At 71.7% G+C, this 46,539-nt stretch carries 44 protein-coding genes (1 of these 44 only partly in view); 27 read left to right on the top strand and 17 right to left on the bottom strand.

Going from position 1 to position 46,539, the window contains the following annotated elements; all coding sequences use genetic code 11:
- From dxs to BM419_RS17770, 8 genes are all read left to right on the top strand, one after another.
- The coding region (dxs, locus tag BM419_RS17805) for a 1-deoxy-D-xylulose-5-phosphate synthase (protein ID WP_280141966.1) at nt 1-1,938 on the top strand (1,938 nt) is incomplete at its 5' end.
- 124 nt (nt 1,939-2,062) lie between these two features.
- Entirely contained in the window at nt 2,063-2,812 is a 750-nt protein-coding gene (locus BM419_RS17800; protein ID WP_091927211.1) for a pyridoxine 5'-phosphate synthase, read from the top strand.
- On the top strand, nt 2,809-3,219 hold the full coding sequence (gene acpS, locus BM419_RS17795; RefSeq protein ID WP_020092967.1) for a holo-ACP synthase: 411 nt from the start codon (nt 2,809-2,811) through the stop codon (nt 3,217-3,219). The genes BM419_RS17800 and acpS overlap by 4 nt, the downstream gene beginning before the upstream one ends.
- A gap of 188 nt (nt 3,220-3,407) precedes the next feature.
- On the top strand, nt 3,408-4,193 hold the full coding sequence (lepB, locus tag BM419_RS17790) for a signal peptidase I (protein ID WP_020092968.1): 786 nt from the start codon (nt 3,408-3,410) through the stop codon (nt 4,191-4,193).
- A gap of 11 nt (nt 4,194-4,204) precedes the next feature.
- Nucleotides 4,205-4,969, top strand: a complete 765-nt coding sequence (gene rnc, locus BM419_RS17785; protein ID WP_020092969.1) for a ribonuclease III — start codon at nt 4,205-4,207, stop codon at nt 4,967-4,969.
- Nucleotides 4,966-5,964: a GTPase Era gene (gene era, locus BM419_RS17780; protein ID WP_091927210.1), complete on the top strand. Its 999-nt coding sequence runs from the start codon at nt 4,966-4,968 to the stop codon at nt 5,962-5,964. The genes rnc and era overlap by 4 nt, the downstream gene beginning before the upstream one ends.
- 148 nt (nt 5,965-6,112) lie before the next feature.
- Entirely contained in the window at nt 6,113-7,018 is a 906-nt protein-coding gene (locus BM419_RS17775; protein ID WP_091680439.1) for a class I SAM-dependent methyltransferase, read from the top strand.
- A 13-nt stretch (nt 7,019-7,031) separates the two neighbouring features.
- The gene (locus BM419_RS17770) at nt 7,032-7,772 is read left to right on the top strand and encodes a pseudouridine synthase (protein WP_091927209.1); all 741 of its coding nucleotides are present in this window, start codon (nt 7,032-7,034) and stop codon (nt 7,770-7,772) included.
- A gap of 17 nt (nt 7,773-7,789) precedes the next feature.
- Here the strand turns inward: BM419_RS17770 and BM419_RS17765 are convergent, their stop codons facing one another.
- Nucleotides 7,790-8,047, bottom strand: a complete 258-nt coding sequence (locus tag BM419_RS17765; protein WP_091927208.1) for a hypothetical protein — start codon at nt 8,045-8,047, stop codon at nt 7,790-7,792.
- 239 nt (nt 8,048-8,286) lie between these two features.
- Between BM419_RS17765 and BM419_RS17760 the strand changes: the two genes are divergently transcribed.
- From BM419_RS17760 to dxr, 6 genes are all read left to right on the top strand, one after another.
- Complete coding sequence (locus BM419_RS17760; protein ID WP_020092974.1) at nt 8,287-9,354, top strand: 30S ribosomal protein S2; 1,068 nt, start codon at nt 8,287-8,289, stop codon at nt 9,352-9,354.
- A 118-nt stretch (nt 9,355-9,472) separates the two neighbouring features.
- Nucleotides 9,473-10,399: a translation elongation factor Ts gene (gene tsf / locus BM419_RS17755; RefSeq protein WP_042676079.1), complete on the top strand. Its 927-nt coding sequence runs from the start codon at nt 9,473-9,475 to the stop codon at nt 10,397-10,399.
- 464 nt (nt 10,400-10,863) lie between these two features.
- Nucleotides 10,864-11,586 (top strand): UMP kinase, encoded by a 723-nt coding sequence (gene pyrH / locus BM419_RS17750; protein WP_026604897.1) that lies wholly within the window; start codon nt 10,864-10,866, stop codon nt 11,584-11,586.
- A gap of 113 nt (nt 11,587-11,699) precedes the next feature.
- Nucleotides 11,700-12,263, top strand: coding sequence for a ribosome recycling factor (frr, locus tag BM419_RS17745; protein WP_020092978.1), 564 nt, complete (start codon nt 11,700-11,702; stop codon nt 12,261-12,263).
- Nucleotides 12,264-12,282: 19 nt separating this feature from the next.
- A complete protein-coding gene (locus BM419_RS17740; protein WP_020092979.1) occupies nt 12,283-13,140 on the top strand; it encodes a phosphatidate cytidylyltransferase in 858 nt (285 codons plus the stop codon).
- A 19-nt stretch (nt 13,141-13,159) separates the two neighbouring features.
- On the top strand, nt 13,160-14,338 hold the full coding sequence (dxr, locus tag BM419_RS17735; RefSeq protein WP_091680444.1) for a 1-deoxy-D-xylulose-5-phosphate reductoisomerase: 1,179 nt from the start codon (nt 13,160-13,162) through the stop codon (nt 14,336-14,338).
- Between the two features lie 113 nt (nt 14,339-14,451).
- Here the strand turns inward: dxr and BM419_RS17730 are convergent, their stop codons facing one another.
- On the bottom strand, nt 14,452-15,090 hold the full coding sequence (locus tag BM419_RS17730) for a TetR/AcrR family transcriptional regulator (RefSeq protein WP_026604898.1): 639 nt from the start codon (nt 15,088-15,090) through the stop codon (nt 14,452-14,454).
- Between the two features lie 137 nt (nt 15,091-15,227).
- Here BM419_RS17730 and BM419_RS17725 point away from each other — a divergent pair, with 137 nt between their 5' ends.
- From BM419_RS17725 to lpxB, 9 genes are all read left to right on the top strand, one after another.
- Nucleotides 15,228-16,490, top strand: a complete 1,263-nt coding sequence (locus BM419_RS17725; protein WP_091927207.1) for an HlyD family secretion protein — start codon at nt 15,228-15,230, stop codon at nt 16,488-16,490.
- A gap of 8 nt (nt 16,491-16,498) precedes the next feature.
- Entirely contained in the window at nt 16,499-18,085 is a 1,587-nt protein-coding gene (locus BM419_RS17720; protein WP_091927206.1) for a DHA2 family efflux MFS transporter permease subunit, read from the top strand.
- Nucleotides 18,086-18,265: 180 nt separating this feature from the next.
- A complete protein-coding gene (gene rseP / locus BM419_RS17715; protein ID WP_091927205.1) occupies nt 18,266-19,420 on the top strand; it encodes an RIP metalloprotease RseP in 1,155 nt (384 codons plus the stop codon).
- Nucleotides 19,421-19,853: 433 nt separating this feature from the next.
- Entirely contained in the window at nt 19,854-22,424 is a 2,571-nt protein-coding gene (bamA, locus tag BM419_RS17710) for an outer membrane protein assembly factor BamA (RefSeq protein WP_026604899.1), read from the top strand.
- A gap of 50 nt (nt 22,425-22,474) precedes the next feature.
- On the top strand, nt 22,475-23,533 hold the full coding sequence (gene lpxD, locus BM419_RS17705) for a UDP-3-O-(3-hydroxymyristoyl)glucosamine N-acyltransferase (protein ID WP_020092986.1): 1,059 nt from the start codon (nt 22,475-22,477) through the stop codon (nt 23,531-23,533).
- Nucleotides 23,534-23,642: 109 nt separating this feature from the next.
- Nucleotides 23,643-24,119, top strand: a complete 477-nt coding sequence (gene fabZ, locus BM419_RS17700; RefSeq protein WP_020092987.1) for a 3-hydroxyacyl-ACP dehydratase FabZ — start codon at nt 23,643-23,645, stop codon at nt 24,117-24,119.
- Complete coding sequence (lpxA, locus tag BM419_RS17695; RefSeq protein ID WP_091927204.1) at nt 24,116-24,934, top strand: acyl-ACP--UDP-N-acetylglucosamine O-acyltransferase; 819 nt, start codon at nt 24,116-24,118, stop codon at nt 24,932-24,934. Before fabZ ends, lpxA begins: the two co-directional genes overlap by 4 nt.
- 11 nt (nt 24,935-24,945) lie before the next feature.
- Nucleotides 24,946-25,809, top strand: a complete 864-nt coding sequence (lpxI, locus tag BM419_RS17690; protein ID WP_020092989.1) for an LpxI family protein — start codon at nt 24,946-24,948, stop codon at nt 25,807-25,809.
- A complete protein-coding gene (gene lpxB, locus BM419_RS17685; protein ID WP_091927203.1) occupies nt 25,806-26,984 on the top strand; it encodes a lipid-A-disaccharide synthase in 1,179 nt (392 codons plus the stop codon). The genes lpxI and lpxB overlap by 4 nt, the downstream gene beginning before the upstream one ends.
- A 9-nt stretch (nt 26,985-26,993) precedes the next feature.
- On the opposite strand, the gene BM419_RS17680 is transcribed toward lpxB, so the two are convergent.
- Nucleotides 26,994-27,605, bottom strand: coding sequence for a peptidase inhibitor family I36 protein (locus tag BM419_RS17680; protein ID WP_244540794.1), 612 nt, complete (start codon nt 27,603-27,605; stop codon nt 26,994-26,996).
- An 87-nt stretch (nt 27,606-27,692) separates the two neighbouring features.
- The gene (locus tag BM419_RS17675) at nt 27,693-28,325 is read right to left on the bottom strand and encodes a 2OG-Fe(II) oxygenase (protein WP_056533055.1); all 633 of its coding nucleotides are present in this window, start codon (nt 28,323-28,325) and stop codon (nt 27,693-27,695) included.
- 291 nt (nt 28,326-28,616) lie between these two features.
- Here BM419_RS17675 and BM419_RS17670 point away from each other — a divergent pair, with 291 nt between their 5' ends.
- Nucleotides 28,617-28,934, top strand: a complete 318-nt coding sequence (locus BM419_RS17670; protein WP_026604902.1) for a hypothetical protein — start codon at nt 28,617-28,619, stop codon at nt 28,932-28,934.
- Nucleotides 28,935-29,082: 148 nt separating this feature from the next.
- Nucleotides 29,083-31,194 carry an ABC transporter ATP-binding protein/permease gene (locus BM419_RS17665; RefSeq protein ID WP_091927201.1) on the top strand — a complete coding sequence of 704 codons (2,112 nt, stop codon included), beginning with the start codon at nt 29,083-29,085 and terminating at the stop codon, nt 31,192-31,194.
- Between the two features lie 155 nt (nt 31,195-31,349).
- Here the strand turns inward: BM419_RS17665 and eda are convergent, their stop codons facing one another.
- From eda to BM419_RS17650, 3 genes are all read right to left on the bottom strand, one after another.
- The gene (eda, locus tag BM419_RS17660; RefSeq protein ID WP_175556322.1) at nt 31,350-31,976 is read right to left on the bottom strand and encodes a bifunctional 4-hydroxy-2-oxoglutarate aldolase/2-dehydro-3-deoxy-phosphogluconate aldolase; all 627 of its coding nucleotides are present in this window, start codon (nt 31,974-31,976) and stop codon (nt 31,350-31,352) included.
- A gap of 22 nt (nt 31,977-31,998) precedes the next feature.
- A complete protein-coding gene (edd, locus tag BM419_RS17655; protein WP_091927200.1) occupies nt 31,999-33,825 on the bottom strand; it encodes a phosphogluconate dehydratase in 1,827 nt (608 codons plus the stop codon).
- A gap of 397 nt (nt 33,826-34,222) precedes the next feature.
- Nucleotides 34,223-35,344, bottom strand: coding sequence for an asparaginase (locus tag BM419_RS17650; protein ID WP_091927199.1), 1,122 nt, complete (start codon nt 35,342-35,344; stop codon nt 34,223-34,225).
- Nucleotides 35,345-35,514: 170 nt separating this feature from the next.
- Between BM419_RS17650 and BM419_RS17645 the strand changes: the two genes are divergently transcribed.
- Complete coding sequence (locus BM419_RS17645) at nt 35,515-35,757, top strand: hypothetical protein (RefSeq protein WP_091927198.1); 243 nt, start codon at nt 35,515-35,517, stop codon at nt 35,755-35,757.
- Nucleotides 35,758-35,785: 28 nt separating this feature from the next.
- Here BM419_RS17645 and BM419_RS17640 read toward each other — a convergent pair whose 3' ends face one another.
- From BM419_RS17640 to BM419_RS17605, 8 genes are all read right to left on the bottom strand, one after another.
- Nucleotides 35,786-37,105, bottom strand: a complete 1,320-nt coding sequence (locus tag BM419_RS17640) for an MFS transporter (protein WP_091927197.1) — start codon at nt 37,103-37,105, stop codon at nt 35,786-35,788.
- Between the two features lie 147 nt (nt 37,106-37,252).
- The gene (locus BM419_RS17635) at nt 37,253-38,653 is read right to left on the bottom strand and encodes a sigma-54-dependent transcriptional regulator (protein ID WP_091927196.1); all 1,401 of its coding nucleotides are present in this window, start codon (nt 38,651-38,653) and stop codon (nt 37,253-37,255) included.
- Nucleotides 38,638-40,101, bottom strand: coding sequence for a sensor histidine kinase (locus BM419_RS17630; RefSeq protein WP_091927195.1), 1,464 nt, complete (start codon nt 40,099-40,101; stop codon nt 38,638-38,640). The genes BM419_RS17635 and BM419_RS17630 overlap by 16 nt, the downstream gene beginning before the upstream one ends.
- A 228-nt stretch (nt 40,102-40,329) precedes the next feature.
- Nucleotides 40,330-40,533, bottom strand: coding sequence for a hypothetical protein (locus BM419_RS17625; RefSeq protein WP_020093001.1), 204 nt, complete (start codon nt 40,531-40,533; stop codon nt 40,330-40,332).
- Nucleotides 40,534-40,637: 104 nt separating this feature from the next.
- On the bottom strand, nt 40,638-40,991 hold the full coding sequence (locus BM419_RS17620; RefSeq protein ID WP_056533079.1) for a hypothetical protein: 354 nt from the start codon (nt 40,989-40,991) through the stop codon (nt 40,638-40,640).
- Nucleotides 40,992-41,063: 72 nt separating this feature from the next.
- A complete protein-coding gene (locus tag BM419_RS17615) occupies nt 41,064-41,861 on the bottom strand; it encodes a YfdX family protein (protein WP_091927194.1) in 798 nt (265 codons plus the stop codon).
- 145 nt (nt 41,862-42,006) lie between these two features.
- Nucleotides 42,007-42,330 carry a low molecular weight protein tyrosine phosphatase family protein gene (locus BM419_RS17610; RefSeq protein WP_091927193.1) on the bottom strand — a complete coding sequence of 108 codons (324 nt, stop codon included), beginning with the start codon at nt 42,328-42,330 and terminating at the stop codon, nt 42,007-42,009.
- Nucleotides 42,327-44,114, bottom strand: coding sequence for an ABC transporter ATP-binding protein (locus BM419_RS17605; RefSeq protein WP_091927192.1), 1,788 nt, complete (start codon nt 44,112-44,114; stop codon nt 42,327-42,329). The genes BM419_RS17610 and BM419_RS17605 overlap by 4 nt, the downstream gene beginning before the upstream one ends.
- Before the next feature lie 467 nt (nt 44,115-44,581).
- Here BM419_RS17605 and BM419_RS17600 point away from each other — a divergent pair, with 467 nt between their 5' ends.
- Nucleotides 44,582-44,923, top strand: a complete 342-nt coding sequence (locus tag BM419_RS17600) for an Hpt domain-containing protein (RefSeq protein ID WP_091927191.1) — start codon at nt 44,582-44,584, stop codon at nt 44,921-44,923.
- A gap of 21 nt (nt 44,924-44,944) precedes the next feature.
- Here BM419_RS17600 and BM419_RS17595 read toward each other — a convergent pair whose 3' ends face one another.
- Nucleotides 44,945-46,186, bottom strand: coding sequence for a sensor histidine kinase (locus BM419_RS17595; RefSeq protein WP_091927190.1), 1,242 nt, complete (start codon nt 46,184-46,186; stop codon nt 44,945-44,947).
- Nucleotides 46,187-46,446: 260 nt separating this feature from the next.
- Nucleotides 46,447-46,539, bottom strand: partial view of an ABC1 kinase family protein gene (locus BM419_RS17590; protein ID WP_020093008.1) — the end only. The gene runs 1,539 nt beyond the window's last position; only the last 93 of its 1,632 coding nucleotides appear in the window; the start codon falls outside the window, past its right edge — the gene reads right to left on this strand; the stop codon is at nt 46,447-46,449.

The raw sequence follows: 46,539 nt of genomic DNA, 5'->3' as shown, positions 1-46,539 counted from the left end.
GACCGCGTTCCGTCTCCTTCGGCGCTGCGGCGTCTTCCGGAGTCGGAGCTGCAGGCGGTGGCGGACGCGGTGCGCGCCGAGATGATCGACGCGGTCTCGATCACCGGCGGCCATCTCGGCTCGGGGCTCGGCGTGGTCGAGCTGACCGTGGCGCTCCACCACGTGTTCGACACCCCCGACGACCGCATCGTCTGGGACGTCGGACACCAGTGCTACCCGCACAAGATCCTCACCGAGCGCCGCGACCGCATCCGGACGCTCCGCCAGGGCGGCGGCCTGTCGGGCTTCACCAAGCGCTCCGAGAGCGTCTACGACCCCTTCGGCGCCGCCCACTCCTCGACCTCGATCTCGGCCGCGCTGGGCATGGCGGTCGCCCGCGACCTCGACAACGCCGCCGCCAAGGCGAAGAGCCGCCCGCCCAAGCGCCGCAACGCCATCGCGGTCATCGGCGACGGCTCGATGTCGGCCGGCATGGCCTACGAGGCCCTCAACAACGCCGGCGCCCTGCACTCGCGCCTGATCGTCATCCTCAACGACAACGACATGTCGATCGCGCCCCCCGTCGGCGCCATGTCGGCCTACCTCGCCCGCCTCGCCTCGGGCGGCGCCTACCAGTCCCTGCGCGAGACCGCCAAGCAGCTCGGCAAGCTCCTGCCCAAGGCGCTCTACCAGCGCGCCGCCGCGGCCGAGGAATACGCCCGCTCGCTCGTGGTCGGCGGCGGCACCATGTTCGAGGAGATGGGCTTCCACTACGTCGGCCCGGTCGACGGGCACAACCTCGACCACCTGCTGCCGGTCCTGAAGAACGTCCGCGACGCCGAGCACGGCCCGATCCTGCTCCACGTCGTCACCCAGAAGGGCAAGGGCTACGCGCCGGCGGAAGCCTCGGCCGACCGCTACCACGGCGTGGTCAAGTTCGACGTGGTGTCGGGCGTCCAGGCCAAGGCCAAGCCGAACGCGCCGGCCTACACGCGGGTGTTCGGCGAGAGCCTGATCAAGGCGGCCGACGCCGACGACAAGGTCGTGGCGATCACCGCGGCGATGCCGGGGGGCACCGGCATCGACCTGTTCGGCAAGGCGCACCCGGACAAGACCTTCGACGTCGGCATCGCCGAGCAGCACGCGGTGACGTTCGCGGGCGGTCTGGCCACCGAGGGCTACCGGCCGTTCGTGGCGATCTACTCGACCTTCCTGCAGCGGGCCTACGACCAGGTGGTGCACGACGTGGCGCTGCAGAACCTGCCCGTGCGGTTCTGCCTGGACCGGGCGGGGCTGGTCGGCGCCGACGGGGCGACGCACGCGGGCGCGTTCGACCTGGCCTACCTGTGCTGCCTGCCGAATATGACCGTGATGGCGGCCTCCGACGAGGCCGAGCTGGTGCACATGGTGGCGACCGCCCACGCGCACGACACGGGCCCGATCGCGCTGCGCTACCCGCGCGGCGAGGGTGTGGGCGTCGAGCTTCCGGAGCGGGGCGAGGCGCTGGCGATCGGCAAGGGCCGGGTGGTGCGGCGCGACGCGGAGGCGCGTGTGGCGCTGCTGTCGCTCGGCACGCGCCTGTCGGAGGCGCTGAAGGCGGCCGACACGCTGGCCGAGCAGGGCGTGGCGGTGACGGTGGCGGACGCGCGGTTCGCCAAGCCGCTGGACGAGGCGCTGATCCTGGATCTGGCGCGCGACCACGAGGTTCTGATCACGATCGAGGAGGGCTCGCGGGGCGGGTTCGGCGCGATGGTGCTGCACCTGCTGGCGGAGCGGGGCGCGCTGGACGCGGGCGGGGTGCGGGTGCGGACGATGACGCTGCCGGACGCCTACCAGGACCACGACAGCCCGGAGAAGATGTACGCCGAGGCGGGCCTCGACGCCACGACCATCGTCAAGACCGCCCTCGACACCCTGCCCGAGCGGAAGGACAGCCGGTCGCGCCTGCGGCTCGCCTGACCGGGCGGGCCGGCCGCCGGAGCCCGCCCCCGAACCCCGACCGTCTTGCCGGCGCGCGCGATCCTCCGCATATCGCCGGCACGGGGTGAGGGCGCGCGGCGCCGACACGGGGACGAACGAGCGGATGACCTCCGAGAAACTGCGCCTGGGCGTCAACATCGATCACGTCGCGACCGTCCGCAACGCCCGCGGCGGCGACTATCCGGACCCGGTGCGGGCGGCCCTGCTCGCCGTCGAGGCGGGCGCCGACGGGATCACCGCGCATCTCCGCGAGGACCGGCGCCACATCCGCGACACCGACATCGCGGCGCTCAAGCGCGGCCTGTCCGTGCCGCTCAATTTCGAGATGGCCGCCACCGACGAGATGGTGGCGATCGCGCTCGACACCCGCCCGCACGCCGCCTGCCTCGTCCCGGAGAAGCGCGAGGAGCGCACCACCGAGGGCGGCCTCGACATCGTCGGCGGCCGCGCGCACCTCGCGCCGCGCATCCGCGCCCTCGCGGAGGCCGGCATCCGCGTCTCGCTGTTCGTGGAGCCCGAGCCCGCGATCATGGACGCCGCCCGCGCCCTCGGGGCGCCCGTCGTCGAGCTGCACACCGGCAGCTACTGCGAGGCGGCGCTGGAGGACGACGACGCCCGGACCGCGCACGAGCTCGCCCGCATCCGACGCGCGGCGGAGCACGGGGCCGGCCTCGGCCTCGAGATCCACGCGGGCCACGGGCTCACCCTCGGCAGCGTCGGGCCGGTGGCGGCGCTGCCGCAGATCCGGGAGCTGAATATCGGCCATTCCCTGATCGCCGACGCGATCTTCGTGGGGCTCGACCGGGCGGTGCGCGACATGCGGGCCGCCATGGACCGGGCGCGGCACCCATGATCGTCGGGATCGGCTCGGATCTCTGCGACATCCGCCGGATCGCCCGGACCCTGGAGCGGCACGGCGAGCGCTTCACCCACCGGGTCTTCACCGACGGGGAGCGGGCCCGCTGCGACCGCCGGGCCGCCCGCGCCGAGGGCTACGCCCGCCGCTTCGCCGCCAAGGAGGCCTGCGCCAAAGCGCTCGGCACCGGCCTCAGCGCCGGCGTGTTCTGGCGCGACATGGAGGTGGTGAACCTGCCCTCCGGGCAGCCGACCCTGCGGCTCGCGGGCGGCGCGGCCGAGCGGCTCGCGGAACTCCTGCCGGCGGGGCACGCGGCGCGGCTCCACGTGAGCCTCACGGACGATCCGCCGATGGCGCAAGCCTTCGTGATCATCGAGGCCTTGCCGGTCCCTGTCGCCGGTTGAGGCCGCCGTCGCGGATTAGCCTGCGGCGGTCGCGCGTTGCGGGGGGCTCGCGCATGGTCTAGACCGCCGGACACGGCGGACACGATTGCGGCGCATTCCTCGGGACAACCGCACATCAGGCCGCGCGCGGCGGGGCCGCGCCCCGCGGATCGCGGGCGTCGCACCTCAATCGAAGACGGAACGCGCGCGTGGATTACGACGGCAAGCCGCTCAGGAAACCTGCCGACACCGGCACCTGGGCCAGCATCCGCGAGACGCTGAAGGTCGGCATCCAGGCGCTGCTGATCGCCCTCGTGGTGCGGACCCTGCTGTTCCAGCCGTTCAACATCCCGTCGGGCTCGCTGGTGCCGACCCTGCTGATCGGCGACTATCTGTTCGTGTCAAAATATTCTTACGGCTATTCCAAGTACTCGCTGCCGCTCTCGGAGTACATCCCGATTCAGGCCGACGGCCGGATCTGGGGCGCGGACCCGAAGCGCGGCGACATCGCGGTGTTCAAGCTGCCCAAGGACAATTCGACCGACTACATCAAGCGCGTGATCGGCCTGCCGGGCGACAAGATCCAGATGATCGACGGCGTGCTCAACATCAACGGCAAGGCGGTCAAGCGCGAGCGGATCGCCGACTACGAGACCACCGATCCCTACGGCCAGCCGACCAAGGTGCCCCAGTACCTGGAGACCCTGCCCAACGGCGTGGTCCACCGGGTGATCGAGCGCGACGGCGACAACGGCTTCTGGGACAAGACCGAGCTGTACACGGTCCCGCCCGGTCACTTTTTCATGATGGGCGACAACCGCGACAACTCCACCGATTCGCGCGATCTCGCCAATGTCGGCTACGTGCCGTTCGCCAACCTGGTCGGGCGCGCCGAGATGATCTTCTTCTCGATCGACGAGGGTACGCCGGCCTGGCAGGTCTGGAACTGGCCGGCCCACGTGCGCTGGTCGCGCCTGTTCACGACGATCCATTGACCGGCCCGGACTTGGACGACGCCGCGCAGCCCCGGGCCAACGCCCGATCCCGGCGGGCCCACAAGCCGCGCCCGCCGCTGACCGCGCTCGAGGAGCGGATCGGCCACAGCTTCGGCGATCAGGACCTGCTCACCCGCGCGCTGACCCACACCAGCAAGGCGAGCGGCCGGGGCGGCAGCTACCAGCGCCTGGAATTCCTCGGCGACCGCGTGCTCGGGCTCGCGGTCGCCGACCGCCTCTACGGCGCCTTCCCGGAGGCCGACGAGGGCGACCTCTCCCGGCGCCTGGCCGCCCTGGTCCGGCGCGAGACCTGCGCGGCCGTGGCCGCCTCGTGGGAGGTCGGCCCGCACCTGATCCTCGGCCAGGGCGAGGTCATGGGCGGCGGCCGGCGCAACCAGACGATCCTGGCCGACGTCTGCGAGGCGATCCTGGGTGCGATCTACCTCGATGCCGGGTTCGACGCCGCCCGGGCGGTGGTCGAGGCGCATTTCCATCCCGGCGAGCCGACCGCGGCGGCGCGGGGCCGCGACGCCAAATCCGCCCTGCAGGAATGGGCCATGGGCCGCAGCCTGCCGATCCCCACTTATGAGGTGGTGGAGCGCACCGGTCCCGACCACGCGCCCCGGTTCCGCATCGCCGTGCAGGTCGAGGGCCTGGAGCCCGGTCTCGGCGACGGCACGTCGAAGCGGATCGCCGAGCAGGCCGCCGCGCGGGCGCTGATGGAGCGGGAGGGAATCGGGGCCTCCGCGGACGCGGAACCGACGGAGACAGCATGAGCGCGCACGAGCAGGACGATCACGACGCGCAGGACGGACCCAGCATCGCGCCGGCCCGGGACCCCGCGCGCGACCCGTCCACCCTTCCCGGCACGCCCGCCGACGCCCGGGCCGGCTTCGTCGCGCTGATCGGCGTGCCGAATGCCGGCAAGTCGACCCTGCTCAACAACCTCGTCGGCACCAAGGTCTCGATCGTCTCCCGCAAGGTGCAGACGACCCGGGCCCTGGTGCGGGGCATCCTCATCGAGGGCTCGGCCCAGGTCGTGCTGGTCGACACCCCCGGCATCTTCGCGCCCAAGCGCCGCCTCGACCGCGCGATGGTCCACTCGGCCTGGAGCGGCGCCGCCGACGCCGACGCCGTCTGCCTGCTGGTCGACGCGCGCAAGGGTGTCGACGCGGAAGTCGAGGCGGTGCTCGGCCGGCTCGGCGAGGTGAAGCGCGAGAAGCTGCTGATCCTCAACAAGATCGACCTGATCCCGCGCGAGCGGCTGCTCGATCTCGCCGCCAAGCTCAACGCCGCCGCGCCCTTCGCCGAGACCTTCATGATCTCGGCGCTCAACGGCGACGGCGTCGCCGACCTGCGCCGGGCGCTGGCCGCCCGCATGCCGGCGGGCCCGTGGCTGTATCCGGAGGATCAGGTCTCGGACGCGCCCCTGCGCATGCTCGCCGCCGAGATCACCCGGGAGAAGATCTACGACCGGCTGCACGAGGAGCTGCCCTACCGCTCCACGGTGGAGACCGACCAGTGGCAGATCCGGCCCGACGGCTCGGTGCGGATCGAGCAGACGATCTTCGTCGAGCGGGACAGCCAGCGCTCGATCGTGCTCGGCAAGGGCGGCCAGACCATCCGGTCGATCGGGCAGGCGGCCCGGATCGAGATCGCCGAGGCGGCCGACGCCAAGGTCCACCTGTTCCTGCACGTGAAGGTGCGGGAGAACTGGGCCGACGACCCGGCCCGCTACCGCGAGATGGGCCTGGAATTTCCGCGGGGCTGACGCGCCGGGCCGCGCGGGAGGCTGGGCTTCGCGGCCGGTTCCGGTATAAACGCGGTGTTCCCCCGGATGAATCGAGTCGGGCGCGGGTTTACCCCGCTCCGCCGCGGATTCGCGTTCCGGTTTCGGCACTCCAAATCCCGAATCGTCTATGCGCCACGCCGTCTACGGCCTGCCGCCGGTGGACCTCGCCGAGGTCCCGGGCGACGCCGTCCAGCTCTCCCCGTTGATCCCCGGCGCCGCGCGGCTCGAGGATCTGTCCGAGAACAGCCTCGACTCGGCCACCGTGCTGGCGCCGCCCGGAACGGTCGAGCGGCGCTACGTGCTGGCCCAGGTGCTGCGCGCCCTCGGGCCGGGCGGCCGCATGGTCGCCCTGGCGCCCAAGGATCGCGGCGGCACACGCCTCGCCAAGGAGCTGACGACCTTCGGCTGCGCGGCCGCGGACCAGCCGCGCCGGCACCACCGGATCTGCACGGCGGAGCGGCCGACGGCGCCGGCCGGCCTCGCCGAGGCGATCGACGAGGGCGGCCCGCGCCACGTCGACAACCTCGCCCTGTGCACGCAGCCCGGCATCTTCTCGTGGGACCGGCTCGATCCGGGCACGGCGCTGCTGCTCGCGAACCTCCCGGCCCTCAAGGGTCGCGGCGCCGATTTCGGCTGCGGGCTCGGGATCCTCTCGCGGGCCGTCCTGGGCTCCGAGGCCGTGACCGCCCTGACCCTGCTGGAGATCGACCGGCGCGCCGTCGAGATGGCGCGCCGCAACGTCGCCGACCCGCGGGCGACGATCCTCTGGGCGGATATCCGGGCCTCCGGCGCCGTGCCGGATCACCTCGATTTCGTCGTCACGAACCCGCCGTTCCACGAGGGCGGGAGCGAGGATCAGGCGCTCGGCCGGGCGTTCATCGCGCGGGCCGCCGAGGCCCTGCGCCCCGGGGGGGCGCTGTGGCTCGTGGCCAACGCGCACCTGCCCTACGAGGCGAGCCTGCGCGAGGCGTTCCGGCACGTCGCGGTCGCCGTCCAGGCGAACGGCTACCGGGTCTACGAGGCCCGCCGGTGAGCGCGCCGCTTCCATGAGCGCGGCGCGATCCGTCCGCCTGGACAAGCTCCTCGCCAATCTCGGCTACGGGTCGCGCCGCGAGATCCAGGCGCTCGCCCGCGCCGGCGCGATCCGCCTCGACGGCGCGGAGCTCGCGGAGGCCGGCGACCGGATCGCCCTCGCGCCGGACCTGCCGGAGCGCCTCACGATCGACGGCGAGGCCCTGGACCCGCTCCCCGGCCTGTGCCTGATGCTGCACAAGCCGCTGGGCGTCACCTGCTCGCACAAGGAGGCGGGTCCGTTGGTCTACGGGCTGCTCCCCGAGCGCTGGCGCCGCCGCGACCCGCCGCTCTCTACGGTCGGGCGCCTCGACAAGGAGACGTCGGGCCTGCTGCTGCTGACCGACGACGGGGCGCTCCTGCACCGGATCATCAGCCCGAAGGCCCAGGTGGCGAAGCGCTACCGCGTGACCCTCGACCGGCCGCTGACCGGCCGCGAGGCGGAGGTGTTCGCCGCGGGGACGCTCGTGCTGGAGGGCGAGGAGCGCCCGCTCCTGCCGGTGCGGCTCGACGTCGAGGATGCGACGCGCTGCGCGGTGACGCTGACGGAGGGCCGCTACCACCAGGTCCGCCGGATGTTCGCCGCCGTCGGCAACCACGTCGCGGCGCTGCACCGGGACCGGGTCGGCGGTCTCGCCCTGTCGGGGGAGCTGCCGGCGGGGGCGTACCGGGTGATGACGGCCGACGACGTGGCGGCGGTGTTCGCGGGCGGGTGATCCGGGCTGCGCGCCTGTCAGTGCGGCGCCCGGGCGAGGGCGACGACCGCGCCGATCACAGCGAGTGTCTGGAAGCCGATCAGGCCCCCCACCCAGCGCACGATTTCGGACCGCGTATCCGCCAGCCCGGCGCGCAGATCCGCCTTCGTGACGAGATCGCCCTGCAACGCTTCCGCCATGGCATCGGCCAAGCCTTCCGCCTGTTCCGGGGAGAGTTTGGCCTTCTCCCGGAGGGTCCGGGCGAATTTCAGGGTGTCGAATGCGACCGCCGCCATGGTCCGAACTCTCGCGAGGCGAGCCCGCGTGTTGCAAGCGGTCTGAACACAGGCTGTGATTGAGGGCTGGCCCGCGCCGCCCCGCCGCTTCTTGCCTTCGGACCCGCCCTCTGCTAAGCGCCCGCCCATCCCACACGCGGAGCCGGCCTCATGCCTGAATGAGGCGTTTCCGGTGGTCGTCCGAACTCTCGGCCGACCGCATCCCTCCGCGGCGGATATAACCGGAGAGCACAAGAGCCATGGCCGTCGATTTCTCTATGCGTCAGCTCCTCGAGGCGGGCGCCCATTTCGGTCACCAGTCCCACCGCTGGAACCCGAAGATGCAGCCGTACATCTTCGGCACCCGCAACAACATCCACATCATCGACCTCGCCCAGACCGTGCCGGCGCTGCACCAGGCGCTGCAGGCGGTGAGCGACACCGTCGCCAAGGGCGGCCGTGTGCTGTTCGTCGGCACCAAGCGCCAGGCGGCCGACACGATCGCCGAGGCGGCCAAGCGCTCGGCCCAGTACTACGTCAACTCCCGCTGGCTGGGCGGCATGCTCACCAACTGGAAGACCATCTCGGGCTCGATCTCGCGCCTGCGCAAGGTCACCGAGACGCTGGAGACCGGCGGCCCGGGCCTGACCAAGAAGGAGCGCCTGATGCTCTCCCGTGAGAAGGAGAAGCTCGAGAAGGCGCTCGGCGGCATCAAGGACATGGGCGGCGTGCCGGACCTGCTGTTCGTGATCGACACCAACAAGGAGCAGCTGGCGATCAAGGAGGCGAACCGCCTCGGCATCCCGGTGGCCGCCATCGTCGACACCAACTGCAACCCGGACGGCATCAGCTACATCGTCCCGGCCAACGACGACGCCGGCCGCGCGATCGCGCTGTACTGCGACCTGATCGCCAAGGCCGCCATCGACGGCATCTCGCGCGCCCAGGGCTCGTCGGGCATGGATATCGGCGCCTCCGAGGAGCCGATGGCCGAGGAGTTGCCGGCGAACGACGACGCGGCCGTCACGGTCGAGTCCGACGCCCTCGACCCGGCCGACGTGGCGATGCTCGCCGAGTCGACCGAGCACTTCGAGCTGCTCGCTGCCCCGCGCGGCGCGCCGGACGACCTGACCAAGCTCAACGGCGCCGGCCCGCAGATCGTGCAGAAGCTCAACGACGCCGGCATCTACCACTACTGGCAGCTCGCCGCGATGACCCCCGAGGACGTCGCCAAGGTCGATGCCGACCTGAAGCTCAACGGCCGCATCGACCGCGACTCGTGGGTCTCGCAGGCCCGCGGCTTCGTCGAGGCCGCCGCCGCGGCCTGATCCAACGGGGCTTCGCGGCGGCACCGTCATCGGGCCGTCGCGGATCCAGGCATACCGGGCCCGGCCGCTCACCCGCGCGCCGGGCCTCTCGCATCCAGACCACACGAAAGGGACCGCCATGGCCAACATCACCGCCGCGATGGTGAAGGAGCTCCGGGAGAAGACCGGCGCCGGCATGATGGACTGCAAGGGCGCGCTCAACGAGACGCAGGGCGACATCGAGGCCGCCGTCGACTGGCTGCGCAAGAAGGGTCTCGCCAAGGCCGCCAAGAAGGCCGGCCGCGTCGCCGCCGAGGGCCTCGTCGCCGTCGAGTCCGCCGGCCGCCACGCCGCCGTGGTCGAGGTGAACTCCGAGACCGACTTCGTCGCCCGCAACGACGCCTTCCAGGCTTTCGCCCGCGAGGCCGCCAAGATCGCGCTCAACACCGACGGCACGCTCGAGGGCCTCCAGGCCGCCCATTTCCCGGGCGCCACCGAGACCGTCTCGGAGAAGCTGCAGGCCCTGATCGCCACCATCGGCGAGAACATGAACCTGCGCCGGGTCACCAAGCTCGAGGTCAAGAAGGGCGTCATCGCCTCCTACGTGCACAACCAGATCTCCGAGGGCCTCGGCAAGATCGGCGTGCTCGTGGCGCTCGAGTCCGAGGGCGACGTCGACGCGCTCTCGGCACTGGGTCGCCAGATCGCCATGCACATCGCGGCGACCAACCCGGTGGCGCTGGACGCCTCGGGCGTCGACGCCGCCACGGTGGAGCGCGAGTCGAACATCCTGCGCGAGAAGAACGCCGGCAAGCCGGACCACGTGATGGCCAAGATCGTCGAGAGCGGCCTGAAGAGCTACTACAAGGAGGTCACCCTTTTGGAGCAGCCCTTCGTGCACGACGGCTCCAAGACGGTGAGCCAGGTCCTCAAGGAGGCCGGCTCCAAGGTCGGCGGCCCCGTGACCCTGACGGGCTTCGTCCGCTACGCGCTGGGCGACGGCATCGAGAAGGAAGAGGGTCCGGACTTCGCCACCGAGGTCGCCCAGCAGGCTGGCCGCGCCTGACACCGACCGCGAGCGCCCGGTTTGCCGGGCCGTCGTGAGATCAGCCCCGTCCGGCACGCGCCGGGCGGGGCTTCGCGTTTCCGGAGGCGCCCGATCGATCCGCGCGGGGTCGTGTTGCGCCGCACACCCCGCCGTGCGGCGCCGCGCTAAGTTCCGGGCATGCCTCTGAAGCCCTTCTCCTACCTCATGATCGGCGTGTTCGCCTCCGGCCTCGCCATGACCGTCTTCGGCGCCGTCGGCGTCCTCGCCGGCAGCTGAGAACGAGCGCCGGCGCTCCGGACCCGGACCGCGGCGGCGGCGCAGACGTCCTCCCCGGGCGCACGTCGCTCGCGCGTCGCTCGCGCGCCGGTAGCATTTCGGCCCACGATCCCCGCCGGATCCGGGCCGGGCCCCTCGACGGCGCTCGGGCGGTTGACGTAGAAGCCTCCCCGCTCACGCGATGCGGGATGGAGCCGGGGGCCCAGATGCCGGAGACGACGCCGTTTCGCCGTATCCTCGTGAAGCTGTCGGGGGAGGCGCTCGCCGCTCCCGACGGCTACTGGTTGCATCCGCCGACTCTGGCGGCGCTCGCCGAGGACATCGCCCGCACGATCGAGTCGGGCGCCGAGATTGCCATCGTGGTGGGCGGCGGCAACATGATCCGTGGCGCGCGGATCTCCGCGGCCGGCTGGATCGACCGGGCGACCGGGGATTCGCTCGGCATGATGGCCACGGTGATGAACTCGCTGGCCATCGAGACGGCGCTCAACGCCGCGGGCGTCCAGGCGCGGACCATGTCGGCGGTGTCGATGCCGACCATCTGCGAGACCTATGCCCGCCAGCCGGCCCTGCACCACCTGGACAAGGGCCAGGTCGTCGTCCTCGCCGGCGGCACCGGCAACCCGTTCTTCACCACCGACACCGCCGCGGTGCTGCGGGCCGCCGAGCTGCGCTGCGACGCGGTCCTCAAGGCGACGCAGGTGGACGGCGTCTACTCGGCGGATCCGAAGAAGGATCCGAGCGCCACGCGCTACGACCGCATCACCCACGACGAGGCGATCGCCCGCGACCTGAAGGTGATGGACACCGCCGCCTTCGCGCTGGCCCGGGAGAGCCGCCTGTCGATCGTGGTCGGCTCGCTCCACCCGCCGAGCTCGATCGCCGCGATCCTGTCGGGCGACGCGCCCTCGACCCTCGTGGCGCCCTGACGCGCGGCACGACCGGGCCGCGACCGTTTGCGGCCCTGAAAAAATTCGTCCATTGAGGCCGCGACTGCCCGCGCCGGGCTCAAGACCACGTCAGACGTCTCGGGACGACCCTCATGGCCACACCGGAATTCGATCTCAACGACATCAAGCGCCGCATGCAGGGCGCAGTGTCCTCGCTCTCGAAGGATCTCGGCTCGCTGCGCACCGGGCGCGCCACGCCGTCACTCCTCGACCCGATCCAGGTCGACGCCTACGGCTCGATGATGCCGATGGCCCAGGTCGCCACCGTCAGCGTGCCGGAGCCGCGGCTCCTGTCGATCTCGGTCTGGGACCGCAGCATGGTCACGGCCGTCGAGAAGGCAATCCGCGAATCCGACCTCGGCCTCAACCCGCAGACCGAGGGCCAGACCATCCGGCTCCGCATCCCCGAGATGAACGAGCAGCGCCGCAAGGAGATGGTCAAGGTCGCCCACAAGTACACCGAGGAGGCCCGCGTCGCCGTGCGCCACGTGCGCCGGGACGGCCTCGACCATCTCAAGAAGCTCCTGAAGGACAGCGCCATCTCGGAGGATGACGAGAAGCGTCAGGCCACCGACGTGCAGAAGGCGACCGACCAGTACATCGCCGAGATCGACGGCGTGCTGGCGTCCAAGGAGAAGGAGATCATGCAGGTCTGAGGCGAAGGGCAGGACGCGCGTGACCTCCGCCGCCGCACCGGCCGCGCGTCCCTCGGGACGGCGCGAGCTGTGGCTGCGCGTCGCCTCGGGCCTCGTGCTCGGCGCCGGCGTGCTGGCCGCTCTGGTCTATGGCGGCTGGCCCTTCGCGGGGATCTGGCTCGCCGCCGGCATCGTCGGCTTCGCCGAGTGGATGGTGATGAGCCGCACCGAGCCCCGCGAGGTGCTGATCGCGCTGGGCGCGGCGACGCTCGGCGCCCTGCTGCTCTGCCAGCGCGGCGGTGCCCCGACTCCGGCCTGCCTCGCGGTCCTGCTGCTCGGTGCCGCGGCCTGCGCCACGGTGGCGCGGACCGGACGGGGCCGGCTCCGCGCCTTCCTCGGCGTGCTCGGCGCGGCGGCGATCGCGGCGGTGCCGGTGGCCCTGCGCGACGACCCGGCCATCGGCCTCGTCGGGCCGGCCTGGATGTTCGCGGTGGTCTGGTCCACCGACATCGCGGCCTACTTCGCCGGCCGGAAGATCGGCGGCCCCAAGCTGATGCCCCGGGTCTCGCCCAACAAGACGTGGTCGGGCGCCCTCGGCGGCCTCGTCGGCGCGGTCGCCGCCGGGACGCTGGTCCCGGTGGTCGCCGACCTCGCCGGGATGACCCTGCCCAGCGCCGCCTCTCTCCCGGTCGTGGCGGGCGTGAGCGCGCTCGCCTCGGTGCTGAGTCAGGCCGGCGACCTGATCGAATCCGGCCTGAAGCGCCATTACGGCGTCAAGGATTCGGGGAAGATCATCCCCGGCCATGGCGGCGTCATGGACCGGCTCGACGGATTCTTCGCGGTCGCCGTGCTGGCGGCCGTCTATCTCGCCCTGCGCGGCGGCGGTCTGATCACGTGACGATGAGGGAGTTGAACCCGTGACCCAGGTCGTCACCGTCTTCGGCGCCACCGGCTCGATCGGCCGCTCCACCGCCGACCTCCTGGCGCAGCACGCCGACCGGTTCCGCGTCGGCGCCCTGGTCGGCGGCAAGGATCCCGTCGCCCTGGCCAAGGTCGCCCGCGAGCTCAACGCCTCCTTCGCGGCGCTCGCCGACGAGGCCGCCGGCCCGGCGCTGGCCGAGGCCCTGTCGGGCTCCGGCATCCCGAGCGGGGCGGGGGAGGCGGCCGTTATGGAGGCCGCCGCCCGCGACGCCGACATCGTCGTCGCCGCCGTGAGCGGGGCGGCCGGGCTGAAATCGACCCACGCCGCCCTCCGGCTCGGCCGCAAGGTCGCGCTCGCCAACAAGGAGAGCCTCGTCTGCGCCGGCGACGCCTTCATGCGCGACGCCGCCCGCTACGGCGCCACGATCCTGCCGATGGATTCCGAGCACGACGCGCTGAGCCAGGCGCTGGCCGGCCGGCCGCTCGCCGACGTCCGCACCATGATGATCACGGCCTCGGGCGGCCCGTTCCGGACCTGGACCCGCGAGCGGATCGCCGCCGCCTCCGCGGCCGAGGCCGCCGCCCATCCGACCTGGTCGATGGGCATGAAGATCAACATCGATTCGGCGAGCCTGATGAACAAGGGCCTCGAGCTGATCGAGGCGCACCACCTGTTCGGCATCGAGCCCGAGCGCCTCGACGTGGTCGTGCACCCGCAATCGGTGATCCACGGCATGGTCTACTGGCTCGACGGGGCGGTGACCGCCGAGCTGGCGCTGCCCGACATGCGCGTGCCGATCTCGCACTGCCTCGGCCTCGGCGACCGGCTGACGATCGAGCGCGGCCGGCCCCTCGACCTCGTGAAGCTCGGTTCGCTGACCTTCGAGGCCGCGGACGAGGCGCGTTTCCCGTGCCTGCGGATCGCCCGCGCGGCCCTGGCCGCCGGCGGCGCGGCGCCCACCGTGATGAACGCCGCCAACGAGATCGCGGTGGCGGCGTTCATCGCCGGCCGGATCGGCTTCTACGGGATCAGCGATCTGGTCGAGCGCGCCTGCACCCACTTCGCCGGCCAGTACCGGGCCGCGCCCGCCGACGTCGACGAGGCGCTCGCCATCGACGCCCACGTGCGGATCTGGAGCGCCGAGGCCCTGCCGGAGCTGCGCGCCGCCGGCTGAGCCGTCATTGCGAGCGCAGCGAAGCAACCCAGGGCGGCGCAACATTCTGCGAGCGTGGCGCCGCTGGACTGCTTCGCTGCGCTCGCAGACACGCTTCCCGCCTGAGCCGCGCCTCAGCGCGCGGGGCCGTACCCGGCCAGGAACACACGCACCGCCTCGTCGACCTGATGGCGCATCTCGGCCTCGCCGGCGATGCCGCCCGCCGCGAACAGCAGGCGGGTCAGCAGACCCGCTTGGCAGAGATGCAGGAAGTGCCGGGCCGCGAGCTCGGTGTCGGCGATCGTCAGGCGTCCCGCCTGGACCTGCGCGTCGAGGTAGCGCGAGAGGCGCTCGACGCCGCAGGCCGGACCGGCCTGGTAGTAGACCTGCCCGAAGCGCGGAAACTTCTCGCTCGCGCCGATGACCATGCGGACCAGCGAGACGTGCGCCGGCCGGCACATCTCGGTCAGGAAGCTGCTTCCGAGCCGGGTCAGGACGCCCGGCACGTCGGGATCGTCCGCGTCCAGGGTGAACAGGGCCTCGGCGAGGCTGGCCTTCTCCTGAATGGTCAGCGCCTCGAACAGGTCCTCCTTGTTCTCGAAGTAGACGTAGAGCGTGCCCTTCGAGACCCCGGCCGCCCGCGCGATCTCGCCCATGCTGGCGCCGTCGAACCCCGCCGCCAGGAACACCGTCCGCGCGCCCTCGAGGATCTGCTGCCGCTTGTCGCCCTCGTGCTGGGCCTGACCCCGCTCCAACGCCGCACCCTGAGCCATGATCCCGCTCCGCACCGTGACACCGTCACGCTTGACCGAACCGTTCGGTCAAAATAACCTGCGGCTTCTTCGGGGGCGCGTCAAGCCGTGCCTCGTTATTGACCGAACGGTTCGGTCATTGATGTCGAGGCGCTGATATGTCCCTTCGCGAGGACGCCGATCGGCCGAATTCCGGTCTCGATGCCGCTATTGAGTCCCGAATCGAGGCCGGGGACGAGGCGCGCGCCGAGCGCACGGCGCCGGCCGCGCCGGCCCCCGCCGCGGCGTCCCTGCCGACGCCCGTGCCGGTCGAGGCACCGCCCGCTCGCAAGCGCTCCGTGAAGCGGCTCGTCCTGCTCGGACTGCTGGCGGCCGCCCTCGGCGGCGGCGCGTATCAGGGATGGCAGTGGTGGACCGTCGGGCGGTTCTTCGTCTCGACCGACGACGCCTACGTCCAGGCCGACATCTCGGTCCTGGCGGCCAAGATCCCGGGCTATCTCCAGTCGGTGCCGGTCGTGAACGGCCTCGCGGTGAAGAAGGGCGACGTCATCGCCAAGCTCGACGACGGCGACTACCGCCTCGCGCTGCAGGCGGCGCAGGACAAGCTCGCCACCCAGGAGAGCACGATCGCGCGGATCGGCCGGCAGGCCGAGGCTGCGCAGGCCCAGGTCGCCCAGGCCGCCGCGCAGCTCGACGCGACCCGCGCCGACGCCGTCCGCGCCCAGGCCGACTTCGCCCGGTCGACGCAGATGCAGGCGGATTACGTCGCCAAGTCGCGCATCGACCAGACCCGCGCCGACCGCGACCGCACCGAGGCCTCCGTGAAGGCCATGGAGGCCGGCCTCCTCGCGGCCCGCGCCAACGTGGACGTGCTCCAGGCGCAGAAGCGCGAGGCGGAGAGCCTCGCGGCGGAACTCCGCACCGCCGTCGACCGGGCCCGGCGCGACCTCGACTTCACGGCGATCCGCGCGCCCTTCGACGGGGTGGTCGGCAACAAGGCCGTCGAGGCCGGCGCCTATGTCGGGCCCGGCACGCGGATCGCCGCGCTGGTCCCGCTCCAGAGCGTCCGGATCGACGCGAACTTCAAGGAGACCCAGGTCGAGCGCATGCGTCCCGGCCAGCCGGTGACCGTGACGGTCGACGCCTATCCGGACCGCGAGATCCACGCCGTGGTGGAATCGTTCTCGCCGGCCTCCGGCTCGGTGTTCAGCCTGCTGCCGCCCGACAATGCCACCGGCAACTTCACCAAGATCGTCCAGCGCCTGCCCGTGCGGGTGCGCGTGCCCGAGGAGGTCGCCCGCGAGGGCCTGCTGCGGCCGGGCCTGTCGGCGGTGGTCCGGGTCGATACCCGCACCGGCGCGGACCGCTCCGTCCTCGACCGCGCCTCCGCGCCGCGGCCGGTCAGCACCGCGAGCCGCTGAGACCGGCGATGGCCGCCAGTGCCGCCCTCGCGCCCGGCGCGCCGATCCGCGCCGCCGATCCGCCCCTCGACCGCCGCCGCATGGTGGCGTTCGTCTGCATGGTCTTCGGCATGTTCATGGCGATCCTGGACATCCAGATCGTCTCGGCCTCCCTGAACGAGATCCAGGCCGGCCTCTCGGCCTCCGGCGACGAGATCCCCTGGGTCCAGACCAGCTACCTGATCGCCGAGGTCATCTCGATCCCGCTCTCCGGCACCCTGTCGCGGGTGCTCTCGACGCGCTGGATGTTCGCCATCTCGGCGGGCGGCTTCACCCTGATGAGCCTGATGTGCGCCACCTCCTCGTCGATCGGCGAGATGATCGTCTGGCGGGCGCTCCAGGGCTTCATCGGCGGCGGCATGATCCCGACCGTCTTCGCCGCGGCCTTCACGATCTTCCCGCCCTCGAAGCGGACCATCGTCTCGCCGATGATCGGCCTCGTGGCGACCCTGGCGCCGACGATCGGGCCGACGGTGGGCGGCTACCTGACCGACCTGATGTCCTGGCACTGGCTGTTCCTCATCAACGTCGTGCCGGGCATCTTCGTGACGGTCTCGACCTGGATCCTGGTCGATTTCGACGAGCCCAATTACGGCCTGATCCGGTCGTTCGACTGGGCCGGACTCGCCTTCATGGCCGGCTTCCTCGGCTGCCTCGAATACGTGCTGGAGGAGGGGCCCAACCACGACTGGCTGCAGGACGAGGCGGTCTTCGCCTGCGCGGTCGTCTGCGGGACGTCGGCGCTGCTGTTCTTCTGGCGGGTCTTCACGGCGAAGCAGCCGATCGTCGATCTCAGGGCCTTCTCGGACCGGAACTTCGCCAGCGGCTGCGTGGCGAGCTTCGTGCTGGGCATCGGCCTCTACGGGCTGACCTACATCTACCCGGTCTACCTCGCCCGGGTGCGCGGCTACTCGGCGCTGATGATCGGCGAGACGATGTTCGTCTCCGGCCTGTGCATGTTCGCCACCGCGCCGATCGCCGGCCGGCTCTCGGGCAAGGTCGATCCCCGGATCATGATGGGGATCGGCTTCGTCGGCTTCGCCTGCGGCACGTGGATCGTCACGGGCCTCACCAAGGACTGGGACTTCTACGAGCTGCTCGTGCCGCAGATCCTGCGCGGCTGCTCGCTGATGCTGTGCATGATCCCGATCAACAACATCGCGCTGGGCACGCTGCCGCCGGCGCGGATGAAGAACGCCTCGGGGCTGTTCAACCTGACCCGCAACCTCGGCGGCGCGGTCGGGCTCGCGCTGATCAACACGATCCTCAACGACCGCTGGGACCTGCACCTCGCCCGGCTCCACGAGCGCTTCACCTGGGCGAACACGGCCGCGCTGGAGCGGCTCGACGCGATGCAGCGCGGCTTCGACGCCTACGGCAGCGCCGCCTCCGACATGGCGCTGAAGGCGATGACCAACACGGTGCGGATCCAGGGCCTCGTCATGGCCTTCGAGGACGTGTTCCTGTCCCTCACCGTCCTGTTCCTCGCGATGGCCTGCGCGGTCCCCATGATCCGGCGGCCGAAGGCCGGCGCGGGCGGGGGTGGCGGCCACTGACGGGCGGTCCCCGACGGGCGGGACCGCCCCCGCGCGATCGGCCGGTGCGGAATCGGACGGCGCGTGCGACCTTCCGCGGCCGGGCCGCAGGATTGCGTTGGCGGTCGGCACCGCCGATCTGCTAGACAGGGCGGATGGCCGGCCCGAGAAGCCGGCGCCGAGACGGCCAGGATACGGCTTATGGACTTCCTCAACGCGATGGGCGGAACCGCCGGCGGTTTCTTCGGCGCCGTGATCCCGTTCCTGTTCGTGCTCACCGTCGTGGTGTTCGTGCACGAGATGGGCCACTTCCTGGTCGGGCGCTGGTGCGGGGTCGGCGTGCACGCCTTCTCGCTCGGCTTCGGCCCCGAGCTGTTCGGGTTCAACGACCGGCGCGGCACCCGCTGGAAGGTCTGCGCGATCCCGCTCGGCGGCTACGTGAAGTTCCACGGCGACGTGAACGGCGCCAGCATGCCCGATCCCGAGGCCGTCGCCCGGATGAGCCCGCACGAGCGGGCTATCAGCTTCCCGACCCAGCCCGTGTCCAAGCGCGCCGCGATCGTCGCCGCGGGCCCGGTGGCCAACTTCATCCTGGCGATCCTGCTCTTCGCGGGCGCCATCTGGCTCGGCGGCCGCTACGAGCTGCCCGCCCGGGTCTCGTCGGTGGAGCCGAACAGCGTCGCCGCCCAGGCCGGCTTCCAGCCCGGCGACGTGATCACCGCGATCGACGGCGAGAAGATCGGCGACTTCAACGCCATGTACCGCACGGTGACCGGCAGCGCCGGGACGCCGCTGACCTTCACGGTGGAGCGCCACGACCAGCCCATCACTATCCAGGCGACGCCGGCCACCTTCGAGGAGAAGACGCCGTTCGGCCGCCACCGGATCGGCCGGCTCGGCATCCGCTCGCCCGCGGGCTCGGAGGCGCGGCTCGTGCAGTACGGGGCGCTCGACTCGCTCAATCTCGGCGTGAAGGAGACCTACTTCGTCGTCGAGCGCACCTTCTCGTATCTCGGCAAGCTCGTGACGGGCCGGGAATCCGCCGACCAGCTCTCGGGTCCGATCGGCATCGCCCGCGTCTCCGGCGAGGTCGCCAAGACCGGCGGCGTCGGCGGCCTGGTCGGGCTGATCGCCCTGCTCTCCGTCTCGATCGGCCTGCTCAACCTGTTCCCGGTGCCGCTGCTCGATGGCGGCCACCTGCTGTTCTACGCCTTCGAGGTGGTGCGTGGCCGCCCGCTCAGCGAGCGGGCCCAGGAGATCGGCTTCCGCATCGGCCTCGCCCTCGTGCTGATGCTGATGCTGTTCGCCGCCTGGAACGACATCCTCAACCTCGGCGCCTCCTGGCGGAACACCTGATCCGGGGCCGGCTGGGATCCCTGGATCCCCGCCGGATCGCCGCCGGATCTCCACCGGAAACGCTGCCCCAATCCCGCCGCGATCTCGCCCGGACACCGCCCGGATGGCGCCGCGGCGCCGCGCCGAAACGGGGTTAACGGGACCTTCACGCGACCGTGAGTGGCGCGAAAAAGGGCCGGTCGCTCAGGCGTTTACGGCACGTTCACCATGATCCGCGGTTTGCCCGTAAGCTGACCGCACCGTTAAGTGGCGCGAAGGCCACGACCCCCCAAAATCCCCTGACGATGGCCTCCCGCGCGTTTGCTTGGCAGGGGAATCCCGCTAAGAGCTACGCTTGGACCGAAGCCACGCTTGGACCAGGTGACGGGACGGCCGATCAACGGTCGCCCGTGACGGGCTAACCCCCGCGACCAGAACAGAAACGGGCGATTGCATGATGTCGTTGACGGGGAAGCCCCGACGTAAGTCGGTGCGGAAAACCATCGTCCTAGTCACTGCCGGTCTGGGTGTCGTCCTGAGCGGGGCTGCCCAGGCGCAGCAGATCGTCGTCCAGGGCAACCAGCGCGTCGATGCCGACACGATCCGGTCCTACGTGACCGGGACGGCGTCCGGCTCCGCCGAGGAGGCCCGCCGCAACCTGCTCGCGAGCGGGATGTTCTCCGACGTGAAGGTCGCCCAGTCGGGCGGCCGCACGGTGGTGACCGTCCGCGAGAACAACCTGATCAACCGCGTGGTCTTCGAGGGCAACAAGAAGATCGAGAAGGCCACCCTGGAAGGGGTGGTCGAGGCCAAGTCCCGCGGGCCCTACAGCGAGGCGATCATCAACGCCGACCTCGCGCGCATCCGCGACGTCTACAAGCGCTTCGGCCGCGGCACCGCCAAGGTGACCTACCGGACGGTCGACCTGCCCAACGGCCGCGTCGACGTGATCTACCAGATCGACGAGGGCGACAAGACCGGCATCCTCTCGATCAACTTCGTCGGCAACAACGCCTACTCGGAGCGGACGCTGAAGGGGCTGATGAGCTCCTCGGAGATGAACTTCCTGTCGTTCATCAAGACCTCCGACGTCTACGATCCCGACCGCATCACCAACGACCTCGACCAAGTCCGTCGCTACTACTTGAAGAACGGCTACGCCGACTTCCAGGTGGTCAGCGCCGACGCGCGCTACGTCGAGGGCGACAAGTCCGGCTACGTCATCACCATCACGGTGAGCGAGGGCGAGCAGTACCGGGTCGGCGCCGTCCAGGTGGATTCGCGCCTGCCGGGCCTCGACACCGCGAAGCTCGACAGCGACATCGCCACCTCCGTGGGCGACGTCTACAACGCCGACGACGTCGAGAAGACGCTCAACAACGTCACCCGCCAGGTCAACCGCGCCGGCTATCCGTTCGCGCAGGTCCGCCCGACCGGCCAGCGCGACCCGGCGAGCCACCAGGTCTCCCTGGGCTTCGTGGTCGAGGACGGCCCGCACGTCTACGTCGAGCGCATCAACATCCGCGGCAACACCCGCACCCGCGACTACGTCATCCGCCGCGAGCTCGATATCGCGGAGGGCGATGCCTACAACCGCGTGCTGACCGACCGCGCCGAGCGGCGCCTGAACGGCCTGGGCTTCTTCAAGAAGGTCCGCTTCTCGAACGAGCCGGGCTCGGCCCCGGACCGCGTGGTCATCAACATCGACGTCGAGGATCAGCCCACGGGTTCGTTCTCGGTGGCGGGCGGCTACTCCACCCAGGACGGCATCATCGGCGAGGTCTCGGTCTCCGAGTCGAACTTCCTCGGTCGCGGCCAGTACGTCCGCCTCGCCGGTACGGGCGGCCAGTACTCGCGCGGCGTCGACTTCTCGTTCACCGAGCCGTACTTCCTCGGCTACCGCCTCGCGGCGGGCTTCGATGCCTTCTACAAGTACTCCGACCTGACCCGGTACTCGCGCTACGAGACCACGGTGTACGGCGGTCAGCTGCGCCTCGGTCTGCCGATCACCGAGGAGTTCGGCATCACGCTGCGCTACTCGCTGTACAACACCGAGCTGAAGGTGCCGAACACCCTCAAGCGGCCGTACAACGACTGCTCGATCCCGATCCCCGGCTACACCGCCACCTACGCGGCGGGCACGATCGACCCGAACACCGGCCGCAACATCGGCGGCCAGTCGATCTACCCGAACTGCGCGTATGACGGCGAGGCCTCGATCGCCATCAAGGGCTCGCAAGGCAACACGCTGACCTCGCTGGCCGGCCTGACGCTCGCCTACTCGACCCTCGATGTGATCGGCGCGCCCCGCAACGGTCTCTACGCCGAGCTGAAGCCCGACGTCGCGGGCCTGGGCGGCGACTCCAAGTTCTTCCGCGTGACCGCCGACGCGCGGTACTACAAGGAGATCTTCGAGGACGTGGTCGGCTTCATCCGCTTCCAGGGCGGCCACATCTCGTCGCTCAACAACGACCCGCTGCGGGTGACCGACCAGTTCTTCCTCGGCCCGTCGCTGGTCCGCGGCTTCGCGCCGAACGGCATCGGTCCGCGCGACGTCGGCATCGCCGACGCCCGCTCGAACGCCATCGGCGGCTCGACCTACGTCGGCGGCACCCTCGAAGTGCAGTTCCCGCTGCCCCTCGTTCCGCGGGATCTGGGCCTGAAAGGCGCGCTCTTCGCCGATGCCGGCACGCTGTTCGGCTATCACGGCCAGCGGAACTTCAACGTGAACGGCGACGCCTTCATCAACGGCATCTCGCCGACGACCGGGAAGTGCAACTTCAACGCCTTCACGATCGGCGTGGAGCCGGAATGCGTGAACGTCCGCGACACGGCGGCGATCCGCTCCTCGATCGGCGCGTCCATCCTGTGGAACTCGCCGCTCGGCCCGATCCGGTTCGACTACGCCTACGCTCTGTCCAAGGACGAGGGTCAGAAGGTGTTCGTCCCGATCCTCGGCAAGTTCGGCCATATCGGCGCGGATCAGGTCCAGGCCTTCCGCTTCTCCGGCGGCTCGCGCTTCTGATAAAAAACACGCGCGCCGGCCGGATTCTCCCGGCCGGCGCGTTGTCGGACATGACAGATCCCGTCTTCTTCACCGCCGCCACCGGCCTCACCCTGGCCGAGATCGCGGCCGCCGCCGGCCTCGGCCTCCCCGAGGGAGCGGATCCGGATCGCCGGTTCAGCGGCGCGGCCTCCCTGGAGAGTGCCGGTCCGGACCACCTCGCCTACATGGACAACGCCCGCTACGGCGACGCCCTCGCGGCGACGCGTGCGGGCGTGTGCCTCATCTCGCCCCGCTTCGCGGCGCGCTGCCCCGCCGGAACCGTCGCCCTCGTCAGCCGCGATCCCTACCGCGCCTACGCGGCCCTGCTCGGCCGCCTGCACCCGGACGCGCTGCGTCCCGGTTCCCAGTTCGCGGTCCGCGGCGTCGCCTCCGGCGCCCACGTCCATCCCGAGGCCCGGCTCGAGGACGGGGTCACGGTCGATCCCGGCGCGGTGATCGGGCCGGGAGCCGAGATCGGCGCCGGCACGGTGATCGGGCCGAACGCCGTCATCGGGCCGGGCGTCCGGATCGGGCGCGACTGCGCGATCGGCGCGGGCACGACCCTCAGCCACGCCCTCCTCGGCAACCGGGTGATCCTGCATCCGGGGGCCCGGCTCGGACAGGACGGGTTCGGCTTCGCCATGGGCGCCACCCACCTCAAGGTGCCGCAAGTCGGGCGGGTCATCGTGCAGGACGACGTCGAGATCGGTGCCAACACCACGGTCGACCGGGGCGCCTCGCGCGACACGGTGATCGGGGAGGGCACCAAGATCGACAACCTCGTGCAGATCGCCCACAACGTCGTGATCGGGCGCCACTGCGTCATCGTGTCGGGGGTCGGCATCTCGGGCTCGACCACGCTGGAGGATTACGTCGTCCTCGGCGGGCAGGTCGGCGTCGTCGGCCACCTGCGCATCGGTCGCGGCGCGCAGATCGCCGGCTCGTCCAACGTCAACCGCGACGTGCCGCCGGGCAGCCGCTGGGGCGGGACGCCCGCCAAGCCGGTGCGGGCTTGGTTCCGCGAGCTGACGACGCTCGCGCGGCTCGCGGAACGCTCGGGCAAGGAGCCCGCCGGAGACGACGCCTGACCGGGAAGGCCTTGCGCTTCCGGCGATTTCTTCCGAATAGGGCGGTCGGCGCCCCGGTGGCGGCCGGATTGCGGGCCGCCGATGGCGGCAAGTCGAGGTGCGGATTTCGATGAGTGAGGCGGCGCGCGAGACCGGCAGCGAGCTGGGCATAGCCGATATCCAGACGCTGCTGGAGCTGCTGCCGCACCGCTACCCGTTCCTGATGGTCGACCGCATCGTCGAGATCGACCGGGACGAATCCTGCGTCGGCATCAAGAACGTCACGGCCAACGAGCCGCAGTTCATGGGCCACTTCCCCGACATGCCGGTCTTCCCGGGCGTGCTCCTGATCGAGGGTATGGCGCAGACGGCGGGGGCGATCTGCTGCCGCCACATCCGGGCGGACGGGCGGAACACCAAGCAGGTGTTCTTCATGACCATCGACAAGTGCAAATTCCGCAAGCCCGTCACCCCCGGCGACCAGGTGCGCTTCCACATGACGAAGCTGAACCAGCGCCGGACCATGTGGTGGTTCCGCGGCGAGGCCCGGGTCGACGGCACGCTGGTCGCGGAGGCCGAGATCAGTGCCATGCTGGTGACGGAGTGACCGCCCCCGTCATCCACCCGAGCGCGGTGATCGAGTCCGGCGCCCGCATCGGCGAAGGGGCGCGGATCGGCCCCTTCTGCCATGTCGGGCCCGAGGTCGTGCTCGGCGCGGACTGCGAACTCATCAGCCACGTGGTCCTGGCGGGCCGCACCGCGATCGGCCCCCGCACCCGGATCTTCCCCTTCGCGTCCATCGGCCACCAGCCGCAGGACCTGAAGTACCGGGGCGAGGCCTCGACCCTGACGATCGGCGCCGACTGCCTGATCCGCGAGGGCGTCACCATGAACCCGGGCACCAGCGGCGGCGGCCTGGAGACCGTGGTCGGAGACCACTGCACCTTCCTGGCCAACTCGCATGTCGGCCACGATTGCCGGGTCGGCGCCCACGTGATCTTCTCCAACAACGTCATGCTGGCGGGCCATTGCAGCGTCGGCGACTACGCGATCCTGGGCGGCGGCGCCGCCGTGATCCAGTTCGCGCGGGTCGGCGCGCACGCCTTCGTGGGCGGCCTGTCGGGCCTGGAGAACGACTGCATCCCCTACGGCATGGTGCTCGGCAACCGGGCCTACCTGTCGGGGCTCAACATCATCGGGCTGCAGCGCCGCGGCTTCGCCCGCGAGGACATCCACGCGCTGCGGCGCGCCTACCGCCTGCTCTTCGCCCCCGAGGGCACGCTGATGGAGCGGGTGGAGGACGTGGCCGCGACCTTCGAGTCCCACGCGGCGGTCGCCGAGATCCTCGACTTCATCCGCCTCGGCGGCAAGCGCTCGATCTGCACGCCGCGCGAGGTCCCGACCCCGATCAGCGCCGCCTGAGCGGCCGGGCCGTGACCGAGGCCGATCCCGCCCCCGAGGGGGCCCTGGTCCTGATCGCGGGGGCGGGGCGCCTGCCGGAGCTCGTCGCCGAGTCGCTCCGCCGGGCGCGCCGGCCCTTCCGGGTGATCGCGCTGCGCGGCTTCACCGGCCCGGCCCTGCGCGCCGGCGCCGACGCCACGGTCGACCTCCTCGATCTCGCGGCCACCCTGAAGCTGCTGCGGCTCTGGGGGCCGGCGACCGTGGTGCCGGCGGGCGGCGTCTCCCGCCCGAGCCCGGCCGCGATCCTCAACGCGGGCGCCGCCCTGCGCAACCGCGAGGCCCTGCTGGCGATCGCCGGCGGCGGGGACGACCGCCTGCTGCGGGCGGCGGTCACGCTGGTCGAGGAGGCGGGCCACCGGGTCGTCGGCGTCCACGAGGCCGCGCCGGACCTGCTCTGCCCGGACGGCCCGCTCGGGCGCCGGGCCCCGGACGCGGAGGCGGCCGCCTCGATCCGCACCGGGCGCGGCGTCCTCGACGCCCTCTCGCCCTACGATCTGGGGCAGGCGGTCGTCCTGGCCGGCGACCGGATCCTCGCCGTGGAGGGGCCGGAGGGCACGGACCGCATGCTGGCCCGGGCCCGGGCCCTGGGGCGGCGCCCCTTCGGGTTCGGCCGGGCGATGCCCGCGACCGTGCTGGTGAAGGCCCCGAAGGTCGGCCAGGACCGCCGCATCGATCTCCCGGCCGTCGGCGCCCGCACCGTGCGCAACGCGGCCCGGGCGGGCTGCGCCGGGCTCGCCCTGGAGGCCGGCGGGACCCTGGTCATCGACCGGGCGGCGACGGCCGCGGAGGCCGACCGCCTCGGCCTGTTCGTGGTCGGGTACGGGGGCGCGCCGTGACCGGCCGGCCCCGCACGATCTGGCTCGTGGCCGGCGAGGATTCCGGCGACCAGCTCGGCGCCAAGCTGATGCGCGCCCTGCGCGAGGCCGCGCCCGACACCGTCTTCGGCGGCGTCGGCGGCGAGGCCATGGCGGAGGCGGGGTTCGCGTCCCTGTTCCCCCTCGATGACGTGGCGGTGATGGGCTACCTGCCGGTCCTCGCCCGCGCGCGGACCCTGCTCCGCCGCATCCGCGAGACCGTCGAGGCGACGATCCGCGCGCGGCCCGACGTGCTGGTGATCATCGACAGCCCGGGCTTCACCCACGCGGTGGCGCGGCGCGTGCGCAGGGCGGCCCCCGGCATCCCGATCATCGACTACGTGTCCCCGAGCGTGTGGGCGTGGCGGCCGTGGCGGGCGAAGGGCATGCGGCCGTTCATCGACCACGTGCTGGCCCTGCTCCCGTTCGAGCCCGACGCGCATCTGCGGCTCGGCGGCCCGCCCTGCACCTATGTCGGGCACCCGCTGATCGAGCGCCTCCCGGAGCTGCGGCCCGGCGCGGCCGAGCGGGGGCGGCGCGAGGCCGTTCCCTACAGCCTCGTGGTCCTGCCGGGCTCCCGGCGGTCCGAGATCGAGCGGCTGATGCCGGTCTTCGGCGCGGCGCTGGCCCGCGTCGCCGAGGGCCTGGCGGTCGAGGCGGTGCTGCCCGCCGTGACCCGGCACCGGGCCCTGATCGAGCGGCTGTCGGCCGAGTGGCCGGTGCCGGTCCGCATCGTCACCGGCGAGGCGCCGAAATACGCGGCCTTCCGGGAGGCCCGGGCGGCGCTCGCCGCCTCCGGCACGGTCACGCTGGAGCTGGCGCTCGCAGGCGTCCCGATGGTCGTCGCCTACAAGGTCTCGCGGGCGGAGGAGTTCATCGCCCGCCGGCTGATCCAGGTCCCGAGCATCGTGCTGCCGAACCTGATCCTCGCCGAGAACGCGATGCCGGAATTCGTCCAGGCCGACTGCACCCCGGAGCGCCTCGCGGGCGCCCTGCGGCCGCTCCTGGCCGGCGGTCACGAGCGCGACGTCCAGCTCGCCGCCCTCGGCCACATCGACGGGCGGATGCGGCTCGCCGCGGCGGACACGCCGAGCCGGGCCGCGGCGCGGATCGTCCTGCGCGCGGCCGGGGGGCAGGGAGCGGATCCGGCGGCGTGACGGCGCCGCTCAGCCGGCGCGACGGCCGCAGCGGATATAGGTCGAGGTCCCGCGGCTGCTCGACCAGGTCAGGTGCTCGCCGTCGACCTGCAGGCGGACCTGCGACGACCAGTGGCGGCCGCGATCGCTGCACTCGGCGGCCGTGACCCAGGCGCCGCCGCTCCGCCGCACGTCGTGGAACAGGCAGAGCGTGCGGCCCGCGCGGGCGCGGTCCTGCGTGATCGTGGCCGGGATGTAGCCGCGGCGGCGCGAGCGCGCTCCGCAGGCCTCCGGCGTCGGGCCCCAGACACCGACATACTCGGCGGCGGGCACGGCGGCGGCCGGAGCGGCGCCCGGGGCCGGGCGGGCATTCGCCGTGGTCGCGGGCGGCGCCGCGGCACTCTGCGAGGCCGCCGGCGCCGGAGAGGCCGCCATGGCGGTCTGGCCGGGCGGCTCGGCCGGAGCGGTGAGCGGGTCGGGCTCGTCGAGCATCACGACGCGGCGCGCGGGGCGCGGCGCGGCGGACCCCGCCGCGGACGGGCTCGCTTCCGGCGGGGACGGGCGGAACGGCAGGTCCTCGGTGAGGTAGGCGGCGCTGTAGGCGAAGAGGCCCACCCAGCCGAGGATGAGGAGGGTCGGCAAGGCGAAGCGACGCCAGGAGCCGGAACGCGCCCCGTCGCCAGGATCCGCCAGAACGACCGCCCCCATGGTCCGCCCCCTCTCGTCCGCTCAGCGGCCGAAGATGCCCTTCAGGAACTGCGCCGTGCGGTTGCGCTTGCGCTTGCGCTCCAGCTCCGACGCGTCCCTGAGCCACGCCACTTGGACCACGCGCCGCTCGCCCTCGAAGGGCTCGTGGCCGTGCCAGGAATTGTCCGCCCGCAGGAACGCGAACATCGTGCCCATGGTCGGCGGGACCTCCACCGCGAAGGGCTCGTAGTTGCGGCCGTCGTAGAGCACCCGCAGGCGGCCGGCCGCCGGGGCGTCCCAGGCGTCGTTCATGTAGACGAGCAGGGTGAGCACCTTCGACGGGCCGTCGGTGTGGATCGAGCCGTATTTCAGCTGGCTGCGGCGCATGATGGTCGTCAGGCGCGGGCAGGAGACGAGGTCGATGCCGAACTTCTCGCCGAGGATCTTCGAGAAGGCGTCGCTCTCCAGCTCGTCGATCAGCGCCTTGAACCGGCCCTTCAGGGTGACCTCGTCGACCGTGAGGTAGCCGGGCTTGGCGATGTCCGGGAAGTCGCGCCGGATGTCGTCGATCGCGTCGGGATTCAGGACGTTGCTGCCGAGCGTGTAGGCGTAGGGCTCGCGGGAGACGGGCGCGGCGCGCACGGCGGAGATGTCGAGGATCGAGAGAGCGGACATCGCTGGGTCCCTTGGCTCCGGCGCCGGTCGGCCGGCACGCGGGGCGCCGGAGACGCGTGCCGGGGGGCCGGTCCAGCCGTCGTGCCGGGGTCGCCCGCGCAGGCGTCCACGACCACAAATCTACAGCTGCTTCCGGCGATCCCGGAATCTCCTAATCCGCCGATTGCGGCGGTCCGACGGCGAAAGCGGCCCGGTGGCGCATTCCGGTGACAGTCTCGGGCGGCCCGCTTGTGCAGGATGGCGCCAGACCCGCGGGCTTTCTTCCCGGGTGCGTACCGGAACCCGTGCCCGATGAGGCCGTTGGCCCTCGCTCTGCTGTTCGCCCACCTCGCCGCCGTCGCGGCCGGGGTCGAGGCCCGTGCGCAGTCGCGGCCGCCGCGCGGCTCGATGACGGCCCGCATGACCTGCTCCGAGGCGATGGCCCTGGTGAAGAACGAGGGCGACGTGATCATCGCCGCCGGAGCGGCGCCGGAGCGGTTCGTCAGCAATCCCGGCCAGTGCAGCGGCGCGGAGATCGCCGAGCTGCGCTTCGCCCCGACGCGCGACAACCCGCAATGCCCGATCGGCTACCATTGCCGCGAGCCCGGCTTCGAGGAGTGGAACTGGTAGCCGCGGTGCCCGCGTAAATCGCCGCACCGCCGGAACGTGACCAAAGTTTCACGCGACAGCGCGGGCCGAGTGCCACTATCTGGCCATCTGCCGGGGCCAAGGCCGCCGGCGGCGCCCCGGGCGGGCGCGCACGGATGGGGGATCGACGGTGGCAGCACTCAGGACCGGACTGGGCATCCAGGCCGTGCTCACGGCCCTGGCCGCGCTGATCCTGCTGGCGTTTCCCGGAATCCCGAGCCCGCCGCTCTACGTCTCCCTCGCCGGCTTCGCCATGGCGGGCATCCTGATCGCCTCGAACGGCATCTCGGCCTACCTGAAAGTCTTCGTCTCGGTCTACGGCGTCGGCTACCTGCTGCTCGCCGGATCGAAGACGATCGCCGCCATGGGGCTGCTGCCGCCGGTGATCGCCGCGCTGCTCCCGCCGGCCTTCGCCGCCACCGGCGCGGTGGTCTTCGCCGCCATCGTGCTCGGCATCTCGCATCTCGAGCCGATCCGCGCGATCACCAACATCGCCGACCCGTACTTCGCCAATCGCGACAAGCCGACCAAGGAGATCGGCTTGTTCCGCTGGTTCGGCACCACCGAGGGCCGGATCGGCCGCAACCTCGTGGCGCTGTCGATCTTCGTGAATTTCGCCGACGTGGCGCTGACGCTGCGGTTTAATTTCTTCTACCGCGACATCTACAACTCGCTCCAGGAATACGACGCGAACGCGTTCTGGTACCAGCTGCTCTGGGTGTTCGTGCCGCTGGCCACGCTGAACATCGCCATCGGCATGTTCGACCTGTTCGTCGATTCCTCGCTGCTCATCCGCTGGCGCACGTGGCTGACCCACAGCCTGTACGAGCGCTGGCTCGGCAACGGCACGCATTACCGGATCCCGTTCACCGACGAGGAGGCGGACAACCCGGACCAGCGCATCCAGGCCGACGTCAACAGCTTCATCGTGCAGACCACGACGCTGTCGATCCGGCTCCTCAGCCAGGCCGCGCAGCTCGTGTCGTTCATCGTGATCCTCTGGACCTTGTCGCGCGACTTCGTCGTGCCGTTCACCGACACGGTGATCCCGGGCTTCCTGGTCTGGCTGGTGATCGCCTACGCGGTGGTCGGCACGTGGCTCACCCACCTGATCGGCCGGCCGCTCATCGGGCTGGACTTCCGGCAGGAGCAGGTCGAGGCGAATTTCCGCTTCGCGCTGGCCCGGAACCGCATCTACTCCGAGCAGATCGCCCTGCTGCGCGGCGAGCGGGCGGAAGCCTCGCGGCTCTCGAGCCTGTTCCACAGCGTGATCGACAACTACGTCGGGATCATCTTCCGCCGCATCAAGCTGATCGCCTTCACGTTCAGCTACCGGCAGGCGAGCGTCATCTTCCCGATGGTGCTGGCGGCCCCGTCCTTCTTCGCCAAGAAGATCACGCTGGGCGCGCTCCAGCAGACGTCCCAGGCCTTCAGCCAGGTGCAGAGCTCGCTGTCGTTCTTCGTGGACTCGTACACGACGCTGGCCGCCTACAAGGCCAATACCATCCGTCTCGGCTCGTTCCGAAGGGCCATGACGAAGGCCGAGGCGCTGGAGGCGGCGGGCTACGGCCTCGTCCAGGGGAACGAGAGCACCGGCGACGTCACCGCGCGCGGCCTCGTCCTCGCCCTGCCGAACGGGAAGCCGATCGTCACCGCCGACGCGCTGACCCTGCCGCGCGGCGGCGCGACCCTGGTCACGGGTCCCTCCGGCTCCGGCAAGTCGACCCTGTTCCGGGCGATCGCGGGGATCTGGCCGTTCGGCAAGGGCCGGGTCGACGTGCCCGCCGGGCAGTCGGCCCTGCTGCTGCCGCAGCGGCCCTACATCCCGCAGGGGACCCTGCGCGGCGCCGTCGTCTACCCGAACACCACCGACCAGTTCTCGGACGCGGTGATCCGGGACGCCCTGACGGCCGCACAGCTCCCCCACCTCGTCGACCATCTCGACGAGAGCGACACCTGGGAGCGGCGGCTGTCGGGCGGCGAGCAGCAGCGGCTGGCCATCGCCCGCGCGCTGCTGGCCAAGCCCGAATGGCTGTTCCTCGACGAGGCGACGGCCTCCCTCGACGAGCCCTCCGAGGCCGCCCTCTACCGGATGCTGCGCGAGCAGCTCCCCGGCACGACGATCGTGTCGATCGGTCACCGCTCGACGCTGGACGCCTTCCACGACCGGCGCATCGCGCTCGAGCCGGAGAGCGGTGTCTTCGTCCCGCGGGTGCAGAGGCAGCCGCTACCGGCGGAGTGAGGGGCTGCAACAGCTCCCACCGCTCTGCGGGGCGGGGCCGCGCCCTCTCCGTCATCACGAGCGCAGCGAAGTGACCCAGGGCAGCGCGACATCCTAGAGATGTGGCGCGACCCTGGATTGCTTCGCTTCGCTCGCAAGGACGTCGGTTGCGGGGCTTACGCCTTGCGCAACCCCGCGGCGGCCCGGGCCGCCCGCTCGATCGCCGCCGGATCCGGCGTGCCGGGCTTCACCACCCAGCTGCCGCCGACGCAGAGCACGGACGGGATCGACAGCCAGTCCGGGGCGCTCAGCTCGGAGATCCCGCCCGTCGGGCAGAACCGCACCGCGCCGAACACCGCCGCGTGCGCCTTCAGCGCCTTGATCCCGCCCGCGGCCTCCGCCGGGAAGAACTTGAACCGGTCGAGCCCGTGGTCGAGGCCGCGCATGATGTCGGCCGCCGTCGCGACGCCGGGCAGGTAGGGCACGCCGTTGGCCTTGGCGGCGTCGGTCAGCGGCTCGGTGAGGCCCGGCGAGACGATGAACTCGGCCCCCGCCGCCAGGGCCTTCTCGAGATCGCGCGGGTTGAGCACCGTCCCGGCGCCCACCACCGCGCCCTCGACCCGGGTCATCTCCCGGATGACGTCGAGGGCGGCCGGGGTCCGCAGGGTGACCTCCAGGGCGGTCAGGCCGCCCTTCACCAGGGCCTCGGCGATGGGCCGCGCCTGCGCCGCGTCGTCGATCACCAGGACCGGAATGACGGGCACGGAGCGCATCAGCGCGTCGATGCTGGTCAGATCGTTCATGGTCGGCAACTCCCTCTCGGTTTCAGAGGCCGGCGGCGGCTAGCATCGCGGAGGCGCCCCGCTCCGCCGTGTCGGCCCCGTGACGCATGAACGCGAACAGCTCCCGCCCGGTGCCCTGCGCGGGCTCCGGCGCCTCGGCCTCGGGGCGGCTGGCAAGCTCTGCCTCGTCGACCAGCACCTCCAGCAGCCCGTTGGCCGCGCTGAGGCGGACGATGTCGCCGTCGCGGATCCGCCCGATCGGGCCGCCGCCGAGCGCCTCGGGGCTCAGGTGGATGGCGGCCGGCACCTTGCCGGACGCGCCAGACATCCGCCCGTCCGTCACCAGGGCGACCTTGTGGCCGCGGTCCTGCAGCACGCCGAGCGGCGGCGTGAGCTTGTGGAGCTCTGGCATGCCGTTGGCCCTCGGGCCCTGGAACCGGACCACGACCACGACGTCGCGCTCCAGTTCACCGGCCTTGAACGCCTTCAGCACCTCGTCCTGGTCGGAGAAGACCCGGGCCGGGGCCTCGATGGTGCGGCGATGCTCCTCGACGGCGCTGGTCTTGAACGTCGCCCGGCCGAGATTGCCCTTCACGAGACGCATGCCGCCGTCGGGCTGGAACGGGTTGCCGGGCCGGCGCAGCATCGTGTCGTCGAGGCTCTCCGGCACGGCGTCCTCGAAGACCAGCTCCTCGCCGTCGAGCTTCGGGTCGCGGGCGTGGTCGCGCAGCGACTGGCCCGACACGGTCAGGATGTCGTCGTGCAGGAGGCCCGCGTCGAGCAGGGCCGCCAACACGAAGCTCATGCCGCCCGCGGCGTGGAAGTGATTCACGTCGCCGGCGCCGTTCGGGTAGACGCGGGCGATCAGCGGCACGGCGCTGGACAGGCGGTCGATGTCCTCCCAGTCGATGACGATGCCGGCCGCGCGCGCGATGGCCGGCAGGTGGATCGCGTGGTTGGTGGATCCGCCCGTTGCGAGCAGGCCGACCGCGGCGTTGACGATCGCCTTCTCGTCGACGCAGAGGCCGAGCGGCCGGTAGTCGTTGCCGGCGCCGCCGATCTCGGTGAGCCGGTGGATCGCCGCCCGGGTCACGGCCTGGCGCAGCTTGGTGCCGGGGTTGATGAAGGACGCGCCCGGCATGTGCAGGCCCATCATGTCCATCATCATCTGGTTGGAGTTGGCCGTGCCGTAGAACGTGCAGGTTCCGGCCGCGTGGTAGGAGGCGGACTCGGATTCGAGCAGCTCCGCCCGGCCGACCTTGCCCTCGGCGTAGAGCTGGCGGATCCGCTGCTTCTCCTTGTTGGCGAGACCCGACGGCATGGGCCCGGCCGGGATCAGGATCGTCGGCAGGTGGCCGAAGCGGAGCGCCCCGATCAGCAGGCCCGGCACGATCTTGTCGCAGATGCCGAGCAGCGCCGCGCCGTCGAACATGCCGTGGCTCAGCGCGACCGCGGTGGAGAGCGCGATCGTGTCCCGGGAGAACAGCGACAGCTCCATGCCGCTCTGCCCCTGCGTGACGCCGTCGCACATGGCCGGCGTGCCGCCCGCGACCTGCGCGGTGGCGCCGCGCTCCCGGGCGAACAGCTTGATCTGCTCCGGGTAGCGCCCGTACGGCTGATGGGCCGAGAGCATGTCGTTGTAGGCGGTGACGATGCCGATGTTCATCACCGTCCGCTCGTCGCGGATCGCCGCCTTGTCCTCGCCGGAGGCCGCGAAGCCGTGGGCGAGGTTGCCGCAGGCGAGCTTACCGCGCCGGACCCCCGCCTCGCGCTCGCGGGCGATCAGGTCGAGATAGGCGCGCCGGGTCTCGCGGGAGCGCGCCACGACGCGCTCGGTGACCGCCGCGACCTCGGGATGAAGCTCGGTCATGCTCGTTCCTCCAGGCTCGGTGCCGACGGGCGCGCGGCCGGTGCCGCGAGTCGGGATCGGCCGCGCGCCCGCGTCGGTGGCCGGTATCTAAGGGGTGCGCCGCGGGATGTAACCCGGGGCGGGCGCCGGCGCTGACATGAGGTCTGCCCGCCGGCTCAGGAAACCCCAAGTCCGAGGCCGCGGTCGCTGTCGCGTTCGACCGATGCCGCCCGCATCGTCATCACGAGCGGAGCGAAGTGACCCAGGGCAGCGCGACCCTGGGGTGCTTCGCCGCGCCCGCAAAGACGGTGACCGCCCGCCTCTGCTCGGACGCCCGACGTCGCCACGCCTCGAAGCGCTCGTTCGAGGCATGCTGCAGGATGGGGTCGAACCTCAGAGACCCAGCACGTCCCTGGCCTCAATACTCCCAGAAGATGCGCTGCAGCTCCTTGGTGTCGCTGGTCTTGGTGAGCGCCACGGCGGCGAGGATCTTGGCCTTGGCGGGATTGAGGTCGTGGGCGACCACCCAGTCGTACTTGTCGTCGGGCTGCTCGGCGTTGCGCAGGACGAAGCCGTCCGGCACCCGCGACGAGCGGATCACGATGGCGCCCTTGGAGCGGATCTCCTTCAGCTTGTCGACGAGGTAGCCGGGGACCGAGCCGTTGCCGGTGCCGGCGTTGACGATCGCCTTGGCGCCGGCCTGGAGCTCGGCGTCGTAGACGCCCGGGATCATGTTGCCCGAGCCGTAGACGATGCCGACCAGCGGCAGGCTGTCGATCTGGTCGATGTCGAACTCGGAGCTCATGTTGTGCCGCTTCGTCAGCGAGCGGAAGAAGTAGGTCTTGCCCTCGACCACCATGCCGAGCGGTCCCCACTGGCTGTAGAAGGCGCTGGGCACGATGTTGGTCCGCTTGTTCACGTCGCGGCCGCACTGGATGTAGTCGTTCATCGTCACGGTGACGCCCTGGCCGATCGCCTCCTTGCTGGCGGCGACCGTGACGGCGTCGAGCAGGTTGAGGGCGCCGTCGGCCGAGATCGCCGTGCCGGGCCGCATCGAGCCGACCACGACGATCGGCTTGTCGCTCTTCACCACGAGGTCGAGGAAGAACGCCGTCTCCTCCAGCGTGTCGGTCCCGTGCGTGACGACGATTCCGTCGACGTCGTCCTGCTTCAGGAGCTGGGACACGCGCTTGCCGAGCTGGATCAGCTGGGCGTCGGTGAAGCTCTCGGAGGCGATCTGGAAGACCTGCTCGCCGCGGACGTTGGCGATGGTGTTCACCTGCGGCACGGCGGCGATCAGCTTGTCGACCGGCACCTTGGCGGCCGTGTAGGTGGCGCTGTTGGCGGCGTCGGCGCCGGCGCCCGCGATCGTCCCGCCGGTGGCGAGGATCACGACGTTCGGCTTCTTCGCCGCGGCGGCCGTGCCGGCCTCGGGCATCTCGCGCGCGACGAGGGGCGCCGCGCCGAATCCGCTGGCCAGGGCCAGGGCGAAGACCGCTCCGCGCAGGGGAAGAGCCGCGCCGCTTCGGCAGGAGAACATCGGAGATCCTCGATGGTTGACGGGAGAGCGAGTCGGACTCGACGCGGGGATGGTAGCCGCGCCCCGGCCCGAGGCAAGGATCATGCAGGGCGCCGACGCGCAGGGCGCGACGGATCGTTACGCAAGCTCGGGCGTTGATGGGGGTTGCTGTCCGCTCGGAGATAGATCCCATGCTGCATCTCGCCGGCCTGCTCGAGGAACTCGAGCGGAGCGAGCCCGCGCGGGCCGCGATGTCGATCCTCGAGACCTCCCTCGCGCGCCGCTCGACGGAGGAGCAGGGCGCGTTCTGGCGCGCCGTCGACATCTACTACGTCTCGCGGAAGGCCCCGCCGGAGGCGACCGTGCCGGGCCAACGCGGGTCAGGCGAAGTCGTGCCGGGCGAAGTCGTGCCGGAGCTGGCCGCCGCGTCCTGAGCCCGGCCTCCGGATCCGATCGCGGCGCTCAGGCGCTCGCCGGCACGGCCGGCGGCATGCCGGCGCCGCTCTCGGGCTCGCTGCCCGCGCGCACCGCGCCGCGGGTCTCGGGCATCAGCGCGAAGTAGAGGACGAAGCCGAGCGCCGCGATGGCCGCCAGCGCCAGGAAGGCGGTGGAGTAACCCGCCGACACGATGATCACGCCGGCCAGCGTCGCGCTCAGGGAGGCGCCGATGCCCTGAGCCGTCGCCACAGCGCCCTGGGCCGCGTTGAACCGGCCGCCGCCGCGGGTGAGGTCGGCGACGACGATCGGGAAAAGCGCGCCGTAGACGCCGGCCCCGATGCCGTCGAGGAGCTGGACGCCCACCAGCCAGAACGGGTTGTCCGACAGCGTGTAGAGGACGCCGCGCAGCGCCAGGATGCCGAAGGCGGCGAGGAAGATCGGCTTGCGGCCGATCACGTCGGCCTTCGCGCCCACGAAGATCGCTACCGGCACCATCACGCACTGCGCCGCCACGATGCAGACCGCGATCAGCGAGGTCGCGTGGTCCTTGCCCGAGATGTGCGTCAGGAGCTGGCCCACCGAGGTCAGCATCGCCGCGTTGGCGAGGTGGAAGATCGCGCAGAGCACCGCGAAGATCAGCAGCGCCCGGTTCTGCAGCAGAGTGGTGAGGCCGGAGGGCTTCTCCTGAGCCTGCTCCTCCGCCTCGGTCATGCCGCGGGCGAGGTCGTTGTCGATGGCGTCGGCCGGCACCATCAGCATGGCGCCGATCGACAGCGCCGCCAGGATGCCCATCAGCCAGAATACGACCACCGGCCCGAAGAAGTAGGCGAGCCCGCCCGCCAGGGCGGCCGAGACCGCGTTGCCGGCGTGGTTGAAGCCCTCGTTCCGGCCGATCCGCTTGGCGAACATCTTCGGCCCGACGAGGCCGAGCGTGATCGCGGCCAGCGCCGGCGGGAAGATCGTCCCGGCGACGTGGGCGATCGATTGGGTGGCGGTGACGAGGCAGAAGTTCGTGATGAACGGCAGGACGAGGCAGCTGGCCGTCACCGCGATGGCGCCGCCGATCACCACCGCGCGCTTGTGGTTGGTGGCGTCGATCAGCGCGCCGGCGGGCGTCTGCGCCACGAGGCCGAGGATGCCCGCGATGGTCATCACGAGACCGGTCGTGGCCTCGTTCCAGCCCTGGTCGGGGCCGCGCACGGCGATCAGGTAGATGGCGAGGTAGGGGCCGAGGCCGTCGCGCACGTCGGCGAGGAAGAAGTTGAGCGCGTCGAGGCCGCGCAGGGCCTTGGCCGAGGGTGTCCGGCCGCCGGCGCCGCGGGCGCCCGTCTCGATGCTGTTCATCCTGCCCGATCCCCCGACCGACGGACGGCGCGGCCCCGATCCGGGCCGTGCCGTCGCACGCGGGGCTCGACGCCCGCGGGCGCCATCGGTTCCCGCGCGGCGCGGGCCTCACGCGGGATGTGAACGGTTCTCCGGCCCGCACGGGCCTCAGGCCGTGTCGGTGCCGGCCGAAGCGTCGGGATTCCCGACAGCGTCTGTCGTCTCTTCCGACAGATCGGTGCCCGGCGCGCCGAGGCCGTAGCGCTCGATCTTGGCGTAGAGGAGCTGCCGCTGGATGCCGAGCCGGCGGGCGGCCCGGGCACGGTTGCCGTCGGCCTCGCGGAGCGCGGCCGCGATCATGGTCCGCTCCAGGCGAGCCACGGCCCCGGGCAGGTCGCCGGCGAGCCAGTCGGCCGCGCCGTCCTCGCCGCGGCGGTCGAGTCGCGCGGCCGGCAGATCGATGGCCTCGGCCGCGATCACGCCGCCGCGCACCAGCATGGCGGCGCGCTCCACGACGTTGCGCAGCTCGCGGACATTGCCGGGCCACTCGTAGGCGAGCAGGCGCGAGGCGGCCCCGCCGCTCAGGCGCTTGCCCGAAGGGACCAGGAAGTGCTCGGCGAGCGGCACGATGTCGGCCAAGCGCTCGCGCAGGGGCGGCAGGGTGATCGGAACGACGTTCAGCCGGTAGTACAGGTCGGCGCGGAACCCACCCGCGGCGACGAGCGCCGGCAGGTCACGATGCGTAGCCGCCACGAGGCGGACATCGACCCGGGCAGGGCGGCCCCCCAGCGGGGTCACGACGCCGTCCTGGATCACCCGCAGGATCTTCGCCTGCATCGCCGCCGGCATGTCGCCGATCTCGTCCAGGAACAGGGTGCCGCCTTGGGCCTCGTGGAAGGCGCCCGCGCGGTCGGCGGTCGCGGCCGCGAAGGCGCCCCGGACGTGGCCGAACAGCTCGCTCTCCAGAGCCTCGGCCGGGATCGCCGCGCAGTTCACCGGAACGAACGGCCGCGCGCGCCGCCGCGAGAAGGCGTGCAGGGCCCGTGCGACCTCCTCCTTGCCGGTGCCGGTCTCGCCCTGGACCAGGATCGTGGACGCGTTGTCGGCGACGAGACCGATGGTCTTCTGAACCTTCCGCATGCCCGCGCTCGATCCGATCAGGACCGGGTGGTCCGGCGGCGGCGCGGCGCCGACGGGATCGGAGCGGGCGTCGCGCAGCATCGCGTCGAGGACGGCGGCGAGGTCGGCCCGGCCGATCGGCTTGGTCAGGTGGTCGTGCGCCCCGAGGCGCATCGCCTCGATGGTGTTGGCCGGGCTCGCGAAGGCCGTCAGGACCGTGACGGGCGGCGGCTCCGGCAGGGCCCGGATCCGTTCCAGCGTGGCCATGCCGTCGAGGTCTCCGGGCATGCGCAGGTCGAGGAGCACCGCCGCCACCGGACCCTCGCCAAGCCGCGCCAGCGCCTCCGACCCGGAGGCGACCGGGAGCGCGGTGTGCCCGAGATCGGTCACCGTCTCGGCGAGCCCGTCGCGCAGGGCTCTGTCGTCGTCGACGATCAGGATGGTTGCCATGGCAGATCCAGGACAAAGGTGGTCTCCGGCGCGCCCTCGACCAGCCTCGCCTCGCCCCGATGCGCCACGGCGATCTCGCGCACGATCGCGAGCCCCAGACCGGTCCCGTCGGGCCGGCCGGTGACGAAGGGCTCGAACAGGCTGGCGCGGATCGCCGGGTCGACCCCGGCGCCGGTGTCGGCGACGCTGAGGCGCAGCCGCAGCGCGCCGTCGACCGTCACCCGCTCGGCGCCGAGGCGGACCCGCCCGCCCGGCGGCGCGTGTTGCAGGGCGTTCAGCAGCAGGTTGTCGACGGCGCGGGCGACCTGTGCCCGGTCGAGATGCGGATGGTCCGCGGCGGGCAGCCCGTCGGCCTCGACCGCGATCCGGACCGAGCGCGCGCGCGCCAGATCCTCGTGCAGGCCCGCGCACTCGGCCAGGAGCGGTGCCACGGGTGTGGGCATCCGGTTGAGCGGCCGCGCCTGCGTCAGGTTGAGGAGGTCGCGCAGCAGCGTGTCGACCCGTGCGATCTGGCCGAGAACGGTCTCGAGGGCGACGGCGGCGCGGTGCGGATCGCCGCTGACGAGGGCGTTCTCGGCCTTCAGCCGCATCGCCGCGATGGGATTGCGGATCTCGTGGGCGATGCTCGCCGCCAGACGGCCGACGGCGGCGAGGCGCTCGGTCGCCACGATCCGGGCCTGGGCCTCCCGCAGCCGCCCGCCGGCGGCGTTGAGGGCGTCGACCAGCCGGTCGAGCTCGCGCTCGCCGGTGCGGTCGAGATGGGGCAGGTCCTGGCCGTCCGGACGCGGCGCGGCGAGCGCGGCCTCGAGCCGGGCGATCCGCCCCGAGAATCCGTACAGGAACCAGCTCAGGAACGCGGCCGATCCGAGTACCGTGGCGGCGAGGAAGCCCAGGCCCGCGAGGAAGCGCGTGTAGGTGGGGCCGTCATTCACGTGCGCGCGCGTCATCGACCACGCGGTCAGGCCGGCCTCCGGCCCGTGCAGCGGGCAGGCCTGGAGCATGAGAACCTGGGTCCGGCTCGGCCGCCGCTCCGAGGCCGCGTGGTCGACCCGCAGGGCCTGCGCGTTCAGCGCCGCGATGGCGTCGCGCTCGGCCGCCGGAAAGTCGGTCTTCGGCCCGGATCCCTCGTAGGTCGGATAGGCGTAGGCCACCGACCCGCGCGCGGCGCTCCAGATTCCGCCCTCGAGGCCCGGGAAGCGCGCCAAAGCGGCCGAGACGGTGCCGACGAGGTCGGCCTCCCCGACGCCCCTCCCGCGCGCACGCACGAGGGCGGCGTACCGGTCGATGATGTCGCGGCAGGCCCGCCCGACCGCGAGATCGGCCTGCGCCACCTGGACGCCCGTCGACTGGTCGTAGACGCCGAGCATCAGGTAGGCGGTGGCGGCCGCGGAGGCGACCAGCAGGACCCAGAGCGCGAGCAGCCGGGCGCGCAGGCTGTAGGCCGTCACGGCGGTGTTCGACCCGGCATGGCGCTGGCTCCTGCGGCGGCGTCGCGCGGCCGGACCCCGTTCCTAAGCCATTGCCCGGTCCCCGACCACGCGGAGACTGCGCGGGTCCCACGGTGCCGACGCGACGCGCGCTTACGGTCCCGGGCCGGGCCCGGGACCGCCGGGAGAGGGGCGCCGCGTCCGACACCCCGCTCGGACGTACGATCGATCAGTCGTCGGCGCGCGCGCTCACTTGCGGTTCGTGATGAGGCTGTCGACGTTCTTGTTGGCTTCCTTATTCTCCTTCCGCTGCATCACCACTTCGTGCTTGGTGTCCTTCATCGACATCTCGTCACGCTTGCCCTGGGGCATCTCCTTCGGGGCCGCCAGGGCCGGCGTGACCGACCAGAGACAGGCCAGGCAAAGAGCAGCGCGCGCCGTAGTCTTGAACATGATGCCTCCTCCACTCAATCGACATTGCAGGACGTCTTGGCGATGCCGCCGGTTCCTCATGCGCGGATCACGGGCGTGCGATCCGTCGCGCGGATGGTCTTGTCTCAGGGCTGGCCCGACGGGTTGATCGGCAGGGCGTCGCTTCCGAGCTGCACGCAGGTCAGCATCGCCACGTAGGACGGGGTGCCGCCGATCTGGCTCTCCGTCGCGCAGGTCCGGCGCTCTGCCACGTCGAACGTCGCCCAGCGCTTGATCAGGGTGCGCCGGGCGGCGGCCTCGTCGGACAGGCAGCCGCGGTAGCTCGCCCGGTCGACGGCGGTCGATCCCGCCCGGTGCTCCGGCGCGCAGATCGCCCGGATGTTGAAGTCCGGAACCCCCGCCGTCCGGGCGGAGGCCGCCAGGGTCCCGCCGAGGAGCAGTTCGAGTCCCAGGATGGTCGAGATCCAGAATCGCCGCACGCGACCCTCCCTCCTGTGCGCCGACCGGGCCGCGCCCGAGATCCGTCAGGCGCGGCCGTCGTCGGCGTTCGGTCACTTGCTGGTCTTGGCACCCGCCGTCGTGCCGGTGGCCTGCGGCGCGCCCTTGTCGGCCGTGGCGGCGGCCGCCTTCTGGGGCACCGCGATCGCGTCGATCACGTCGAAGCGCATGTTGTCCTGGGCCGTCTTCAGGGCGGCGTTGGCCTCGTAATACTTGCCCTGGTTGATCAGCGTCGCGGCCTGATCGACGTCGGCGATGGTCTTGTTCAGGGGCAGGACGGCCATGGTGAAGTTGACGTCGACATGGGCGAGCTTGAGCTTCTCCAGGGCCCCCTTCTGGTCGCCCTGAGCGAGGTTCTTGTTCGCCTCGGTCACCGCGGAGGCCTTGGCGGGCGTGGCCACGAAGTCGTCGCCGAGGGTCAGCTGCGCGTCGACCGGGACCCAGGCCACCTGCTCCTTGGAGGCCGTCTTGGTATCGGCCTTGGTGTCGGCCTTGGCGCTCGGCGCAGTCGCCTTGTGGGCGGCCATGTCGGCCGGCGACTTGAGGTCGGCCTCGGCCTTGGTGAAGACCGCGTCGTCGGTCTTGGCCTTGGCGAAGGCGGCCTGCGCCTTGGCGATCATGTCCTTGGCCTGGCCGGGATTGGCCTCGAAGATCGCGAGGCGGGTGAGCTGGAGATCCCTGAAGCCCTGTGCGCCGTCCTTCGAGAGCTTGCCGACATCCTTGTCGACCGCCGCCTGGCTCGCGCTGATCTGCGTGCCGTTGGTCTGGGCGGCCTGCTCCGCCGCGTAGGCGGTTCCACCGAGGATTGTGGTGAGCACGAGAGCCGCAGCCATAGATTTGCGATAGGACATAGTAATATCTCCCTCTAGTGCCGGAGATAAGGCCTTCATCTGCATTGGCCTCATTCATTCCGTGTTCAGATAATAGATCAGCCGCCATTTGGTCGCATGACCGGAAGATTAAAGAACGGCAATGCGCCGCCGGGCGTGGCGGGTCTCAGCGCGGCAGGAAGCGGCCGGCGCGCGCGTCGAGCAGCGCCACCAGCGCCGGCGCCATGAAGTCGTGCACGTCGGGGATATCGAGGCAGACGAGGCGGGTCCCGCGCAGGGCGGCCCCGAAGCGGCGCATCAGCTTGCGCCGGTGCGCGCGCTCCATGACGACGACGATCTCCGCCCAGGTGAGATGATCGGCGTCCACCGGCTCGTCGGCGTCGGGCGACACCCCCGCGCTGGCGGTCTCGATGCCGGGCAGCCGCGCGAAGATCTGTTCCGCGGTCGGGCTGCGGGCGCGCGCCCGGCCGCAGACGAACAGGATCCTCACGCGCTCTCCGCGAGGTCGGCTTGCCGCTCGAACAGGGCGCGGTACGCCCCGTTCGGGCGGCGCAGCAGGGCGGCGTGAGGCCCGTCCTCGACGATGCGACCGCGGTCGAAGACGAGGATCCGGTCGAGGGCCCGCACCGTGGACAGGTGGTGGGCGATGACGATGGCGGTTCGCCCGCGCATCAGCCGCGCCATGGCCTCCTGCACCAGAGCTTCGGACTCGGAATCCAGGCTCGAGGTCGCCTCGTCGAGGATCAGGATCGGCGCGTCTGCCAGGAAGGCGCGGGCGAGCGCCACCCGCTGGCGCTCGCCGCCCGACAGCTTGACCCCGCGCTCGCCCACCAGCGTCGCGTAGCCCTTCGGCAGCCGCGCGATGAAGTCGTGCGCGTTGGCGAGGCGCGCCGCCCGCTCGATCTCCTGCGCCGAGGCGCCGGGCTGGGCGTAGGCGATGTTCTCGGCCAGGGAGCGGTGGAACAGCACCGGCTCCTGGGGCACGATGGCGACCTGCGCGCGCAGGCTCGCCTGGCTCGCCGACGCCACGTCCTGCCCGTCGATCGTCACGCGCCCGCCCGACACGTCGTAGAGCCGCTGGATCAGCTTGACGAAGGTCGTCTTGCCGGAGCCCGAGCGCCCGACCAGCCCGACGCGCTGGCCGGCCGGAATCGTCACGGTCAGCCCGTCGTAGAGGGGCCGCGTGTGGTCGCCGTAGTGGAAGCGCACGGTCTCGAACCGGATCGCCCCGCCCGCGACCGCGAGCGGGACCGCGCCGGGCCGGTCGGCGACGCCGACGGGTTCGGCCTCCAGGGCGACCAGCTCCTCCATCTCGTTGATGGCCCGCTGCAGGTGGTTGATGTGGCCGCCGATGTCGCGAAGGTACCCGTGCACCACGAAGGTCGCGGTCAGGACGTAGGCGACGTCGCCCGGGCTCGCCCGCTCCCGCCACCACAGCCACAGGGCGATGGCGACGATAACGGTGCGCAGGACGAGCAGCAGCCCGAGCTGGCCGGTTCCGCCCCAGGTGACGATCATCCACGTGCGCCGGGTCCGCCGCTGCCACTTCGCCAGCAGGCGGCCGAGCCGCGCCTCCTCCCGCGCCTCGGCGCCGAAGGCCTTGACGACGGCGTTGTTGCCGATCGCGTCGCTGAGCGCGCCGCCGAGGCGGGTGTCGAGGGCGTTCGAGAGCGCGGCCGCGGGCGCGATGACGCGGGTCGCGAGCAGGGCGGTCGCGCCGACATAGGCGCCGGCGCCGATCGCGACCGTCGCGCCGAGGGCCGGCCAGTGCAGGCCGAGGACCAGGGCCGTGCCCACGAGGACGACGAGCGCGGGCAGGAGCGACAGCAGCAGCGTGTCGTTGAGCCCGTCGATCGCCCACATGCCGCGGGAGATCTTCCGGACGGTGGAGCCCGAGAAGGTGTTGGCGTGCCACTCGGTCGAGAAGCGCTGGACCCGGGCGAAGCCGTTGCCGACGATGTCGCTCATGGTGCGCAGGGAGAGCGGCACCACGAGGCTCCAGGCGACGTGCCGCAGCAGCGCGGTGGCGAGGCCGAGCCCGGTCATCGCCAGGAAGGCCGGCCAGGCCGCGTCCAGCGCCGCGCGTCGGTCGCTCCCGGAGAGCGCGTCGACCAAGCGGCCCGCGAAGAGCGGCAGCAGCACCTCCGCCAGGGTGGCGAGCGTGATCGCGCCGGTGAGACCGGCGACGAGGGGCCAGCGCCTGCGCCAGCTGCGGACGACGAAGGCCAGGACGCGACGGACCGCGTCCGCCTTCCGGGGAGACGACAGAGACATGCGAGTGCCCGACGCGGGCGAGCGTCGGCTCCGGGTGACGCCGCGTCCCATCGCGAACGATGCGCGCCGGCGAGATCAGGCAGGTTCGGGTTCAGAGGCGCCGGGCGGCAGGGCCGGGCGAGAGCGGGAAGCGGCTAGCCGACCCGCGCGGGGGCGCCGACGAATCCTGCTCGGAGGGTGGCAAACACAGCGATCATGCAGCTCCCTCCCTGGTGCGAGCGCGACAGGAGCACGAGGCTAGGAGAGCCCGAACTGATTCGCAACGTCCATCGCGAAGCTTCGGCCAGTCGCGACGGCCGATCCATGCACCCGGGTCAACCCTGCGGAGCCTGGGGAACGGTCACGCTTCGTTGAAAAGCTGACGCAACGCGGTGTAAACACTTCGCTGCAAACTGGGCCGTTGTGCGGCGCCTCGGTTGCGCGCCTCTCTCGGATCGCTGTCGCGAATCCGTACTTGGAGACCGACGGTGTCGCACTCCCTGGTGAACCGGGACGCGCTCGAGGAACTCACGGCCGTGATCGGCACGGAAAAGCTCGTCCGCATCCTCGACCGGTTCGTCGTCAGCCTCACCACCGCCTTCGAGGGACCGGATCGCGCGAGCGACGATTACGGCCGCGAGGCGCACACGCTGGTCTCGATGTCCGGCATGCTCGGCTGCGCCGAACTGTCCCGGGCCTGCCGCGGCCTCGAGGAATCGGCCATGGCGGGCGACGATCTGACCCGCTCGCTGGTCGACCTCAGGACCCTGCGCGACCGGACCGTCGCGGCCCTGCGGGACCTGCAGGCGGAGACCCGGCTGAGCGCCTAGGGCCGCGCGGCCGCATCACGATCAGGCGACCATCACCGCGTCGAGGGGCGCCTCGAAGGTCAGCACCGCGCCCTCGCGCGGGTAGCTCATGCGGGCGGTCCCGCCGAAGCTGTGGGCGAGGCTGCGGGCGATGAGCCGTGTGCCGAACCCCGTGCGGGTCGGTGGCGTGACCGGCGGTCCGCCGCTCTCCTCCCAGCGGAACCGGAGGGTCTGGCCGCCCTCTGCCTCAGCCACGTTCCACGTGATGCAGACCCAGCCGGCGGCCACCGACAGCGCGCCGTACTTGGCCGCGTTGGTTCCGAGCTCGTGCAGCATCAGCGCCAGGGTCATGCCGTGGCGCGGTCCGAGCGTCAGCTCGGGACCGGCGATGCGGAACCGGCCCGCGACGCCGTCCCCGTGGAGCGACACGGCGCCCTCGACCAGGCCGCTCAGGGAGGCCCGGGTGAAGGAGCCCTGGAGCAGCACGTCGTGCGCCTTCGCGAGCGCCAGGAGCCGCGCGGCCAGGGCCTCGCCGGCCGCCTCCAGCGACGGCGCGTTGCGCATGGTCTGCGTCGCGACGGCCTGGACCATGGCCATGGTGTTCTTCATCCGATGGGCGAGTTCCTGCATCAGCAGCGTCTGGCGCGCCTCGGACAGCTTCTGGTCGGTGATGTCGCGCGACACCGCCAGGATCCGCTCGGGCCGGTCCGGCGCCGCGCCGATCGGCGTGACGGCCACGTCCCACCAGCGGAGCGCGCCGCCGGATTCCGACTGGGCCTGGAACCGGCTCGGGCGGCCGATCCGGGCCCGATCGAGCGCCTCGGCCACCGCCTCCCGGTCCTCGGGGCGCGTCCAAGCGTCGATCCAGGGCCGGCCGATCGCGTCAGCCTCGTCCCCGGCGGCGGACAGGGCCGGACCGTCCTCGCTGGCGGTGATCAGGCGCCCGTCGCGGTCCAGCAGTTCCAGGTAATCGTTCGGGGCCTGCGGTAGGCCGATCGCGCGCGCGCGGCCGGAGGGGCGCGGCCTCGCCTCGAGCCCGAGTCCGGCCGGTTCGCGGGGCGACGGCCCGCGGGGCGCCTCGACCCGCTCGGCCGCCATGCGACCGGCCTCGACGCGGCTCGCCGTCTCGATGATTCGGCCGAGCCGCCGGCTCCGCTGCCGCTCCCAGTCGACCTGGGCGGTCGCCTGGCTGAGCAGGCTGCGCAAGCGGATGTTCTCCGCCTCGAGCGTCTCGACGCGGCGCTCCGCCCCGTCGATCCGCGGCCGTACGATGTCCACTTCCATCGCCCGCCCCCCTCGTCATCCCGACGGGGCGCCCGTGCGCGGCGCGCCGTCGGAGCTCCCCGACCGCGCGGCGCGGCAACGGATGTCGATGGCAGGGCCGCACCGGCGGTTCAGACCGCTTCTGGTGCCGGTTCCCCGCCCGCAGCCGAGCGAATCGTTGGATGCCTCACGCTAGCATGGCGCGCTGGATTATCAAATCAGCTCGGTATTCGCCTGCGGATGAAAACTTATGTTGGAGCCCTGTGCGGGTGCGAAGACGGTTACTTGTTTCGCATCAGCAGCACGAGCCAGCCGATCCCGAGGATAAAAATTATCAATCCGATCGAGACGAAGACGGGCGTGCCGAGATCGAT

It is taken from the genome of Methylobacterium sp. yr668, from assembly GCF_900116245.1.
Classification (GTDB): Bacteria; Pseudomonadota; Alphaproteobacteria; order Rhizobiales; family Beijerinckiaceae; genus Methylobacterium.
This window is presented reverse-complemented; position numbering and strand designations above follow the sequence as displayed.

Coding starts and splice junctions, on each gene's coding strand:
- BM419_RS17800 (WP_091927211.1), top strand. CDS start 2,063: ATGACCTCCGAGAAACTGCGCCTGGGCGTCAACATCGATCACGTCGCG.
- acpS (WP_020092967.1), top strand. CDS start 2,809: ATGATCGTCGGGATCGGCTCGGATCTCTGCGACATCCGCCGGATCGCC.
- era (WP_091927210.1), top strand. CDS start 4,966: ATGAGCGCGCACGAGCAGGACGATCACGACGCGCAGGACGGACCCAGC.
- BM419_RS17775 (WP_091680439.1), top strand. CDS start 6,113: ATGCGCCACGCCGTCTACGGCCTGCCGCCGGTGGACCTCGCCGAGGTC.
- BM419_RS17770 (WP_091927209.1), top strand. CDS start 7,032: ATGAGCGCGGCGCGATCCGTCCGCCTGGACAAGCTCCTCGCCAATCTC.
- BM419_RS17765 (WP_091927208.1), bottom strand. CDS start 8,047: ATGGCGGCGGTCGCATTCGACACCCTGAAATTCGCCCGGACCCTCCGG.
- BM419_RS17760 (WP_020092974.1), top strand. CDS start 8,287: ATGGCCGTCGATTTCTCTATGCGTCAGCTCCTCGAGGCGGGCGCCCAT.
- tsf (WP_042676079.1), top strand. CDS start 9,473: ATGGCCAACATCACCGCCGCGATGGTGAAGGAGCTCCGGGAGAAGACC.
- pyrH (WP_026604897.1), top strand. CDS start 10,864: ATGCCGGAGACGACGCCGTTTCGCCGTATCCTCGTGAAGCTGTCGGGG.
- frr (WP_020092978.1), top strand. CDS start 11,700: ATGGCCACACCGGAATTCGATCTCAACGACATCAAGCGCCGCATGCAG.
- BM419_RS17730 (WP_026604898.1), bottom strand. CDS start 15,090: ATGGCTCAGGGTGCGGCGTTGGAGCGGGGTCAGGCCCAGCACGAGGGC.
- BM419_RS17725 (WP_091927207.1), top strand. CDS start 15,228: ATGTCCCTTCGCGAGGACGCCGATCGGCCGAATTCCGGTCTCGATGCC.
- BM419_RS17720 (WP_091927206.1), top strand. CDS start 16,499: ATGGCCGCCAGTGCCGCCCTCGCGCCCGGCGCGCCGATCCGCGCCGCC.
- rseP (WP_091927205.1), top strand. CDS start 18,266: ATGGACTTCCTCAACGCGATGGGCGGAACCGCCGGCGGTTTCTTCGGC.
- bamA (WP_026604899.1), top strand. CDS start 19,854: ATGATGTCGTTGACGGGGAAGCCCCGACGTAAGTCGGTGCGGAAAACC.
- lpxD (WP_020092986.1), top strand. CDS start 22,475: ATGACAGATCCCGTCTTCTTCACCGCCGCCACCGGCCTCACCCTGGCC.
- fabZ (WP_020092987.1), top strand. CDS start 23,643: ATGAGTGAGGCGGCGCGCGAGACCGGCAGCGAGCTGGGCATAGCCGAT.
- BM419_RS17675 (WP_056533055.1), bottom strand. CDS start 28,325: ATGTCCGCTCTCTCGATCCTCGACATCTCCGCCGTGCGCGCCGCGCCC.
- BM419_RS17670 (WP_026604902.1), top strand. CDS start 28,617: ATGAGGCCGTTGGCCCTCGCTCTGCTGTTCGCCCACCTCGCCGCCGTC.
- eda (WP_175556322.1), bottom strand. CDS start 31,976: ATGAACGATCTGACCAGCATCGACGCGCTGATGCGCTCCGTGCCCGTC.
- edd (WP_091927200.1), bottom strand. CDS start 33,825: ATGACCGAGCTTCATCCCGAGGTCGCGGCGGTCACCGAGCGCGTCGTG.
- BM419_RS17650 (WP_091927199.1), bottom strand. CDS start 35,344: ATGTTCTCCTGCCGAAGCGGCGCGGCTCTTCCCCTGCGCGGAGCGGTC.
- BM419_RS17645 (WP_091927198.1), top strand. CDS start 35,515: ATGCTGCATCTCGCCGGCCTGCTCGAGGAACTCGAGCGGAGCGAGCCC.
- BM419_RS17640 (WP_091927197.1), bottom strand. CDS start 37,105: ATGAACAGCATCGAGACGGGCGCCCGCGGCGCCGGCGGCCGGACACCC.
- BM419_RS17635 (WP_091927196.1), bottom strand. CDS start 38,653: ATGGCAACCATCCTGATCGTCGACGACGACAGAGCCCTGCGCGACGGG.
- BM419_RS17625 (WP_020093001.1), bottom strand. CDS start 40,533: ATGTTCAAGACTACGGCGCGCGCTGCTCTTTGCCTGGCCTGTCTCTGG.
- BM419_RS17615 (WP_091927194.1), bottom strand. CDS start 41,861: ATGTCCTATCGCAAATCTATGGCTGCGGCTCTCGTGCTCACCACAATC.
- BM419_RS17605 (WP_091927192.1), bottom strand. CDS start 44,114: ATGTCTCTGTCGTCTCCCCGGAAGGCGGACGCGGTCCGTCGCGTCCTG.
- BM419_RS17595 (WP_091927190.1), bottom strand. CDS start 46,186: ATGGAAGTGGACATCGTACGGCCGCGGATCGACGGGGCGGAGCGCCGC.